The organism is Polymorphospora sp. NPDC050346 (assembly GCF_040655695.1).
In the GTDB taxonomy this organism is placed as follows: Bacteria; Actinomycetota; Actinomycetes; order Mycobacteriales; family Micromonosporaceae; genus Polymorphospora; species Polymorphospora lycopeni.
In genome coordinates, this window is the sequence record NZ_JBFAKM010000004.1 from 62798 (window position 1) to 120468 (window position 57671).

Here is a 57671-nt window from a genome sequence, read left to right on the forward strand (position 1 = left end):
CGTCGGTGAGGGTGAAGCCCGCGAACACGCCGACCATGATGAGGGCGGCGGCCGCCACGATGCGGGCGCTGTGGGTGAACCCGTCGATGACCGCCTGACGCGCTGGTGCGCCGTGGACGTAGGCCTCCCGCATGCGCGTGACGAGGAAGACCTCGTAGTCCATCGCCAGGCCGAACAGGATGCCGGTGAGCAGGATCGGCAGCAGGAACAGCACCGGGCCGGTGGTGTCGAGACCGACGAGTTCGTTGAGCCAGCCCCATTGGAAGACCGCGACTGTCGCCCCCAGGGAGACGCCGACGGAGAACAGGAAGCCGAGCGCGGCCTTGACGGGCACCCAGATCGAGCGGAACACCGCGATGAGCAGGATGAAGGCCAGACCCACGACGACGGCGAGGTAGAGCGGGAACACCTCGGTCAGCTCGTTGGAGATGTCGACGCCGACCGCGGTGACGCCGGTGACCAGTGCCCGGGCTCCGCTCTGGTCCGGCAGGTCCGACAGCGTGTCTCGGATGTCCGCGACCAGGTCCTTGGTGGACTCGTCCGACGGTCCGGAGCGCGGGATCACCGTGAGCGTCGCGAACTGTGCCGTGTCGAGCTGCCGCAGGTAGGCCTGCCGCGCCTGCGGGCTGTCGCTGGTCACGGCAGGGACCAGGGCGGCGATGTTGGAGTCGTCTCGGGTCGCCAGCGTCTGTAGCCGCTGGGTGGCGACCGCGACCGCGGCGGCCGGGTCCGGGGCTTCCCTGGTGTCGATGACGACGAGCAGCGGGCCGTTGGCTCCGGCGCCGAAGTGCTCGTCGATGAGGTCGTAGGCGAGGCGTACGTCGCTGCCCGCGGGTTTGGTGCTGTCGTCGGGCAGCGCGAGCTGCAGGGAGGCTACGGGGACGGCGGCCACGGCGGCGGCCACGATCCCGGCCAGGAGCGCGGGCCAGCGGAACCGGGCCAGGCCCTCGATCCAGCGGCGTCCGAGGGTGCGTGGCTCGCCGGGGTGCGGTTCGGCGTCGGTGTGCTTCTGCTCGGCGCGAGGACTTCGCTTCGTGACGCGGGTGCCGGCGAAACCGAGCAGTGCGGGCAGCAGGGTGAGCGCGATGAGTACGGCGAGGGCGACGGTGAACGCTCCGGCCAGCCCCATCTCGGTGAGGAATCCGATGCCGCACACGGCGAGGCCGACGAGTGCGATGACGACGGTGAGGCCGGCGAACACCACCGCTGAGCCCGCGGTGCCCACGGCGCGGCCGGCTGCCTCCTCCAGCGGGCGGCCTCGGCGTACCTCGGCCTGATAGCGGGACAGGATGAACAGCGCGTAGTCGATGCCGACCGCCAGCCCGAGCATCGTGCCGAGCGCGGGGGTCGTGGTGCCGAGTTCGACGAACCCGGTCAGGGTGGCGATGGCGGTGATACCGATGCCGACGCCGACCAGCGCGGTCAGCAGCGGCATCCCGGCCGCGACGAGCGACCCGAGAGTGAGGGCCAGCACCACGAAGGCGATGGCGACGCCGATCAGTTCGGCGAGAGCCCCGCCGATCTCCACGCCGAGCACGTCTCCACCTATGGTGGCCGTCAGCCCCGCCTCCTCGGCGACATCACGGGCAGCTTCGAGGGCCTCCCGGTCCGCCTGGGACAGATCGACCGCGCTCCGGGCGTAGCTGACCGAGGCGTAGCCGGTGCGCCCGTCCTCGGTGATCGTCCCCGCGGCGAACGGGTCGAGGATCGACACGACGCCGCTCGTCCTCAGCGCCGCGAGCGCGTCGGACACAGCCTGTTGGTTGGCCGGGTCTGCCAGTGACTCGCCGTCCGGCGCCTGGAACACCACCCTCGCCGTAGCGCCTTCCGGTGCGGCCGTGGGATCGCGGTCCCTGATCAGGTCGAAGGCCTGCGTCGACTCGATACCGGACAGCTCGAAGCTGTCGTTCGTCTTGCCCGACAGGGTCGCCGCCCCGAGAGCGACGACGAGAAGCAGCAGGACCCAGATTCCCGTCACGGTCCGCCGGTGTCGGAACGACCAGCGTCCGAGCCTGAACAACTGCCATGCCATGCCGTTTCCTCCTGCGTGTCGGTGACCGGGTGCCGGTGTGGGTGCTCACTCGCGGCTGTCCGGGGGTGGCGACGCGATCCGGCGTCCAGCAGACGGTAGCATGAAAATATCCGACCGGATATTTTGGTGGCGGTGGCCATAGGATCGAGTGAGCCGCGCTCCACCGCGCGTCGACCGCCTTGGAGGTAGTGCCATGACCGACCGGGAACCCCGACCCGCCCGGCGGGAGGGCTCGTCGAAGCGGGGGCCGTACTCGAAGGGACTTGCGCGGCGGCAGCAGATCATCGACGAGGTGCTGGCGGTCTACGACCGGCTGGGGTTCGAGGGCACCTCGCTGCGCGCCATCGGTGAAGCGATCGGCGTGACGCATCCGGTGCTCAAGCACCACTTCGGCACCCGCGAACAACTCTTCATCGAGGTGCTGCGGGAGCACGACCGCCGCTTCCTGGACGCCCCGTCCGAGGACGACGACACCTTCGTCGACCTGATCCAACGATCAGCCGAACACAGCATGCGGGTGCCGGGGCTGATGGCCCTGCTGAACAGCATGGTGGCCCATGCGCTGGAGGCCGGCAACGACCACTCGCGGGCGCACTTCTCCGAGCGGTACGCCAACCTCAGGGCGACGATCGTGACCCTTCTCGAGGAAGGCCAGGCGGCGGGAAGCGTCCGGTCCGACATCCCCCTGGACGAAGCTGCCTCGCTCGTCCTCGCGGCGGCCGACGGCCTCAGCACCCAGTGGCTGCTCGACGGGAGCGCCGACCTCCAGAGCGGCCTGTTGCTGCTGCAACGCCTCCTCGAACCGCCGAGCCGACAGGTGGGTCGGACCGGCGCCTAGCCGCGAACAGCAGCCGCCGCTGCCAGGTGCGCGGGCAGCCGTCCGTCCTCGGCGCGGCGGAGGTCGCCCGGATCGCCGCCGACCTGACCGAGCCCGGTCCCGACGCCGACGGTGCGGTCGGGGAGCTTGCCGAGGCGGTCGCGGACGACGAGCGGAACATCGGCGGCTTCCTCGTCACGGCGGCCCGCGAGGGCAGGGCGCTCGTCAGGGCCGTCACCTGATCCTCCCGACGAGCCTTCCCAAGCCGAAGGCGGCGACCGCCCCGGCGGCAACCAGGAGCCCTCATCGACACGGGCACCCCGAGCGGGCTCAGGAGGCATTGAATCTGGGTCACCGTCGCAGGCGGTTGCCAGGCGGGCTCTCAGGGGTGCTGACGTGCCGCGGCGATCTCGGCGTGGTGGTCGACCGCCCAGTTGGCGAGCGCGGAGAGCGGCTCCAGCAGGCTGGCGCCCAGCGGTGTCAGCCGGTACTCGACACTCGGCGGCGATGTCGGAAACACTTCCCGTTCGACCAGACCGTCGCTCTCCAGCATGCGCAGCGTCCGGGTGAGCATCCGCTGACTGATCCCCTCCACCGCCCGGTGCAACTCGTTGAACCGGTACGGCTGCCGGCCGAGCAGGGTGATCAGCAACAGCGTCCATTTGTCACTCACCCGTCGCAACACGTCGGTGACCGGACAACACTCGTATTCGTCGATTGGAACGGGAATCGGCAATCGGTGGCTGTCCAGCGTGGTAGGCACACCGGTGTTCGTTGTGGCCATGAAAGTGCCTTCTTTCGCCTCCGTCGATCATCTGCCCAAGATGAGCACGGTCAGTGGAGAACGGTAACGGAGGCGACATGGGAGTCGTGGTGGTCAGTGGTGGCACCAACGGAATGGGGCGCGCATTCGCCCTCGGCCGGGCCGAACGCGGTGACCGGGTCGTGGTGCTCGGCCGCAACCGCGAACGCGGCGAGGCGCTGGCGGGCGGAGCTGTCACCTTCCTTCCCGTCGACCTCTCCAGCGTGACCGAGACGCGACAGGTCGTCGAGCACATCCTCACCGAGCACCACGTCGTGGACGCGCTGACGCTGTTTGCCAACGCGGTGGCGCCGCGTCGAATCGAGACCGCCGAGGGCCTGGAGCGTACGTTCGCGCTCTACTACCTCAGTCGCTATCTGCTCAGCTTCGGCCTGCGTGAGGCGATGGACCGGGCTACCGCGCCGGTAATCGTGAACATCGCAGGCGTCGGCGTCACCAAAGGCGGGGTCCGCTGGGCCGACCCGCAACTGACGTCGGGCTACTCGGTCGTCGCCGCACAACTGCAGGCCGGTCGAGCCAACGACCTGCTCGGCGTGGGCTTCGCCCAACGGTCCGGCGGCCGTGCCCGATACGTGCTCTACCATCCCGGCTTCACCAAGAGCGGCGACCGTAGCCCGCTCCCGCTGGTCGTCCGCGGCCTGCTGGCGGCGGTGTCGGTGGCGGCCCGCCCGGTCGCGGACGCGGTGGACCCGATTCACCAGTTCCTGGACGCGCCGCCAGCCGCACCGCTGACCGCCGTTGACCGGAACAAGCGACTTCCGCTCAGCTTCCCGACGCTCGACCCGCAGAACGCCGAACGCTTGATGGACCTCACGGAAAAGCTGCTGGGCTGAGCTGCCGTCTCGGCCCGGAGAATCCGTGTTGCCGGTGCCCGACGAGAACTACACGCGCTTCTCGTTCCGCCTATGCGGACGCGACCGTGTGCGGGACGCGGGTCGTTCAGGAGTGTCGGTCGATGACCTCGAGCGCGAGGTGTCGCCCGCGCTCGAGCGCGGTCTCGTCGTCGAACAGTTGGAACTGCGTGTTGGCGGCGCTGAGGAACGCGTCGACGCGAAACGCGTCGCCGGGCGGGTCGAGGGAGCCCGCGATCGCAAGCTCGGACTCGATGAGATCCAGCCATTCCCGCTTGAGTTTGCGGATCGCGTCGGCGACGGGGCCCTCCCGGTGGCCGTACTCGCTGGATGTCGCCGTGATGAAGCACCCTCCCGGGAAGACTCTGCGGCGTAGGCACGAGAACCACGAGTCCACGAGGGTGCGTAGCCGGTCCCGTCCCGGCTGTGACCCCCACCCGGGCGCGATCACGGTGTCGATGTAGATCTGGCGGGCTTCGGCGACGGCGGCGAGCAGGATGGCCTCGCGGCTGCCGAACACCGTGAGGATCCCGCTCTTGCTCAACCCGGTCGAGGCGGCGAGTCCGCCCACCGTCACCGATTCCAGCCCACCGACCGTTGCCGTCATCGCGGCGCAGCGGGCGGCGGTGCGCCGGGTGGCATCGCCGCGCCGTCGCCGACCGTCCACCGAAGTCATCCCCGTAGCTTATGCGACCGACTGGACGTAAAGCTTGGCGACCCCCTACTATGCGACCGATCGGTTGTATTGTTGAGGAGGGCAGATGACCATCGACATCGCCGAGGGTGTCGTCACACGCCAGCGCGTATATCTTGACGATCTCGACGGCTTCGGCGTCCTGCATCATGCCGGCTACGCCGTGCTGTTCGACCGGGCTGTGATCGACTACTGGCTTGAAGCCGGCTGGGCTCCGAATCCGCGTGAATCGGTCCAGGTGGTACGAGAGCTGACAATCACGTACCACGCGCCGATTGTCGGGATGTGCGATGTCGACGTGCACTTCTGGGTGGAGCGGGCGGGGCGGACCAGTGTCACCTATCGCTTCGAGGTGCTGTCGACCACGCGCGCGGTCCGCTATGCCGAGGGAAGCCGGGTGCTGGTGAACCTCGACCCGGTCTCGCTGCGCCCGGTCCCGTTGACCGACGGGATGTGGGAGATCGCCGGCCCGCTGCTGGGTCGGGGAGTCTCTCGTCCAGACACCGGAGAACCCGTCTCGTGACCGGATCTCGCGGCCGTGATCGATCGGCCGGGTTCGCGAGGCGGGCGGGTGTGTTCCGAAGTGGTTGTTAGGCGACAGTACGGGTGCGACCGGCCGGCCGTGCATTGATAAAGTGCCATGCGTGACGGTGTCGCTACGGCCCGGAACGGTGCGGACCGGGGCGGAGTTCCTTGCCCGGTTGCGTGCCATGCGATCCATGTCCGGACTCTCATACCGGGCGCTCGAGCGGCGGGCCAGGATGGCCGGCGACCAGTTGCCGGCCAGCACCCTCGCGAGCGCGCTCAACAGGGTCTCGCTCCCGTCCGACGATGTGGTCGCGGCCCTCGTGCGAGCCTGCGGCGGCGACCCGGGCCTGGTACGGGAGTGGGTCGAGGCACGCCGTGCGCTGGCCCTGCCCGACGAGGTCGTCCCGGTGGCCGACCGATCCGGCCGACCATCGGCCCCGCCGATCGGGTCAGAGGCCGCGGCACCGCCAGCATTCGACGGGTCCGGCACCGAGGAGCCCGGCCACCCGCTCGACCCACCCACCGGCCGGCCGATGGTCCCGCGGCTGCTGCCGCCGGATCTCCCGTTGTTCGTCGGGCGGGACGACGAGGTGGTGCGGGCTCGACGGCTGCTCGACCGGGATGCCACCGGCCCGGTGACGCTGCTGGTCACCGGCCCGGCCGGGGTCGGCAAGACCGCCCTGGCGGTACGCATCGGGCACCTGTCGGTGGCCCGGTTTCCGGATGGTCAGCTCTACGCGGATCTGCAGGGCTTCGGTGACGAGCCGGCCGAGCCGTACACCGTCCTGGGCACCTTCCTGCGTGCCCTCGGCGTACGCGGCGGTGCGGTGCCCCCGGACCTGACCAGCCGCACCCACCTCTACCGCACCCTGCTGGCCCAGCGGGAGATGCTGATCGTCCTCGACAACGCGGCATCCGCCCGGCAGATCGGCAACCTGCTGCCCAGCGGCGAAGGGTGCGCCACCATCGTCACCAGCCGGACCACGGTGGCGGACCTGGCCAGCCGCCGGCTACCCCTGGGTGTCCTGGACTCCGCCGCCGGACTCGCGTTGCTGCGCGAGATGCTGGGCCGGGACCGGACCGTCGCGGAGGCCGAGGCGGCCCGGTTCATCGTCCGGACCTGTGGTGGCCTTCCCCTCGCGGTGTGGGTGGCCGGAGCACGGCTCGCGGCCCGACCGCACTGGCCGCTGGTCAGGGTCGCCCGGGCGCTCGCCGACGAGCAGCGCAGGCTCGACGAACTCGCCGTCGGTGACGTCGCCGTCCGGGCCAGCCTCGAACTGACCTATCGCGGAATGGGCAAGCCCGCCCATCGGGCCCTCCAGATGCTGAGTCTGTTGCCGGGCACGGATTTCGCCGCCTGGGCCCTCGCCGCGATGCTGGACACCAGCGTGTCGCAGGCGGAGGCGATACTCGACGACCTGGTCGAGGTGCACCTGCTGGAGATCGGACCGGTCGGCGACACCGGAATCCGCTACCGCGTGCATGACCTCGTACGGCTGCTCGGCCGGGAGCGGGCGGATCAGGAGATCACTCCACGGTGGCGGGCCGCCGCGCTCGACCGGCTGCGTGGCGCCTGCCTCTCCCTGGCCGACCGTGCCGCGACCATCCTCGCCGCCGACTTCCAGGTCATGTCGCACGAGGAACTGGTGTCGTGGCGGTTGCCCACGCCGGAAGCCGACCGGCTCACCGCCGACCCGGTGGTGTGGTTCAACGACGAACGCCGGTTTCTGATCGCGGTGGTCGACCAGGGGCTGGACGACGACGTGATCGCGCCCGCCGCCGGGCTGGCCACCGCATTGACACCGTTCTTCCAGGTCGGCAGCCACTTCGACGACTGGGAACGGTTGCAGGGCCGGGCGCTCGCGGTCGCACTGTCCGCCGGCGACCGGCACAGCGCGGGCACGCTGCACCGCTGCCTCGGTGAACTCACCACCATTCTGGACCGGTACGCCGAGGCGCTCGACCACTTCGAGCAGGCCCTGCGACTCACCGACGACGACCCGGCCTACCAGGCCAGCGCCAGCGCCGGACTGGCGTACGTGCATCGGCTGCTCGGCCGGTACGACACCGCGGTCCACCACTTCGAACAGGCCGCCGAACTGGCCCGTACCGCGGGCAACGTGAACTGCCTGGTCTACGCCACCAACGGCATCGGCGTCATCGACCTGGAGCAGGGGCGGGTCGAGGCCGCCGCAGAACGATTCGAGCAGTGTCTGCGGCTGAGTCGATCCGCCGGCTACCGGCCCGGTGAGGCCCAGGCGTTGCGGTGTCTGGGACAGAGCCATCGGGCCGTCGGCGCGTACCCGCTCGCCGCCGATTGCTTCCGGCGGGCCGCCGCGATCAGCGAGGCCCTCGGTGACCGGCTCTCCGCCACCCACGCCCGCTGCTGGCTGGGCGACGTCCTGGTACGACAGGGGGCGCACGGGGAGGGGCGCCGGCTGCTCGCCCGGAGTCTGTGGACCTACCGGGAGTTCGGCAACGTGTGGGGCGAGGCGGCGACCCTCTACGCCCTCGCCGAAGCGCAACTCGCGGCCGGTCGGCCGGCGCTGGCGGTCCGGCGTGCCGAGGCGGCGGTCGACCTGTGGCGGCGGGTCGGCTCCCGGACCTGGTTGGCGACCGGTCTCGACACCCTCGCCGAGGCCCACCTCCGGGCCGGGGACGTCGGGACCGCGGCCCGGATCCGGGCGGAGGCCGTGGCCACCCGGACGGGGTCGGACGGTGCCGGCCACGGATAGGAACGTCCGTCATGGTCACTCCCTTCCGGTTCCCTGGGCGAAGGGCGAGCCTTCGGCGGCAGGGGTCGAGTATCGATGTTCTCGATTCCAGCAGTTCGCTACTTCCGCCTGCTATGCCCGCGCTGTTCGGAACAGTCCCGAACAACGGCGATCCTCCGGACCACGGGCGGGGTGGGCTCACCCGTCGGTCCTGCCGTGGCGGCGCACAATCGGTGCGTGCGGGTGTGGGATGAAATGACGTTGGAACAGCAAGCCGTGATGATCAGTGCATTCGAGGAGGCGTACCTCTGGGATCGTCTTGCCCGAAGTGAGTGAGCAAGCGGCCCGACTCTCGGGTGATTGCCAGACGTGCGGCAGTCCGTGCAGTGGATGGGCGGTGCAGCTCACTCGCGACAGCAAGCTCCGTTGGGGCTCGCCAGGTCTTCGGTGGGAGCCTTCAGGAGGCTCGGGCGTCCGCAGACAGGCTCAGAGGGGTCGGATTCGCGGGCACTCGCGTAGAGATCGAGTTGTTGAGCGTTCTGTTGCGCCAGCGGGGTGTTCCTGGGGTCGATTTGGATGGACCGCCCCAGGCGTGAACGCGGCCCTTCATCTTGTCGGCGGAGAGAGTCGGGTCGGTCGGACAGCCGTCCCGGCTTGACCGGTGTGACCCGGGTCACCGCCTCGGCCTCCCGTCGGGCCGCCCCTGACCGTGCACAGTGCACTCCGACCGGGTCGGACCTGCGACTCCCACGGCTCCCGTCGGCCCGGCCCCGCCGGCCCGGTCCCGGTGGTCCCACCGGCGGGTCCCTGTTGTGTCGGTCACTACTGTTAGCGTGCCCTGCGTCGTTGATCGCGGCCGATTGCTTACGAAATCTGGCTATTTGCCACTGCGGAGGGTGTTCCTGATGGGCTGGTTACCGGCGGGAGACTCGTACGAGATCTCTCTGGTGGACGGAAAGGTGGCGGCCCGGGCCACCGGCCCGCGGGCCACCGGCCGTCCACTGAAGACCTTGCCGAAGGTGCTGCGGGACGACCCCGAGGTGGACCGGCTGCGCCAACTCGCCCAGTGGCTGGACCGGCACACCGCGGAATGCCTGGCCCGGGTCGACGGTTGGGTGGTGTCCTCGCTGCCGGTGCCGACCGGGCTGCTGGCCCGGATCTGGCCGGACCCGGCCTGGCGGGACGCGCTGCGCGACCTCGTGGTGCTCGGGGACGACCCGGCCGAGCCGGGTTTCCTGCGGGACGTCACCGACACCGGCGACCTGCGCGTGGTCAACCTCGACGGGGAGACCGTCCGGCTCTCGCCGGCCAGCGCCGTACTGCCCCACCCGGTGCGCCTTCCCGACCTGGCCGACCTGCGCGAGTTCGCCGGCGAACTGGACGTGACCCAGCGGGTCGAGCAACTGCACCGGGGCACCTGGGACAGGCCCGCCAGCCTGAAGGACCGGGACACCACGATCACCGACTTCCGCGGCACCACGGTTCCCAACCGGCTGGCCGCCCGGGCCGCCACGCTCGGCTTCCGGGTCTCCGGCTCACAGGTCAGGTGCCGGGTCTGGGAGGCCGGCCACACGGTCGAGGCCGCCATCTGGTTCGACGAGGACTACTGGGACTCCGAGGCGACCCTGGGCACCCTCTCCTGGTCCGTGGTGGAGGGACCGATGCTGCGGTTGACCGAGGTCGGGCCGGTGGCCTGGTCGGAAGGAATGCGGATGGCGACGGCGTTGTCCGGCGCCCTGACGAAAACGGGGGAGCAGTCGTGACCGGGATGACGACCGTGGCGGGCGAGGAGTCGACCGACAGCCTGCTGGCCGCCGGCGCGGTGCTGCCGGCCGACACCGCCGGGGCCGGCGACCGGGCGGTGCCGCTCACCGTCCGCACCTACCGGCACCCGGTCCTCGACGACCGGCCGGTGGTTCGCCTGGTCGACGCCGCTCTGGGCGAGGGCGAGGACATCGCCGTCGGGTTCCTCGGCCTGGCACCGGGTGCCGAGCCGGCCGTCGTCGGGCTGGGCCTGCGCCGCCCGTTGGCCTTCCCGGAGTGGGTGCTCGTACACCACCCGGCCGACGGCCGGCACGCGCTGGCGGTGGTGCCGGAGTTGCAGAAGCTGGCCAAGCAGGTCCGGTCGCGGCCGAAGGCCGCCCTGGACGGGCACCAGGCCGTCGCCGACCGGTTCGCCCGTACGCTGCCGCACCTCCTGCCGACGTTCTTCGAGCAGGCGGCACGGGTGTTCCTGGCCGCCGGGCAGGACACCTACGCGACGCAGCTGTTCAACAAGGCGCGCAAGGCGGAGGCGCAGCACGGCCTGCCGGTCGACCTGAACCGGCTCGACGAGGTCTACGTGGAGTTCGCGGCGGCCAAGGTGGTGTCCGCGACCGCGTTGGCCGGCCACGCGAAGGAGTTGTCCGCCCAGTTGCCGCCCGCCGAGGCGCTGGAGCGGTTCTGCCGGCTGGCGCTGCGGGCCGCGGCCGCCGGCGTGGTGCCGTCCACGCAGTCGGCCAGCACGGTGAACCGGCTGGTCCGGACCGCCACGAAGGCCGCCGGTACGGGCGCCGCCGCCGTCGCCGACCGTGCGGCGGGCTATCTGACCGACCTGATCCGGCTGCCGGTGGCGGCCGAGGCGCCCCCCGGCTGGTGGAAGGCGCACCTGCCGGCGTTGACGGACCTGGCCGGCCGTGACCCGGCGATCCGCGGCAGCCTGCTCGACCTGATGCCCGCCGACCGGGACGATCTGGTCCCCTGGCTGGCCCTGTTGACCGACACCGGGGCGCTCCACGGACTGTTCGACCCGGACGTGCCGGACCCGGCCCGCCCGCGGGACGGCTCCGTCGGCTGGCTGCGCCGTTTCGTGAGCCGGGCCAACTCCGGCCACCACCGCCACCGGGTCGCGGAACTGTACCCGCTCGTCGAGCGGATGGCCGACCGGATGCGCGCCGAACTGGCCGGCGGCGGCGAGACCCTCGACGCTGCCGGCGATCTGGACCTGCTCGACCTGCTGATCGCCCGCGGGCTGCCGGTTGCCGCGCCGAACGAGCGCGACGTTCTGGGCTTGGCGGACTGGGCCAAGGGCGGGGGAGAGCGGGACCTGCTCGCCGTGGCCGGCGACGACCGGTTCACCGCGGCCCTGCGCCGGGGCCTCGACCAGTTCGACGACCAGCAGCACGCCCTGCGCCGGCTGGTCGACACGCCCGGCGTCCGGCCGATGCTGACCGACTGGCTGCGGGCCCGGGTCCGCGACCGACTCGCCGTCGGGCTGCCGTACCTTCCGCAGTCGGTGGACTGGGTGGGCAGGATCCCGGTCGAGGCGCTGCGCCTGGTGTCCGACGGCGTCGACCGGCCTGGCGACCTCGCCCGGTCCGGTGACCCCGGGCCGGGCGGCGACCTCGGGCAGGCCCTCGACATCGACCTCGCCGAGCGCGTCGCCCGCAGCCTGCGCGGCGGGATCATCGACGAGCTGGGCTGGCCGGACTGGGAGCTGGCCTGGCAGGAGGTGACCGGTGGGGACCACCGGGTCGAGGTGACCCGGCAGGAAGCCTGGCCGTACGTGATCCTGGGCGGACCGACCACGGTGCGTGTGATCGGCGCCGAGGGCATCGTACTGCGCCACGACCTGCGTATCCCGGCCGGCGACATGTGGGGTGAGCCCGGCTACCACTACGTCGACGGCCACCTGCTGGTCTACTGGAGGTCCCAGACGCTGGGCTACAACCCGCGCGGCTACTGGCACTCGTCGCCCGGAGAGTCGCAGCCCATCTCCGGCCAGCACCACGGCGGTCGGCCGCGCAGGAACGGGACCACCCTGCCACTCGTCGGCGGGGGGCGGACCACCGGCGACGGCGTACTGCACGTCGGTGACACCGCGGTCCCGTCCGAGCTGCCGGTCATCACCGACGGCACCTCCCACTGGGTGTACCGCCGGGGCGAGGACGACGACAGCCACGGCTGGCGCGAGTACGACCCCGTCGGCAACACCCACGGCCGGCGCAGCCTGCCCCGGTTCCTGGCCGACCTGCCGGCAGGCGGAGGCCACCTCCAGGAGTCGGCCAGCTGGCTGCGGCCCGCCCTGTCCGACCGGGCCACCCCCGCCGCCGTACCGGTGGACGGACTGCTCGGCTGGCGGGTGGTCACGCTGCCGGACGGCTCGGTACGCGGCGACGACCTGGCTGGTCGTACCGTCACCGTGGCCCCGGGACGGGAGCCGATCGCGGCGCTGGTGCTGCCCGGCGACGACCGACCCCGGGCCGTCCTCAAGGGCCTCGTCCTGGTCGACCCGGACGGGGTGGTGTGCACCGTCGTCGGCCCCTCGTCCACCCGGGACAATCACCCCGGCGCGGTTCCGCTGCCGGGCGAGAGGTTCCTCGGCGCCATGCTGCCCCGCGACCCGGCCGGCTCCGCCGCCCTGCGCCGGATGGACCGGGACGTCGCCGACGTGCTGCTGAAGGTCGCCGTCGACGAACGCCGCGCCGTCCTGGCCGAACAGGCCGCGCGGGCCGCGGCCCAGACGGCGGCCCGATACCGGTCGACCACCGCCACCCGGGCGGGCACCGGCCCTGCCGTCGCCGCGTCCGTGGTCGTCGCACCGACCGGCGCCTCCGGCTCCGGCGCGGCCACCGCCGGCGAACCCGACAAGGACGAGCTGGTCGAGCTGGTCCGCTCGACGTTGCCGGCGGTCGGCCACGACACGCTGCTCGCCGGGGTGGCCGGGGTGCTGCGGCTGGCCGCCCGGGTGCGTACCGAACTGGACACGGTGACCGAGCGGTTCACCAGGTCGTTGTCCGCCCCGAAGGCGGTGGCGCCGCCGACCGCCGTGACCGGACCCACCGACCGGCAGCTCGACCCGGCACTGGACGGTCTGCGTGGCCCGGCCCACCGGGCGAGCAACTCGCCGGACGTCTTCGCCCAGCTCCAGGCGCTCGCCGCCCAGCGGTCCGCCGCCACCGGAAGCGAACCCGTCGTACGGCTGCACTCCGACGGACCGTCGCTGCCGAAGGGGCTGGACTGGTGGCCCCTGCTCGGCCGTGTCGCGGCCGTCGCCTACCGGGCCGTCGCGGCGCTCACCCCCGACGACCACCGGGAGACGCTGGGCGCCCTGCTCACCGAGCTGGACCGGCTCGACCTGAGCGCGGCGGCCGAACCGGCCCGGTGGCGCCGGTTCACGCTGCATCTGCTCGACGAGGACCTGAACAACCCCGACGGCTCACGCCGGTTCCCCGGGTCAGGCATCCTGCCGTTGGCCGACGGGGCGTTCATCGCCATCCCCACCTTCAGCGGGACGATGACCGGCTACAGCTTCGACGCGTTGTACCACGACCCGGCCGGCGTGTTCGCCGTGCCCGAGCCGTACACGGTGCAGTCCTCGGCGCCGGTCGGTGACGAACGGCCGACCGGCTGGCTGGCCGGCTTCCGCACCGAGTGGGCCGCGCGTGGCCCGCTGCCCTGGCAACCGGAAGCGGCCGAGCGGTTCGCCGAGCTGACCGGGGTCACCCCCACCGCCGCGAAGCTGGTGCTGTCCGGCCTGCCGTACGTCGACTCGACGAACACCGTACCGCCCGAGTTGCGCAAGGCGCTCGGGGTCAAGCAGGTCGGCGAGGTCAAGCTGGCCTTCGAGATGCTCAACGAGGCCAGCCCGGAAGTCCGGCGGGCCCTGGTGTCCGCGCTGCTGCCGGAGGACCCGGCCCGGCTGTGGACCGACGGTCCGGACGTGGCCGCCGCCGCGGCGGTCTGGAACGCCGCCGTGGGGCGGCGGGTGACGGTGCCCGAACAGCTGCTCGCCGAGGCGGTGCGCGCGGTCCGCACCGACTGGGGACCCGCGAAGGCGCTACCGGCCCTGCTCGACCCGGCCCGTTCGGTCGAGCTGACCACCGACCTGGCCTTCCGGATCAAGGGCGACCGGGCGCTGCCGGTCGACGGCGCGGGAGCGGGCTTCACCGGCCGGGTGCTGCGCAGCACGGTCGCCCTGGCGGCCTGGGTCGCCCACCACACGCCGGCCGGTGACCCGTGCCGGGCCGCGCTGCCGGCCGCACTGGGCGCGCTGCGCGACCGGCTGACCAACCCCGACCTGCTGCTCGACCTCGACCAGTACGTCTCCCTGCCCGCGTTCCGCCAGGTGGCGGGCAGCCCGTCGGAGACCGGACCGGGCTGGGAACGGTACGGCGCCATCGTCCTGGCCACCCACGACAGCCAACCGTCGCCCGCACTGCGGCCCGACCTGCTCGACGCCGCCGGGGCGGACCCGTACCTGCCGGCGCTGCGGGGCGACGCGGCCAAGCCGTACCCGACGGAGGTGGCACTGCGCCTGGTCCGCGACCCGCGGTTCGCGGCGCTGCTCGGCGATCCGGGGCAGCCGGACGGCGGCGCGCCGGCGGCGGACGGGACCTGGTGGCCGCAGGACCCGACCCGGTCGGTGGCCGACCTGGTCGCCGAGGTCGCCGGAGAACACGGCCTGGGCGCGGACGCGGCGGCGGTGTACCTGATGCTGCTGGCCATGCCGGACCCGACCGATCGCAACACGGCGAAGTGGACCGGCTGGAAGCCGGCCCGGCTGAAGGCGGCCCGCGCCGAACTGGCCGGCACCGACCTGGTCGTCGAGGCCAGCCGGCCCCGGGCCGGCCGGTCGCTGTTCCTGCCCGGCCCGTGGCTGGAGCGCGGCAGCGGGCAGGCGCCGATCGAGGCCTGGAAGGTCGCCCTGTTCGATCTCGCCCCCGACGGTACGGCCGGGCTCGGCGTGACCGTGCCGTTCGAACCCGTCGCCGACCTCCACCGGCGGGCCTGGCAACGCCTCCGCGACGGCGACCGGCCCCGCTTCGACAACCTGCCCACCCGCGGCAACCGCCGCTGACCCCGACCCCTGTCCCGAACACCCCACCCGGAACCAGAGAGATCGAGGAAACACAAGTGACCGTGACGGAACACGTCCGCCCGCCGGAGACCGCCGCCCAGGTCCTTTCGGCCGAACAACGTTACGCCGACGAGCTGGTCTTCCTGGCCGCGTACGACGACGGGGCCCGGCCGCCGGGCTGGGCGCTGACCCCGCGTGCCGTGGTCACCTTCATCCGGGGCAGCGACGGCGAGGCGTTGAAGCTCCCCGCCGGCCGGCGCACCGGCCCGGACGGCGCCGAACTGCCGGCCAGCATGACCATCTCGCCGAAGTTCGTCGGTGAGCGGAGCCTGGTCGAGCGGTGCGTGGTCACCCTCGCCGGCGAGCGGGGCCTGTTGCTGGTCGGCGAGCCCGGAACCGCCAAGTCCATGCTGTCCGAGCTGCTGGCCGCCGCGGTCTGCGGCACCAGCGCGCTGACGGTGCAGGGCACCGCCGGCACCACCGAGGACGCCTTCCGGTACGGCTGGAACTACGCACTGCTGCTCGCCCAGGGGCCGACCCCGCAGGCGCTGGTCGACTCGCCGGTGCTGACCGCGATGCGCACCGGCCGGGTGGCCCGGATCGAGGAGGTCACCCGCTGCCTGCCCGAGGTGCAGGACGCGCTGGTGTCGATCCTGTCCGACCGGCGGATGAACGTGCCGGAGCTGGCCGGCACCGGCGACGGCCTGATCCGGGCGGTGCCCGGGTTCACCGTGATCGCGACCGCCAACCTGCGGGACCGGGGCGTGTCGGAGATGTCCTCGGCGCTGAAGCGCCGGTTCAACTTCGAGACGATCCACCCGATCGCGGACGCGGACACCGAGACCGACCTGGTCCGCCGGCAGGCCACCGCCGCCGTGCAGCGCGCCGGCGCGACGTACGCGGTGGACGACTCGGTGCTGGACGCCCTGGTCACCGTGTTCCGCGACCTGCGTTCCGGCCGATCGGGCGAGGGCTGGGACGTGGAACGGCCCGGTACGGCGATGTCGACCGCCGAGGCGGTGCAGGTGACGGTGTCGCTCGGTCTGGCCGCCGCGTACCTGCCCGGCGGGGACGCGCTCGACCTGGTGCCCGGGCACCTGCTCGGCGTGGTGCGCAAGGACGACGAGAACGACCACGCCCGGCTGCTCGGCTACTGGGACGGCCCGGTCCGCCGCCGCGCCGAGGACGGCTCGGCGATGTGGCGCCGGCTCTGGGACCTGCGGGAGAGCCTGCGGTGACGATCCTCTCCGACACTGCCCCGCCGACCGCCGGCCCGGTGGCGGCCGGCCCGGCGGCGGTCGAGCCGACGATGGTCGACCCGCGAGCCGTGGTCGACGCGCTCGCCGGTTCGGTCCGGCCCTACCTGATCGGGGTGCGGCATCACAGCCCGGCTCTCGCGGCGGTGGTTCCGGCACTGCTGGACGCCGCCGGGGCCGAGGTCGTCTGCATCGAGCTGCCGGCCGACTTCCAGCGCTGGCTGCCGTACCTGTCCGACCCGGCCGCGAAGGCTCCGCTGGCCCTGGTCGGCAGCCACGGCGCGGACGGGCCGATGGGCTTCTACCCGTTCGCCGACTTCTCCCCGGAACTGGCCGCGATCCGCTGGGCCCGGCAGCGCGGCGTCGAGGTCGTCTGCTGCGACCTGCCGCTGGCCGACCCCGGCTGGACCGCCGACACCACCGACACCACCGGCCTGGACGCCGGTGCGCCGCTGCCCGCCCTGCGCCGGTCCTACGCCGCCGCGCTCAGCGCCAGCGGCACCGGCCGTGACGGCGACGACCTGTGGGACCGGGTGGTCGAGGTGCGTGCCCCGGGCTGCCCGCCCGAGGCGGTACGCCGGGCCGCCCTCGGCATCGGCTGGGCGATGCGTACCGACAACGCCGGCGGTGACGGCGTACCGGCCCGGGACCTGGCCCGCGAGCGGCACATGCGCCAGGTGCTGGCACAGGCCGGTGCCGACGGCCGGCGGGTCGCCGCGGTGATCGGCGCCTTCCATGCCCCGGCCCTGCTGGCCGCCCCGAACGGTCCGGACCAATCCGGGCCGACCCAGCCCGGTCCGGACACCACCGACGGCGGTACCCCGGCGACCACCTCGCTGGTGCCGTACGCGTTCGACCTGCTCGACTCCCGCTCCGGCTACCCGGCCGGAATCCGCGACCCGCGCTGGCAGCAGCTCGTCCTCACCGCCGCCGGCGACCCGGAACTGATCCGGGCCGCCGCCGCCCGGGCGGTCACCGACCTGTGCCGGGAACTCCGCCGGGCCGGGCACACCGCCGGCACCGGTGAGGCCGCCGAGACGGTGCGGCTCGCCGACGACCTGGCCCGGCTGCGGGACCTGCCCGCCCCCGGCCGGGGCGAGGTGCTGGAGGCGGTGACCACCGTGCTCGGCCAGGGTGAACTGCTCGGCCGGGGCCGGGCACTGGCCAAGGCGCTGGAAACCGTGCTGGTCGGCGCCGTTCGGGGCCGGATCGCCCCCGGTACGCCCCGGTCCGGGCTCGGTCCCGCCGTCGAGGCGGAACTCGGCGGGCTCCGGCTGCCCAACCCGGACAGCCCCAAGTCCCGCGAGGTCCGGCTGGACCCGCTGCGTACCGAGTTGGACGGCCGCAGGGAGATCCTGCTGCAACGCCTCCAGGTCTGCGGCGTCGGCTACGGGGAGCCGATCGCGGTCTCCGGCACCGGCGACGGTGCCGCCCTGACCACCCGCTGGCAACTGGCCTGGACGCCGTCGGTGGCGGCGCGGCTGGACCTGGTCGGCGTACGCGGGGTGACCGCGGCGCTGGCCGCGGCCGGCACCCTGCGGGAACGGTTCCGCCGGGAGGCCGCCGAGGGCGGGCCTACCGGCGCACAGCTCCTCACCGGGCTACGCGACGCCGCCCGGTGCGACCTGCCCGAGCTGGTCACCGACCGGCTCGAGCTGGCCGCCGCGGTGCTGCCGGGCACCGGTACGCTGCCCGAACTGCTGGCCGCACTCGACCTGCTGGAGGCGCTGCGCCGGGAACACCTGCCCGGCACCACCGTCGACGGTCGGGCCCGGGCGGCCGAGCTGGCCGTCGTGCTGCTGGACGCGGCGGTCCGCGGGCTGCCCGGCCTGGCCGGCAGCGACGCCGCGGCCGACGCGGCCGCGCTGGTCGACCTCGCGGTCCGGGCCGGCGAGGAACGGATCGGCCTACGCCTGGACGAGGCGCTCGACCACCTGGCCCGGGCCGGTTCGCCGCTGATCCAGGGGGCCGCCCTGGCCGCCCGGGTGCTGCTCGAACTGACCGGCCCGGACACCCTGGGCAGCCGGGTGGCCGGCTGGATCGACGCGGCGACCGGACCGGACACCCGGCGACAGCTGCGCCGGCTGCTCGGTGGTCTGCTCACCGCGGCACACCCGCTGCTGCAGTCCGCCCCGGCCGCGCTGAACCCGCTGCTGGAGCGGATCGAGAGGCTCACCGACGCCGACTTCCTGGACCGGCTGCCGGCGCTGCGTGGCGGCTTCGACGTGCTCACCCCGGCGGCCCGGGACCGGATGCTGCACACCGTCGGCGAACGGCTCGGCGACCGGCTCGATCTGACCCTGTCCGCCCCGCCCGAACTGCTGGCCTCCTGGGCCGCCGCCGACGCGGCCGGCCGGGCCGCCCTGGCCGCCCGCCACATCCCGATCCCGGACCCGGCAACGACCGACCCGCGAGCCGTGGTCGACGCCGGCTCCGCGGCCGGGCCGGACACGCCGACCGCCCGGATCGCCCCCAGGGACCGGTGGCGGCTGCTGCTCGGCCGCCAACCCGACCGGTTGCCGGCCGACGCCCGCCGCTACGCCCGCGCCCTGGACGAGCTCTACGGGGCGGGGCAGGGCGAGGGCGCCACCGACCTCGGCCAGGCGGCCGGGGGCGGCCAGGAAGCCTCCTTCCCGACCGCCCGCGAGTGGGCCGACGAACTCGAGGCCCTGTTCGGCACCGCGGTACGCGAGGAGGTCATCGCCCGGGCGGCCGAGAACGGCCGTACCGACGTGCTCACCGAGCTGGACCCGGCCGCCGTACGCCCCTCGATGGAACTGCTGACCTCGGTGCTGTCGCTGGCCGGTGGCCTGCCCGAGGCGCAGCTGGCCAAGCTACGGCCACTGGTCCGGCGGCTGGTCGAGGAGCTGACCAGGGAGCTGGCCACCCAGGTGCGTCCGGCGCTGACCGGGCTGACCAACCCGCGCCCGTCCCGCCGTCCCGGCGGCCGGATCAACCTCGCCCGTACGCTGCGGGCGAACCTGGCGCACACCCAGCGGCTCGGCGACGGGCGGACGGTGGTGGTGCCGGAACGCCCGGTCTTCAACACCCGGACCCGCACCGAAGCCGACTGGCGGCTGGTGCTGGTCGTCGACGTGTCCGGCTCGATGGAGGCGTCGGTGGTGTGGTCGGCGTTGACCGCCGCCGTACTGGCCGGGGTGCCCACCCTTTCCACCCACTTCCTCGCCTTCTCCACCGAGGTGGTCGACCTGACCGATCGGGTCGACGACCCGCTGTCGCTGCTGCTGGAGGTGCGGGTCGGTGGCGGCACGCACATCGCCGCCGCGCTGGCCCACGCCCGCTCGCTGGTGACCGTGCCGAGCCGCACCATCGTCGCGGTCGTCAGCGACTTCGAGGAGGGCTATCCGCTGGCCGGGCTGCTCGGCGAGGTCCGCACGCTGGCCGGTTCCGGCCTGCACCTGCTCGGCTGCGCCGCGCTGGACGACAGGGGAGTGCCCTGCTACTCGGTACCGGTCGCCGAGCAGCTTGCCGCGGCCGGGATGCCGGTCGCCGCCCTCAGCCCGCTCGAACTCGCCCGCTGGGTGGGCGACCGCATCCGCGGAGGATCACGTTGACGGACCGTACAGCCATCGCCGTGGACACCGACCGGTTGCCGCCGGTGCTGCCCGGGGTGGCGGCCGCGGCGGTGGCGGCCCTGCCACCGCGGCTGCACAAGCGCCTGGACGCCACCGTCGAACGGCTGGCCGGCGTACCGGTCGGCCGGGTCGACGGCGGCGTGTCGGTCGACTGCGGCCCCGAGGCACTGGTCACCCTGACGCCCGGTCCGACCGGCGCGGTCACCGATCCGGACCAGGCGCGGTGCAGTTGCCTGTTGACGCCCCGCTGCCTGCACCGGACCGCGGTCCTGGTCGCCTGCCCGGTCGCCGACCGGGCCACCCACCCCGATCCGGTGTCCATCTCCACTGGACCGTCGACTTCGGACACTGCCGGTGCGGCTACCGGCCGGACCGGAAAGACGGCTGCCACGGCCGCCGGCCGGAACACGGCACCGACGAAGGCGCAACGGGCCGCCGCCGAGGCGCTGTGGCGGGCCGCCGCCGCGGTGCTCGCGGCCGGCGTACCCGCCGCCGGCGCGGTCCCCCAGGCGGAGCTGCTGCGGGCCGCCCACGGCGCCCGGCTGGCCGGCCTGCCGCGGGCCGAGAGCGCCGCGCTGCGCACGGTACGTGGCCTGCGCGCGCACCGGGAACGACAGACCGGCCACCGGCTGGCCGAGCTGGTCGAGGTGCTGCACGACCTGCTGTACGTGGCCGGCCGGCTGGCCGCCGGCGATCCCGACCCGGCGCTGGTCGGCATCCTCCGGCGGGCCTACCAGCCGGACGGCACGCTGGACGTGTACGGCGTCTGCCGGGAACCGGTGATCAGCGCGACCGGGTATGCCGGCGTGGTCACCCACCTGGTCGCCGCCGACGGGCGCCGGCTCTCCTTCGGCGACGTGAAACCGGGCGGCCCGGACCGGGCACAGGACTGCGCCCGGGCGGTCACCGAGATGGGCGCGGTCGCGGTCAACCACGCGGTGCTGGCCCGCGGCGGTCTGCGGATCACCGGCACCACCGTCGCCCCGGACGGCCGGCTCGGTGCCGGCAAGGGGGTCCGGGCCACCCCGATCCCCGGAACCGACTGGTCCACCGGACCGCTGGCGGACCTGTTCGCCCGCCCGCTCGCCGAGGTGGTGACCGCCCAACTCGCCACCGACGACCCGGAGGATCCGGCCCGGGCCGGGACCGCGCTGATCGGCTGCGACCTGGTGGTGGTCGGTGCCGTCGGCGACCAGGTGTTGGCCCGCGAACTGGCCCCCGACACCGACGGCGGACCGGACCGGGCACCGGTGCCGGACGGGCCGGTGATCCGGCTGGTGCCGGCCAACTCCCACCCGGTGCTGGCCCACGTGGCCAACCTGCGGCGGCTCGCGTCCCGGCCGGGCCTGCGGATCCGGGTGGTCGGCCGGCTCGACCCGGACCGGGCCAGCACGCTGCACCCGCTCGTCGTCGGCCCGGTGCCCGGTGCCGCCGGGACGCTGCGGCTGCCACCGAACTGGCACGGCCGGGCGGACCTCGGTTACGACGAGCTCCAGGGCGGCCACCTACCGCCGCGCGACCCGGCCGCGATGGCCGAACCGGTTCTCGCCGTCGGCGCCGACACGGTCGCGGAGTCCCCGCTGTGGCGGGTCCGCCGGCTGGTGGAACTGGCCGTCTCCGGCGGTCGCCGCGCCGTCGCCGAGGCGGCCCGCGGCGACGGCGCCGGGCTGGCCGGTCCGCTGCGCCGTGCCGGCTTCACCACCGCCGCCGTGGTGGCCACCGCGCTCGCCGACGAGGCCGACCGGTGCGGCCGGGACGTGTTCGGCCGGCGTACCGATCCGGATTCGGACCGGTACGCCTGGGCCTGGCTCGCCGTGACCGCCCACCTCGCCGCCGCCGAGCGGGAGCTGATCCGGTCCTCGTGGACCGTCCCGCCCGCAGGCTGACCGCACGACGACCGGGACACCGGTCATAGGCCGCGTGCGGCCCCTGACGCAACGGGTTGCTGCGCCAGGGGCCGCCGGCCTGCCTGCTTCTATGGGTCGGTCACCTCCGGGTAGGTCGTGTGATCACCGGTCGATGCCGAGGTAGCGGGCGACGTGGACGATGATCTCCTGGGTGTACGGGGTGAGCCGGTACAGCTTCTTGGCGAGCACATCGGTGGTGGCGGTGGTCAGGCTGGCGAGGTTGGCGAGGTTCGCGGGGCTGTTCCTGATGTCGGGTTCGAGGGTCTGGATCAGGTCGTAGATGCTGCTGAAGCCTTCGCGTTGCAGCGCCTTGGCCAGGGATGCCGGGGCGGTGGCGGAGGCGGTGGCCGGGTCGAGCAGGCGGCTGACGAAGGTGACCCGGTGGAAGACGCGCCAGCATGGCGGTTTCTGGTCGGCCTGGTTGGCCTGGCGCAGGGCGGCGGCCTGGGGTGAGGTGGCGAGCCAGATCGGGTCGACGACCTTGCCGAAGAAGTCCTCGAAGTTGTCCTTGGTGACGTCGAGGTAGAAGGTCAGGAATCGGTAGGCGTCGACCCTGCCCGGGGCGGTGACGGGCTGGTTGGTGGCGGGATCATAGACGGGGGTTTCGCCGTCCCGGTACCGCTGGAGATCCCGGCCGCCGGTGCACGCGACGTCGAGCCCGAACGTCTTCGTGGCCGACTTGGCCCGGGTGCGGGTGACGCTGCTGCCGCCTCCGATGCTGGCCTCGAAGCCCATCTTCGTGCCGCCGGCCGCTCCTTTGAGTTCGAACATGCCGCCGCCGCTGAGAGTGCCCTTGATCGAGTAGGAACCGCCGGTGGTCTCGGTCACCGTGTCGGTGGTCTCGGTCGATTCGGCGAAGAAGCCACCGCCGGCGGTCCAGACGTAGGTGTTGGCCAGGTTGCGCCGGGCCGAGGACTTGTTGGCCACCTCCTTGGCCTTCTCGGCGGTCCGGTCGGGGGCGTGGGTCTCGGTGGACACCGAGTCGTAGTAGCTCTGCAACTGCTGGGCCTGGCGCTCGACACGGCGTTTGAGGGCGTACGCCTCCCGGGGTTTGAAGTAGCTGTATTCGGCGCCGTCGCCGGCGGTGGGGTAGTGGGCCGGATCGGGGAACGGGCCGGCCAGCCCGAAGCCGACGAGACCGTCGAGGGTGCCCTGTTTGGTGTACAGCGGGTTGATCTGGAATTCGATGATGTTCCAGTCCCTGGGGATGTCGGGGTTGGGCATCATGCGGTAGGCGACCAGCGCGCCGGTGTGTTCGAGGCGCAGCGCGAAGACGTCGGCGGTCTCGGACTGGACCAGGGCGTAGCCGGTGTTGGCCGGCACCCACCGCTGGCCGGCGGCCGGATTGAGCGGGTGGTCCGGGTCTTCCCAGGCGCCGCTGAGGGCGACGCTGCTGGTGCGGCTGGTGTTGCTGCCCTCGGACACCTCGGCGTCGCTGGTCCAGCCGTTGGAGTAGTCGAGGCCGAACTCGAGGTTCCCCTCCATGGCGAGCTTGACCATCGGTTGGGCGGTGCCGAAACCGAGGGGCGCGGTGATGTTCAGTACGTCCGCCGAGACCTCCCACGAGAACTTCATCTTCGCCGAGACGTCCATGCTGGTCTCCCGGCTCGACGACAGGGTGTTGGTGACCTCTTCGGCCTGGACGAACGAGACCGTGGAGGCGTCGACGTAGTCGTCGGTGCCCGGGCGCTTGACGAGGTTCTCGGAGGGGACCGGCGGAGCCCCCTCGATGTAGCCGACGAGTTGCGGGTCGAACTGGGCCTGGCCGACCCACTTGCTGATCAGGTTGCCGACCTTGTATCCGGTGACCAGGTGCCAGCGGCCGTCCTGTTGGTAGGCGTAGCAGCGTTTCATGACGCCCCGTACGCCTCGGTGCGGGATCCGTTGGACGTCGGCGTACTCGGCGACCCCGGGGGAGTTGCCGACCAGGTCGTGGAAGGCGGTGCGGATGCCGGTCAGCGCCGAGCGGACCTCGGCGGTGTCGGTGGAGACCGGCGCCGTGGAGAGCACGACGGCGGGCTCGCTGCCGGCGATGGTGGTCAGGTTGTTTCCGCGTGGCCCGGCGTCGAGGATCGGGGCACCGGCGGCCGTGGAGGCGGCGTCGAACGGGTAGTAGCAGACGAGGTCCTCGGACTCTCCGCGCAGCCGGGTGAAGACGTTGTCGAGGATCTGTTCACCGGTCCGCGCGGTCTGCCATACCCGGATCTCGTCCAGGGTGCCGGCGAAGCCGTCGCGCACGGTGTTGTCGGTGGCCGTCCAGCCGCCGATGGTGAACTGTTCCGGCCCGTAGCCACCGGTGACGATGGCGTCCGTGGCCGGGATCGGGTCGGCGGGGGTCGCGTCGCCGTTGCAGTAGAGCCGGAACCGGTTGCCGCCGGGGTCCGGCGTCTTGACCCAGCTGGCGCCGTGCAACCTGCCGGTGTAGCTGCCGGCGACGTCGGCGGTGGTGTTCCCGGCGTCCTCCGGGAACGTCCACTGGGCGACCAGGCCAGGTGTGTTCTCGGTGACCGCCACGCCGATCTTCGCCGCCTCCCGGGCGACGTTCCACAGCCGTACCTCGCTGAGCACGCCGCGCAACCCGTAGCCGGTCTGGCCGCTGCGGTAACGACCGATCTCCAGGACCCCGTCGTTGCCCGTCGGTGTCGGGCCGGTGAGGTAGGTGGTGCCGGCGTGCGCGCCGTTGACGTAGAAGACGATGTCCTGCACGTTGGGGTTGCCCCCGTTGGTTCTGCGGGTGACCGCGACCCGGGTGAACACACCGGCCTGCAGTTTCGTCGTGGACACGGCGGTGCCCGGCGGGGTGCTCGCGGTGTTCTCGTAGGTGAAGGCCAGCGCCCCGTCGGGTTGCACGTAGAAGGCGTACGGCACCGTGCCGCCGGCGCCGTCGGCCAGCCCGCCCTTGCAGACCAGCCCCTGCGTGGTCCCCAGCGCGTCGAGCCGAACCGCGGCCTCGATCGTCAGGTCGCCGGTGACGACGAGGGCGTCGGCGCGGCCGGCGTCCAGCCACGCGGCGCCGTCGAAGCGCAGCGCCCAGTCCTGCTCGAACACCGCTGCCAGGTGGCCCCACTGGCCGGCCGGGTATACGTCCCGGCTACGCACGTACTGCTCGCCGACCCCGGCGAGGACCTTGTACCCGGGGAAGTTGGAGCCGACGACCCGGGGGTTCCCGGCGATCGTGGCGTCGTTGCCCCGCCCGGTCAGGTCCATGGTCCGCCGGCCCGGAAAGTTCCAGTAGCCGAGCAGGCCGGTCTCGCGTCCGGTCAGCCGACGGTCCTTGTCCGCCGTCAACTCCTCCGCGGTACGGACGCGACCCCAGATCCGTACCTCGTCGAACTGGGCGTACGCCCTGCAGTCCCAGTAGGGGGTGACGATCCGGCCGAGCAGGAGTTTGCCGGTGCCGGTGAAGTGCCCGGTGGCGGGGCGGCGGCCGACTTCCACGCCGTCCCGGTAGATGATCTGGATACGGTTCGTGCCCTCCCGGTCGTACACGCACGCCCAGTGGTGCCAGTTCAGATCGCTGTACGAGGTTGAGACGTTCAGGCTGTCGGAGTAGAAATCCATCGCGAAGCTGTTGCCGGAGCGGAACCCGATGTGCAGGTACTGGTCCGTCGCGCCGGCAGTTCCGAGGCCGACGATGAAGTCGTCCCGGTTCCACGCCAGGCGCTTGGCCCAGAACTCCACCGTGAAGGAGGTGCCGCTCAGATCGATGCCGGTGCCGCAGTCGAGGTAGTCGCCGCTCCCGTTGCACTCCAGCGCCGACGGGTACGGAGTGCCGGACACACCGAGGGTGTAACGGGTGGTGGGGGTGCCGGGCAGGTTGGCATGCAGGATCCGGCTCTGCGAGCCGGCGAAGCCCGGGTTGGCCCAGGCTTCCGCGGTCACGTCGCCGGTCATCGCCGCCCGGGGCCGTTGGGCGGCCGGGAGCGCGAGCCGTTTGGTGCCGTCGAAAGAGAACGCCCGGCCGGGGGCATTACCCTGCCAGCGGTTGCCCCGGCCGGCCACGACGTCGGCGGCCGTGCCGTTGGGTACGTTGCCGGTGGCCGTACCGGCGTCGGCCGCGACGATCAGCGAGCCGGAGTCCGGCCGTGCGCCGGGGCGGCTCGATGTGGCCGAGGCGTAGTCGTAGACGACCGCACGCACCTGCGCCCCCGCCGGTGTCGCGGCCGGGTTCGTGGTCAGGGTGAGGGTGGAGGCGGCGGCGGGAGCGGCGTCCCGTAGCTGGTGGACCGCCCCGGCCACGCTGACCCGGGTGCCCGTCGCCAGCGCCGCGGCGAGCGGCGCGGCCAGGGTCACGGTGTTGGCCTGGATCGACGCGACCGTGCCCAGCAGGTCCCCGGCCGGGGTGCCGTTGATGACGGCCGCGAACTGGTCTGCGCGGCGGGGCACCGCGTTGAACGTCTCGGTGTGGGTCGTGTTGTTCGCCGTGCGGGTGACCACCACCGTGCAGTGGTCGGCGTCGGGGCCTGCCGAGACGGTGAAACCCAGTTCGGGCAGGTCGACCCCGGTGTCCCGGCTGGTCAGGGTCAGCCGGCCGGAGGGGAGCGTGATCTGCTTGCCGGCTCGGGAGGCGGTGACGTCGTAGTAGACGGAGAAGAACTGTCCGTCGACGCCGCGGAAGTAGAGCACCACCTCGCCGGTCGCGCTGTCGATCAGGACCGGGGTGTTCCGGCTCCAGGCGAAGGCCAGCACGGCGCCGAAAACGCTCAGTCCGGTGTTGTCGACGGCGACCGTCGGCATCGACAGCACCACGTCGTCGCCGCCCTGCAGTCCACCGCTGAGCGCGGCCAGGGTGGCCTGCCGGTCGGCCAGCAGCGTCTGGTCCCGGGCCAGTTGCGCCTTCGCGTCCTCCTGGGTACGCAGAGCGGCGTTGTAGGTCGAGGACGCCGAGTTCAGCGACCCGAGCAAGCTGTTCGCCCGACCCGATCGCTCGTGGGGCCAGACGAACCATCCCTCGTCGTAGCAGTAGCCGGAGTTCACGAAGGCCCAGTACCTGTTGTTCCAGTAGTCGTACCCCGGGCGCGTGTCCCGTACGGCCTGGTCTGCCTGGTCGAGAAGATGCTGGTCCATGACCAGCTTCGCCTGCGCGGCCGTGACCGCGTCCTGGGCCGCGCTGAGCACGTCCATGTCCTTGGTCGGGTCGGGACGCCCGACGGTGGACAGCGCGACCGACCGGGGTACCTGCGCGAGCCGGCCGTCGGCGGCGAGGGCGAGGTCGAGGGTGGCGAGCAGGGGATTGCCGTCCGGGACGGAGGCGTCGATCGTCGGGCAGGCCAGCAGGACCCGCGCCTGCCTCTTCGCCGGGCTGGGCTGGTCGGTGTAGCCGGCGACGGTCTCCTCCTGCTGGAAGTACAGCGTCGCGGCCACCCCGGAGGCGAGCGACCGGCCGGCGAATCCGAAGGTCTCCCGGGACAGCCCGGGGCTGTCCCCCACCGGCGCAGTCGAGGTCACCCACGCCGCGCCACCCCGGACGGTGCCGTCGAACCCGTTGTCGGTGTGGTCGGCGATGCTGGTTCCGCCGCCCTCGTCGAAGCGGTAGTAGGCCACCAGGCCGGGCTCCACCCCGGCCAGCCGGCGACGGTAGTCACGGGCCAGGTCGGCGGCGGTGCGCGCCTGGCTCCAGATGCGTACCTCGTCCACGTCACCGCGGAAGAAGTCGACGGCACCGGAGTCCGATGGTCGCGCGCCCACGTATGTCGCCAACCCGGTCGTCGAGGGCGTGAACGTCAACGCGCCGCTGGCCACCTCGACCCCGTCGACGTACAGCCGGCCCCTGGCCCCGGTGCCCGGGGTGAACACCGCCGCGACATGGCTGTAACGGCCGACCGGCACCGCCGCGGCCTGCGAGGCGAGCGTGTTGCCGCCGCCCGGATGTTGACTCAACCCCAGCGCACCGATGGTGCTCACGGACAACCTGAACGATCCCGCCTGCGTCCCGTCCCCGACGGCCACGATCACCCCACCGGCGGCGGCCGGGTTGACCCACGCCTCCACCGTGTAGCCAGCCTGCAACCGCGAACTCGCCGAACTCCCCAGGTCGAGGTAGTCGTCCTTGCCGTCCAGGCGCAGCGCGGTTCCCGCCCGGTCGGTCGGCAGCGGAACCGGCACCAGCGGCTTCTTGGTGAACGGATCCACGCCGGGCTCACGCTCGAGCACGGAAGCCGCGTATCTCGGGTCCGGGCTGGTGTAGAACTGGGTGCCCGACAGGTTGAACAGCCCGTCGTCGGACCGCTCGACGTTGAACGCATCGATGCGGCCGGTCACCGAGTTCACGGCGAACAGTTGCCACCGCGACACATCGTTGACCTGGGTCGGCAGCAGCAACACCGCGAACTCACCGTCGGTGACGTCGCGGACGAAGGACAGCCGCCGGGTGGACTCGTAGAACGGGTTGCCGTCCAGGTCCCTGGTGCCCAGGGTGTCGCCGGTCGAGGCGGGCGACGTCTTGCTCCGGCTGCGCCGGTAGCGCACCTCGAGCACCGGCTTGACCGTCGCGCCCACCTGCACGAAGCGGTCGCAGAGAACGGTACGGGTCAACAGCGGCACCTTCGCGCCGCCCGCCTGGGCGTAGTCCGTGCGGCTCGCATCACCGGAGACGCCGCCGCCGGCCAGCCGGAACAGCGCGTCCGGGTGTGTCTCGTCGACCGACTGGCGGAACAGCAGCAGATACCTGCCGTCCGAGACGACCTGGAACGGCGCCTGGGCGCCCAGCCGGGCCGTCGTGGACAGGAACGGATCGAGGTCCTCGGGCTGCAACTGCGTGCCGGCGGCCACCTCGGCCCGCCCGCCCAGCTGTACGGCCGGCACGCCGACCGTCTCGCCGGCACCGAAACCGACCTCGGTGATCTCGCTCGGGAACGTCAACTGCGGCGGGTTGTCGTTCCAGTACGAACTGTCGATCTCGCCGCGCTCCCGGCTGCCCAGATCGAGGTTCAGCACGTTGTAGTAGATGCGTCGGGAGTCGTCCATCGCGAACGCCACCGTCGTCCCCTGGTGACGCACCATGGTCGTATACACGTAGTTCCTGTCGCTGTACACCCTGACCAGATTCTTGTTCGGCATCCTCTTCCCCAAATCGATGGTGGTGTGCGTGGGCGCAAGAAAAATGGCGGCTCGGCCCCGGACGTGCGCGGTCCCGGCCCTTTCGGGCATGGTCTATCGCGGATTCCGGATTGCCGGGCCGGGATCCGTGGAGCTGCGACTATTCGACGTCGGACTTGACGTCGATGTCCGGAATCTGGTGGCGAGCGCGTATTGCCTGGCCCGACAACATCCCGGCGTCTAATGGTGAATTAACTCTGACCCCCGAAATACCTGGTCACCCAGGCTTGCGTCGATTGGCCGCACCCATGTCTGAACTGGGGGCCAGTTCGCCCAGTGAATCCGAGACACGCCGGTCGACCCGGCGTTATTCAGAACGGCGGCATTATCTGGCGGCGATGACGTTCGGGTGCCACGGGGTGCCTGTATTTCCGGCAAAAGGGGGCAATGAGAGAATCTTCAGGTGGCCCGCCCGGTATCGCCGATCTCGGCGCGGTGTACTGTAAAAAGAGCAGTCGGTGGATCTGGATACTTGCGAGCCCGACATATCTTCTATGGCTTTGTGCACGGCCCGCCAGGATTGACCCCGTTTTCATCACCCGGCGGCACTCTCAATTCTCGGGCGGCGCGTTCTGCGCGTCAAGGGGTCGTTCGTATGTTCGACTGAGGGGATCTTTTCGGTCCCTTGTTTATCCAGGTCCCAGGCGCGTTGCGGTGTGAACTGGTCGCCTGCCGCGCAAGGTCACGCTAGGTGCGCGCCACGCTTGGAGTCCGGCAGTGCCGTGGCGGCATGGTCATTTTGATAGTGATCAGAAAACGGCGTGCTGCGGCCGATCGGCGGCTCGGCGATGCGGAGGTTTTGACCGGTTAGGTTTTGCGTTAAAGTCTGTTGATTGGAATTGACGCTGATTGCTCAGAGTTCCGCAGATCAGTGGTCGACTCACGGTGCGAAATGGCGGGTCGCGGGACGACTTTTCCGCAGCGGCGTCGGAAACATCAGATGTTCTGCCTGGGGTGAATCGTCGGCGACGCGTGGACGGCGGTGGCGAGACGCCGCCCAGGGCGGCCACTCGTCGCAGCCTTCCGAAGCCTCGGCCATGTGCAAGGACGCGGCTCGAACGAGGCGCGCAGCCAGTCGCCGACAACATCCGCCTCGTGCCGAGTCCTTGGCTGCCGCCGATCGACGTGGCCCGATCGCGGTGGGTCGGCCTCGTGACGCAACCTCCCGTGCTGCTGGACCGGCTGCTGGCATCCGGTCCCAACGCCAACGCCGGTGGCTCGGATCGCAGCCCGGGCCGCAGCCTGAGCAACACCACCAATGTTCAGGGTCACGGCAGGATTTGACAGCCCATAGGTAGCCGTTATCTATTAGCGATCTACGCGAAGAGGTGGCGGGTGCAGGACGTGGTGCTGGCCATGCTGGCGAAGGAGCGGGCGCACGGGTACGAGCTGCGCAGCCGGATGCGTGCCGCGCTCGGCCCGCTGGGCGAGGCGATGAACCCTGGTCAGATCTACGTGACGCTGGGCCGGCTGGCGAAGGCTGGTCTGGTGGCCTCGGAACGGGCCGAGGGCTTGCCGGACCGGCCTGACCGCTGGGTCTACACCCTCACCCCGGCGGGGCAGCAGCGGGTTGCCACCTGGCTGACCGAGGTGAGCTGGCCGAAGCCGGATCTCATGGAGTTCCATCTCAAACTGGTGGCCGCCGCGGCGGCCCGACTGGCCGATCCCGTGGCCCTGGTCGACGCGCAGCGGCGCGAGGTGCTGCGCCGACTACGCGACGCCCAGCGGGCCGCACTGAACCTGTCGGTGGACCCGGTTGCCGGGTTGCTGCTGGAGGGTGTGGTGCTGCGGCTGCGGGCCGACCTGGAGTGGCTGGAGGCGTGTGAGCGGATGTGGGGCGGGCGTGGTCGGACTGGACGGGAGGCGGAGACGTGACCGGATCGACGGTGCTGCGGGCGCGCGGGCTGACCAGACAATACGGCCGGGAGCGCGGGCTGGTACGCGCGGTTGACGAGGTCGATCTGGACGTACCGGCCGGGCAGACACTGGCGGTCATGGGGCCCAGCGGCTGCGGCAAGTCCACTCTGCTGCACCTGCTCGGCGGGCTGCAACGCCCCACCGACGGGCAGGTGTGGCTGGCCGGCCGCCGGATCGACACGATGAGCGAACGCGTCCTGGCCCGGCTGCGACGCGACAGCGTCGGGTTCATCTTCCAGTCGTTCCACCTCATGGACGAACTCACCGCGGTGGAGAACGTCGAGCTGGCCGCGCTGCTGGCCGGCCAGTCACCGGGGCGGGCCCGCAAGCGGGCGATGTATCTGCTGGACCGGGTCGGGTTGGCCGACCGGGCCGGGCACCTGCCGGCGGCGCTGTCCGGCGGCCAGCGCCAGCGGGTCGCCATCGCCCGCGCGTTGAGTAACGAGCCGTTGGTCATACTGGCCGACGAACCGACCGGCAACCTGGACAGCGCCGCCACCCTGGACGTGCTGCGGCTGTTCGAGGAGTTGCGCGCCACGGGACAGACCCTCGTGGTGGTCACCCACGACGCCCGCATCGCCGCGGTCGCCGACCGGGTGATCGCCATGCGCGACGGCGCGTTCGCCGACGACAACCGATTCGCCGCCACCGTCTACGACGGGCGGCGGTGACATGTCCGGCCACCTTCTGCTCGTCTGCCGGCTGCTGATGCGGGATCTGCGCCGTCGCCGGACCGAGACCGTGCTGCTGCTGGTCGCCATCACCGCCGCCACCGCCACGCTGACCCTCGGCCTCACCCTCAACGAAATCGCCGACCGGCCGTACCAGCAGACCCGGACCGCCACCGCCGGCCCGGACGTGATCGTCACACCCCTGGCCACCGGCCAGGCCGCGTTGGACGAACTCGCACCGCTGACCGCCGCCGCCGGCGTCACCGATCACAGCGGCCCCTTCCCGATCGCCTACCTGACGATGACGGCCCGCGGCAAGTCCGCGCACGCCGTCGTCGAGGGCCGGGACACCGCACCCGTATCGATCGACCGGCCCGCCGTGACCGACGGCACCTGGGTACGCCCCGGCGGCGTGGTCGTCGAGCGTGCCTTCGCCGACGCCCTCGGCGTCCGCACCGGCGACACGGTCGACGTCGACGGCCACCCGCTGCGCGTGGCCGGGACCGCGGTCACCGCGGCGAGGGCGACTTATCCGTACGCCGGGTGGCACTACCCGGGCAGTATCCTGGTCGAGCGCGGCGGCCTGGTCTGGGTCGACCGCGGCGACATCGCCACGCTCGCGGGCGGCCAACCGCTGTCGTACACCCTCAAACTCAAACTCGCCGATCCGGCGGCCAGCACCACATACACCGTCGGCCCCCACCTCGCCACCTGGCAGGGAATCGGCCACCTCAACGGTCGGCTCTACAGCGACGCGCAGATGGCGCTGCTCGTCGGCAGCTGGCTGCTCAGCGGCCTCGCGCTGGCCGGCGTCGCCGGCATCGTCGTGGGCCGGATCTTGGGCCAACGCCGCCGGGTGGGGCTACTCAAGGCCGTCGGCGCCGGACCAGCCATGATCGCCGCCGTCCACCTCGCCGAGTACCTCGTGATCGGGCTTGCCGCCGCCGCCACGGGGCTGGCCGCGGGCTGGTTCGCCGCACCCGTGCTGATCCGCCCCAGCACCGGACTCATCGGCTCCGTCACCACCCAGCCGCCCGCGCTGCGTACGGTGATCGCTGTCACGGCCCTCGCCCTCGCGATCGCTGTGGCGGCGACTCTGGTGCCGGTGGTGCGCGCCGCCGCCACCAGCACCGTCAACGCGCTGGCGGACGCCGCAACACCACCGCGGCGCCGGCGGTGGCGTATCTGGCTGTCTCGGCGGCTGCCCACCGCCCTGCTGATCGGGGTACGCATCAACGCGCGCCGCCCGCGCCGCGCCCGGCTGGTCACGGTCAACACCCTGATCACCACGACCGCGCTCGTCGCCATGCTCATGGTCGACACCCGTGTGGAGCACTTCGACCTCGGTTATACGCAGCTCACCAACCCCCGCACAGAGCGGATGGACCAGGCCCTGCTCGTGGTCATCGTCGTTCTGTGCATCCTCGCGCTCATCAACGCCATCGTGAGCACCTGGACCGCAGTCCTCGACGCCCGGCAGCCGCTGGCCGTCGCGCGGACACTCGGCGCCACGCCCGCACAGGCCAGCGTCGGCCTGGCGGTAGCGCAACTGCTTCCCGCCATACCTGGCGTCGCCGCGGGAATCCCGGCCGGCATAGGGCTTCTTGCGTTCGTCAGCACCGGCGAGGTCCAGTACCCACCCGGTTCGTGGCTGCTCGTCACCGCGCTCGGGGTCCTGCTCGCCGTCGCGGCGCTCACCGCCATCCCCGCGATGGTTGCCACCCGGCGCCCGGTCGCGGACACACTCCAGAACGCACCGACCTGACAGCCGTCAACGGCCGTGGTACCTCTCGCCGTCAGTGCGGCAGGTACGCGGTCAGCTGGTCGGCGAGTTGCTTGGGGTGACTGAGTGCCACCGCGTGGCAACCGTCGATCTCATCCGGGGTGACGCCGAGCCGGTCGGCGGCCACCCGGCGCTGGAAGTCCGCCGGGAAGAACCGATCCTCGTGGGCGATGAGCACCTTCGTCGGCACGTCCGGCCAGGCGTCCAGAGGCCACGGCTCGTTCCATTCCGCGCTGACCTGCTCCCGGCCATGCTTCGCGGCCTCCGCGACGACCTCGGCCGGCACGCCGTTGTGGAACTGCTGCTCCTCGCTGAGCCCCTCCGCACTGCGGTGACCGGTGTTGTCCCACCAGTCCCCGGGCTTCTCACCGGGCGCCGGGACCATCGGAGTGAGCAGGACGATCAGCCGCACAGGCAGCCTGTCGGCGATCAGCGGCGCGGTGAACGCACCGTACGAGTGCCCGACGACCACAAGGTCGTCCCGGTCACCGATCGCGTCGACGACCGTTTCGCAGAACTCGGCGAACCCCGCCGACCTGTCCTCGATCGGCAACTCCGGCACCACCACATCGTGGCCGCGGCCGACCAGCTCAGGCACCAGAAGATGCCAGTCCCACGCGCTACCCCCGCCGCCGTGGATCAGAACGAACGTCGCCATGCCCCGAAGCCTCACACACGGGTACGACAGTCAGCCAAGCGGCTCGGTTCGCCCGCACCAGGTCAGCCGCCGAAGACCCCACCGCCACCACTGGCACACTTCCCCGTATGAGCTACGACCTGGCGGTTTGGGAGGGTGACACGCCCGCCGACGACGAAGCGGCCGGTGAGGCGTATGAGGCCCGGTATCAGCGGTATTTCGAGAGCGAGGAGCAGCCGCCCACGCCCCGCATCCGCGCCTACGTCGATGCCGTGGCAGCCCGGTGGCCCGATCTGTACGGCCACGACCCCCAGCTCCACCCTCTGTCGAACGGCCTCATCGACGAGGCCTCCGGCCCGATGGTCTACTTTGCGATCCCGTTCAGCCGGTCCGATGAGGTTTCCTCTGCGGCTGCACGGATGGCCGCTGACCACGGACTTGTTTGCTACGACCCGCAGTGGGGACACCTTCGTCCCGCTCCCGGTCACGACGACTGAAGCCGAACCATCGGGCCGTCCGCGGGCCGGTAGCCGTGACATACAGCGGTCACGGGCGGGCCGAAACTGACCGTGCGCCGGACGTTCTATCGAAACCCCTGGAGGTTGAGCGATCGGCTGCCCCGGGCAAGGACCGATTCACCCGGCTGGCGGAGACTCTGCCGGATATGGAGCGGCCCGCCGTCTCGACGGCTCGGGCTTGGTCGACGCGGCGGTGGAGGTTCGCCTCCGGGTGCGAGCGGGACGCCGGTCAGCTGCGCTCGACGTCGTCCTTGAGGCGGGTGAGCGTCTGCCGCATGCCGTCACGGTTGGCCGCCGGCCGGGCCTTCGCGACCTTGCCGGTGAAGATCCGGCCGAGCACCATGGCCGCCCGGTTGCGCCGGTCGTGCCAGTACTCGGTCACCTCGGTGCCTCCGTCGGCCGGGGCGAACCGGTAGCCCCAGCGTGCCACCGGCTGGCCGAAGGCGGTGATGTCGAAGGCGAACTCGCGGCCGGGTTCCGCGACGACGACCCGTCCGGTGGTGAACCAGAGGAACGGGCCGCGTCGGTTCCAGCCGACGAAGCGGCGGGGGCGGCTGCCGTCCCGGGCGGTCACCCAGATCGCGAAGCACTCCGGGCTCCACCGGGTCATCCGGCGCAGGTCTGCGACGGCTGCGTAGACGGTCTCGGCCGGCGCCGTGACGGTGATCCGCTCCGTGAGTTCCTCGATCATCCCGCTACCGTAGGCGTCATTCGCTGTCACGGCGAGCCCCGGCGCCGTTGCCCCAGGGCAGATAGCCGGGAAGGTCGGCGCTGACTCGGCCCGGGAACGCGGGCTCACGACGCTGCCGGAAGGAGTCGAAGCCCTCGCGGGCGTCGGGACTGTCCAGACTGTCGGCGGCGAGCCGGGAATCCAGGCGCTGTACCGGGTACGGCGAGTCCAGGGCGCTCATCCGGTAGAGCAGTTGGCGGATGACCGCGACGGAAACCGGTGCGGTGGTGGCGATGATGGTGCGGGCGAGTTGGTATGCCTTGTCCAGTAGCTGCTCGGGCTCGTGGACACTGTGGACGAGGCCGGCGTCGAGTGCCTCGGCGGCGTCGAAGGCGCGCCCGCTGATCATCCAGTCGAGGGCGCGTCCCATCCCGACCAGCCGGGGCAGGAACCAGGCGGAGGCGCCCTCCGCGTAGATGCCGCGCCGGCTGAAGACGTATCCGAACCGGGCGTCGGTGGCGGCGAGCCGGTAGTCGGCGGGCAGGATGATGGTGGCGCCGGCGCCGACGGCCGCACCCCGGATGGCGGCGATGACCGGCTTGTTCATCGCGTAGATGCGCATCGAACAGCGGCCGGCGGGCTCGTCCCATTCCTCGGCCGCACCGTCGGCCGGGGTGTCGAACTCCGATATGGACAGGTCGAGGCCGGCACAGAAGTGTTCGCCGGCGCCGGTGAAGACGACCACGCGGACGTCGTCGTCGTGGTCGGCCCGGTCGAAGGCGTGTGCCAGTTCGTTGGCCATCCGTACGGTGTAGCCGTTACGGGTATCGGGCCGATTCAGCGAAATCGTCGCAATCCGGTCCGCGACCACGTATTTGATCTCGCCGTATGCATCCACGCCGGAAACCATAGATTGCCCGTGCCCGAGCGGCAATCGTCGGTCCGGGGCGCCGTCGACCACGCTTCTTTTCCTTCGTGACCTTGCCGGCTGAAGATCGTTCGGGCAGACTTCCGCCGTGTCCACCGATGTCCTCGATCTCTACCGCCGGCACCTCAGCGACGGGCAGGGCCGCGTGGCCGCGATGCTCAACACACCGCTGGAGGTCGGTGCCACCGGCTCCGTCGTGCACACTGAGGACGGCCGTGACCTGCTGAACTGCGGCGGCTACGGCGTCTTCTTCGTCGGCGCCGGCCACCCGCGGGTGCTGGCCGCCGTGCGTGACCAACTGGAGCGGCAGGCACTGTCCACCCGGGTGCTGCTCAACGAGCCGGCGGCCCGGGCGGCCGCGGCACTGACCTCGGTGGCGCCGCCCGGGCTGTCCAAGGTGCACTTCTCCAACTCGGGTGCCGAGGCGGTGGAGACCGCCATCAAGATCGCCCGGGCGAACGGGCGCCACCGGCTGGTCTCCATGCACAGTGGCTACCACGGCAAGACGACCGGGGCGCTGTCACTGACCGCCCGCGCGCTCTACCAGGATCCGTTCCGCCCGCTGCTGCCGGAGGTCGGACACGTCCGGTTCGGCGACCTGGCCGGCCTGGCCGAGGTCGTCGACGGCGAGACGTGTGTGGTGGTGGAGCCGGTGCAGAGCGAGGGCGGGGTGATCATTCCCGAGCCGGGCTACCTCGGCGCGGTCGCCGCCCTCTGCCGCGAACGCGGCGCCCTGCTGGTCCTCGACGAGGTGATGACCGGGCTGGGCCGGCTCGGCACCTGGTGGGGCGCGGACCGTGACGGCGTACGGCCGGATCTGCTCCTGGTCGGCAAGGCGCTCAGCGGCGGGCTGGTGCCGGTCGCGGCGACGCTGGCGACCGCCGAGGTGTTCGCCCCGTTCGACAAGGACCCCTACCTGCACACGTCGACGTTCTCCGCCAACCCGCTGGCGATGGCGGCGGTCCGGGCGACCGTCGAGGTGATCCGCGACGAGGGGCTGGTCGACCGGTCGGCGGGGCTGGGCGGCCGGCTGCTCGCGGCGTTGACCGATTCGGTACGCAGGATCGGGCACCTGGTCGCCGAGGTGCGCGGCGCCGGGCTGCTGATCGGCGTGGAGTTCCGCGGTGGGGAGCACGCCGCCGAGTTCCTGATGGACCTGCTCGACAACGACGTGGTGGTCAACCACTCGATGAACGCCCATCCGGTGCTGCGGCTGACCCCGCCGGCCACGATGACCGCGGCCGACGAGGAACGCCTGACCGCCTCCTTCGACCGCGCCTGCGCCGCGCTCGCCACGCGCTTTCCGGCCCCGGGCGTCGCCGGATGAGCGGCCGTACGGTGCTGGTCACCGGCGCCAGCGGCGTCGTCGGCACCGCGGTGCTGCCCGAGCTGGCTGACTACGACGTGATCGCCGGGGTGTTCCGGCGGCTGCCGACCGGCTCGGACCGGGCGGTCCGGCTCGACCTGCACGCCCCGTCGCTCGGGCTGGACCGGCGCGCCTACCGGGAACTCTGCGCCGAGGTCGACGTCGTGATCAACTCGGCGGCGATCGTGAACTTCTCCGCCGACCAGGCGGAGGTCGACCGGCTCAACATCGAGGGCCTCGGCCGGGTGATCGAGTTCGCCGCCGAGGCGGACGCCCTGCTGATGCAGGTGAGTACGGCCTACGTGGCGCGGCACGGCAAGGCCGGCGGCGGCGAGCGCCGGGGCACCGAGAAGGGGTCGGCGCGGACCGACGAGTACGTGGCCTCGAAATACCTCGGTGAGGTGATGGTCCGCGACAGCGGCCTCGACCACGTCATCGTCCGGCCGGCGATCGTCATCGGCGACTCGACGACCGGGGTGATCCGGCAGAACCAGGCCGTGCACACACTGGCCGAATACCTGCTGACCGGTCGGCTGCCGTTCATCCCGGCACATCCGGGCACCTATTTCGACCTGGTCCCGCAGGATCTGGTCGCCAAGGGCATCCGCGCGGTGCTCGACGCCGACCTGCGCGCCGGCGAGTTCTGGTTGACCGCCGGTCCGGCCGGGGTGCCGGTCGAGCGCTACCTCGAACTGGTCACCGAGACCGGCCGGGAGTGCGGGCTGGACGTTCCGGCGTCCCGGGTCGCCGATCCGTCGATCGTGGACCGGCTGGTCCGGCCCGCGTTCGCGGACGTGCTGCCGGCGGAGGACCTGGCCCGGTTGGACTCGGTGGTGGCGGTCTGCGGCCTGGTCATCATCCCGGAACTGTTGCCGACGTCCTTCGGCGCGCTGCCCGGCGGTCCGGCCGCCCTGACGCCCGCCGAGGTCGAGGACGCCTGGCGACGCTCGATCCGCGAACTGATCCGCGGCCTGAAGAACTGATCATCTACCCGACTGAGGAGCCACGATGGAGTGCTCGGTCGTCGTGCACGCGCTGCTACCCGGCGCCGACGCCCAACGGACGTTCGACCGGCTCGCCGACTTCGGCGCGTACCCGGAATTCACCGATGCCGTGCGGACGGTCGCGGTCACCAGGATCAGCCCGACCCAGGTGGAGTCGGCGTGGGAGGTCAACTTCCGTAAGGGCATCCTGGTCTGGACCGAGCGCGACGACATCGACGCGGTGGCGCGGCGGATCGACTTCGCGCAGACCAAGGGCGACTTCTCGGTCTTCACCGGCTCCTGGCTGGTGGTCGAGGAGGGCGACGTGGTCCGGGTGGAGTTCGCCAGCCGGTTCGATCTCGGCATCGCCTCGCTGGCCAGCCTGATCGACCCGGTGGCCTGCGCGGCGCTGCGGGACGCGGTCGGTGACATCCTGCGCGGGCTGTTCGGCGCGGACATCGAGATCGACGCGGTCGAGGCGGCCCCGGTCGCCGTCTAGGTTCCCGAGCCGGCCCGTGCCGGTGCGGCCCGCTGGCCGCACCGGCGTGGGTCGCGGTCAGTCGATCAGGTCGTAGAAGTCGTCCTTCGACGCATCGATCTTGTCGCCGCTGGCGTCCACGAGGGACATGAGCCGGCCGAGGGCGTCGGCCACCCGCTTGCGGGACACCCCGTCCATCGCCAGGTGGGACAGGTCGGACTCCAGCCGGCCCAGGTCCTCGAGCACCCCGAGCGCGGACGCGGCCCGCTCCGGCACCAGTTCGCCGCGCAGGTAGGCGACCAGTTCGTGCACGCCGGGGTGGTCGAAGACCAGGGTCGCCGGCAGGGTGAGCCTGGTGACGGCGGCCAGCCGGTTGCGCAGCTCGACCGCCGTCAGCGAGTCGAAGCCCAGCTCGGGCAGGCTCCGCGCCGGATCGAGATCGGCGCTCGACTGGTGGCCCAGCACCAGCGCGACCTCGGTGAGCACCAGTTCGCGCAGCACCCGGTCCTGCTCGGCCGGATCGAGCCCGGGCAGGGTACGGGCCAGGTCCGGACCGTCCGACCGAGCCGCGCCACCGCCGGCACCGCCAGCCGCGCCCGGCTCCGCCGCGACCGGGGCCCCGCCGGTGGGCTCCGCCGGCAGCAGGTCGTGCAGCAGGTTCGGCAGCAGCCGGCGGTCCTGCCCCCGCAGCAGGGTCAGGTCCAGGTCGGCGAGGACCGGCAGCGCCGGGTTCGCCGCCAGCGCCCGGTCCAGCAGGGCCAGGCCGGCCTCCGCGGACAGTGGCGCGAGCCCGGCGCGACGCATCCGACCCAGCCCGGCGGCGCCGACCTGGTCGGCCATTCCGCCCGCCAGCTCCCACAGCCCGAAGGCCAGCGACTGCGCCGGCAGGCCCTGCGCGCGTCGGCGGGCGGCCAGCGCGTCGAGGTAGGCGTTGGCGGCGGCGTACCCGGCCTGGCCCGGCGAGCCGAGCAGGCCGGCGGCGGAGGAGAAGAGGACGAACGCGGCGAGGCCGAGGTCGCGGGTCTGCTCGTGCAGGTGCCACGCGCCGGTCGCCTTCGGGCGCAGCACGGCCGCGATCCGCTCCGGCGTCTGCGTGGCCACAACACCGTCGTCGAGTACGCCGGCCAGGTGCAGCACCGCGGTGAGCGGGTGCTCCGCCGGAACGCTGGCGAGCAGCCCGGCGACCGCCGCCGGATCGGCGATGTCGCAGGCGACGACGCGCACTGAGGCGGCGCCCAGCGCGTCCAGTTCGGCGGCGAGGTCGGCGGCGCCCGGGGCGTCGGGGCCGCGCCGGGAGGTCAGCAGCAGATGTCGGGCCCGCCCGTGCTCCAGCAGGTGCCGGGCGACGAGCCGGCCGAGGGCACCGGTGCCGCCGGTGATCAGCACGGTGCCGGCCGGGTCCCAGGACGCGCCCGGGGTGGCGGCGGGGCCGCCTTCCCGCAGGCGGGGCACCAGCACGTCGCCGCCGGCGAGCGCGACCTGCGGCTCGTCGCCGGCGCCGGCCGCGGCGAGCGCCGCCGGCGGGACGGGGGCGTCGCCGATCACGTCGATCAGCGTCAGCCGGCCCGGATACTCCGACTGCACCGTACGGAGCAGCCCGGACGCCGCCGCGTGGCCGAGGTCGGCCGGCGCTTCGCCGGTGGCGCCCCGCGTCACCACCGCCAGCTTGGCGGCGGCGAACCGTTGATCGGCCAGCCAGCGCCGCGCCAGTTCGAGGGCGGCGGTGACCGCCCCGGCCGGCTCGTCGCCGCCCGGGGGCAGGGCGGCGAAGACCACGTCGGGCACCGCGGCGTCCGCCGGCAGCTCGTCGAGCCACGTGATCGCGGCGTCGTCCCCGGCCGATATCCCGGCTCCCGCGTCGGCCGGCACCCAGCACAGTTCGTACGTGCCGTCCGGCGGCCGGGCGGCGGCCAACTGGTCGGGGTCGACGGGCCGCAGGGCGAGCTGGCGGATCGAGGCGACCGGCGCGCCGGTCGGGTCGGCGAGCATCACCTCGATCCCGTCGGCGGTGCGGGTCAGCCGGGCGCGTACGGCGGCGGCGCCCCGGGCGTGCACCTGCAGCCCGGTCCAGGAGAACGGCAGCGCCAACTGGTCGTCGGCGTCGGCGCGCAGCCCGAGCGCGTGCAGTGCCGCGTCGAGCAGGGCCGGGTGCAGCAGGAACCGGTCCGCCGTCCCGGCCGCCTCCGGCGGTAGCGCGACGTCGGCGAACGTCTCGACACCGCGCTGCCAGGCACGGCCCAGGCCCTGGAAGACGGGCCCGTACTCGTAGCCGGCCGCGCGCAGGCCGGCGTAGCAGTCGGTGGTGGACAACTCGGCTGCGCCGGGCGGCGGCCAGATCCGCAGCCGGGTGGCGTCGCTGTCCCGGACCGGGGCGACGGTGCCGGTGGCGTACCGGGTCCAGGTGCCGTCGGCCGGGCGGGCATGGACGGCCAGCGGCCGGGCGCCGTCGGCGCCGGGCTCGGCGACGACGATCCGGGTCTGCACCGCGCCGGTGTCGGGCAGCGTCAGCGGCGCGTGCAGCAGCAGCTCGGCGACCTCGGGGCAGCCGGCCCGGTCACCGGCGGCGGCCGCCAACTCGGCGAGCAGCGCCCCGGGTACGACGACGGTGCCGCGGATCCGGTGGTCGGCGAGCCACGGCTGGGCGGCCAGCGACAGCTCCCCGGCGAACAGCAGCCCGGGGCGCCCGGCGGCGGCCGGCAGCTCGACGGGCTCGCCGAGCACCGGCCGGGTCGGCGGGGTGAGCCAGTACCGCCGGCGCTGGAAGGGATAGGTGGGCAGGTCGGCGCGCGGTCCCGGGCCGACGACGGCGGACCAGTCGACGGCGACGCCGAGCGCGAACAGCCGGGCCAGCGCGTGCGTGAACGACTCCGGCTCGGCGCGACCGGTCCGCAGCAGCGGTACGGCGACCGGCCCGGTCGCGGCGTCGGGGGCGTCGCCGGCCGAGTCCAGCACCATGGCCGACAGCGCGCCACCGGGGCCGACCTCCAGGAACCGGGTCACGCCCTGGGCGGCGAGCCACCGTACGCTCTGCGCGAAGCGCACCGGCTGCCGGACGTGCCGGGTCCAGTGCGCGGCGGTGAACTCCTCGACCGGTTCACCGGTCTCGTTGCCGACCACGGGCAGTTCCGGCGCGGCGTGTTCGACGCCGGCCGCCAGGGCGCCGTACTCGGCGAGCATCGGCTCCATCAGTGGCGAGTGGAACGCGTGGCTGACCCGTAGCCGGGTGGTCTTGCGGCCCTGTCCGGCGAAGGCGTCGACGAGCTGGTCCACCTCGGCCGCCGGCCCGGCGACGACGACGGCGGTCGGCCCGTTGACCGCGGCGATGCCGGTCTGCCCGGCCGGGTCGAGCAGCGCCTCGACCTCGTGCGGGGCGGCCTGCAGGGCGGCCATCGCCCCGCCGGCCGGCAGGGCCTGCATCAGCCGGGCCCGGCCGGCGACGAGGCGGGCGGCGTCGGCGAGGGAGAGCACGCCGGCCACGTGGGCGGCGGTCAGCTCGCCGATCGAGTGGCCGAGCAGGTAGTCGGGGCGTACCCCGCTGCGCCGCAACCGGCGGTAGAGGGCGACCTCGACGGCGAAGAGCGCGGGCTGGGTGTAGCCGGTCTGGTCGAGCAGGTCCGGCTCGTCGTCGATGACGGTCCGCAGCGGACGGTCGAGGTATGGGTCGAAGGCGGCGCAGACCTCGGCCAGGTCGGCGGCGAAGTCCGGGTCGGCGGCGGCGAGTTCGCGACCCATGCCCTGCCGCTGCGCGCCCTGGCCGGGGAAGACGACGGCGAGTCTGCCCTCGGCGACGGTGCCGGTCACCACCGTCGGGTGCGGCCGGCCGGCCGCCAGGTCGGCGAGGCCGGCGGGATCGAGCACGACGGCCCGGTGCGCGAACGCGGTGCGGGCGGCGGTCGCCACGGCCACCTCGGGCAGCGGCTGCTCCGGCCGGTGACGCAGGTGGCTTTCGAGCTGGCGGGCCTGCTCGCGCAGCGCGGGCGCGGTGCGCGCGGAGAGCACCAGCGGCGCCGGGCCGGGCCGCGCCGGGGCGGGGGAGGGGGCCGGCGGCGCCTCCTCGATGATGACGTGCGCGTTGGTGCCGCTGATGCCGAACGACGACACGGCGGCGCGGCGCGGTACGGCCCCGGCCGGCCAGGGCTGGGCGTCGGTGAGCAGCCGCAGCGGGCCGGCGGACCAGTCCACGAACGGGGTCGGCTCGTCCACGTGCAGGGTGCGGGGCAGCCGCTCGTGCCGCAGCGCGAGCGTCATCTTGATGACCCCGGCGACCCCGGCCGCGGCCTGGGTGTGGCCGATGTTCGACTTGACCGAGCCGAGCCAGAGCGCCCGTCGCCGGTCCGGGCCGTACGCGTCGAGCAGGGCCCGGGCCTCGATCGGGTCGCCGAGCCGGGTCCCGGTGCCGTGTGCCTCGACGACGTCCACATCGGCCGGTCGCAGTCCGGCGTCGGCGAGCGCGTCGGCGATCAGCCGCTGCTGGGACGGCCCGTTCGGCGCGGTGAGCCCGTTCGACGCCCCGTCGGAGTTGACCGCGCTGCCACGCAGGATGGCCAGCACCGGCCGGCCGTGCCGGCGGGCGTCGGAGAGCCGTTCCAGGACGAGTACGCCGGCTCCCTCGGCCCAGCCGGTTCCGTCGGCGGCCGCCGCGAACGGCTTGCACCGGCCGTCCGGAGCCAGGCCGCGCTGGCGGCTGAACTCGGTGAAGACCAGCGGCGTTCCGATCACGGTCACCCCGCCGGCCAGGGCGAGCGAGCACTCGCCCGCGCGCAGGGAGCGGGCGGCCAGGTGGAGCGCGACCAGCGACGACGAGCAGGCGGTGTCGACCGACAGCGAGGGGCCCTCCAGGCCCAGCGTGTACGACACCCGGCCGGAGACGACGCTCGACGCGTTGCCGGCCAGCAGGAATCCGGCGACGTCGGCCGGGATGGCGCCCAGCCGGGGCGCGTAGTCGGCACCGATGACGCCGGTGAAGACGCCGGTGCGGCTGCCGCGCAGCCGGTGCGGGTCGATGCCGGCCCGCTCCAGCGCCTCCCAGGTGGTCTCCAGCATCAGCCGCTGCTGCGGGTCGGTGGCCAGTGCCTCGCGTGGGGAGAGTCCGAAGAATCCGGCGTCGAAGTCACCGGCGCCGTAGAGGAAGCCGCCGTGCCGGGCATAGGTGGTGCCGGGATGCTCCGGGTCCGGGTGGAAAACGTCCGGATCCCAGCCACGGTCGATCGGGAACGCACCGATCCCGTCGTGCCCCTCGACGAGGTTCGCCCAGAATTCGTCCGGAGTGGACGCATTGCCAGGAAAGCGGCACGCCATCGCCACGATCGCGATCGGGTCGGCCGACGGGTCGGGACCGGCGGAAGCGCCGGCTACCGGGGCCGGCGCTGCGGCGGTGGGCGGATTCGTCCGCGCGGCCAGGTATCCGGCCAAAGTGGCCGGATTGGGATAGTCGAAGGCCAGCGTGCCCGCCAACTCCAGGCCGCTCGCGTCGGCCAGCCGTTCGGCGAGTTCCAACGCGCTCAGCGAGTCGAAGCCGAGTTCGGCGAACGCGCCGTCCGGGGGCACGTCCTCGGGTGCGCGGCCGAGCACCGCCGCCACCTCGGCGCGGACGACATCCAACCATTGCTGCGTCTCGCGGTCACCCACGACTGCCACCTTCCGGCGTGATCATCCACCCTTGGTTTCCGGCATGTTACTGCCTAGGCTGTCGTCATGATCGTGACTGGACCGACGTGAGCCGTTTCGTAGAGGCAATGGTCGACGCCGCCGCCCGATCGCGACGCGGCATGGTCACCGGGGCACCCACGGCACCGTCGCGGCGTACCTGGGGACAGCTACACACCGCCGCCATGCGCACCGCGGCGGCGCTGGTCGAGAGTGGACTTTCGGCCCGGCAGGCGGTCGCGATCCTCGCCGGCGAGCCGGTGGACGTCGCCCGCGTCGTGCGGGCCACCTGGCTGGCCGGCGGCAGCGTCACCATGCTCCACCAGCCGACGCCGCGGACGGATCTCGCCGCCTGGGCCGAGGACACGGTGCGCGTACTGCGCATGATCGACGCGCGGCTGGTGCTGCTCGGCGCGCCGTTCGAGGCGATGGCCGCCGTCCTGGAGGCGCAGGGCATCGCCTACCGGATGATCTCCGACCTGGACAGTGACCGGGAGTTCGAGATCGTGCCGGCCGCCGAGACCGACACCGCGCTGCTGCAGCTGACCAGTGGCTCGACCGCCGAGCCGAAGGCGGTCCAGATCAGCCACGGCAACCTGTACGCCAACGTCTCCGACACGATCACGCACATCGAGTGCGGCGACGACGACGTGATGGTCACCTGGCTGCCGCTCTTCCACGACATGGGCATGGTCGGCTGCCTGGTCGTGCCGATGGTCTCCGGCTTCGAACTGGTCAGCGTCACCCCGCCGGAGTTCCTGCGCCGGCCACTGCTGTGGGCCGAACTGATGACCGAGTACGGCGGCACGATCACCGCCGCGCCCAACTTCGCGTACGCGATCCTGGCCCGCCAGCTCGCCCGCGCCGAGGCCGGATCCCTGGACCTGTCCCGGATGCGGATCGCGTTCAACGGCGCCGAACCGATCGACCCGACCTCGGTGGAAGCCCTGACCACGGCGGGGGCGCGCTTCGGGCTGCGACCGACGGTGATCAACTGCTGCTACGGCGCCGCCGAGAGCGCCCTGGTCATCTCACTCTCGCCGCTCGGCGACCCGATGGTCCTCGACACCGTCGACGCACTCGAGTTGGAGAAGAACCGGCGCGCGGTACCGGTCAGCGGCGAGCCCACGGGCGCCGTACGCCGGCTGCCGCTGCTCGGCCCCGCCTTCCCGAGCGTCGACGTCCGGGTCGTCGACGAGTCCGGCGCCGAACTCGGCGACCGGGAGGTCGGCCGGCTGCAACTGCGCGGCGAGTCGGTCACCGCCGGCTATCTCACCGAGCAGGGGCCGGTCGCGGCCCTCGACGAGGATGGCTGGCTGGAGATCGGCGACGAGGGCTACCGCGTGGACGGCCAACTCGTCGTCTGCGGCCGGGCCAAGGAGGTCATCATCATGGCCGGCCGCAACATCTACCCGACCGACATCGAGCGGGCGGCCGCCACCGTCGACGGCGTGCGGACGGGCAACGTCGCGGCGGTCCGGATGCTGGCCGGCGACGGCGTGGACCGGGAGTCGTTCGCGGTACTGGTCGAGTCGCGCCTGGCCGGTGACGCCGACGCCGAGCGGAACCTGCGCGACGCCGTGGTCAACCGGGTCGTCGCCGAGATCGACGCCCGGCCGGCCACCGTCGTGGTGCTGCCCCCCGGCTCACTGCCGAAGACCCCGTCCGGCAAGCTGCGCCGGTCGGCGGCCCGCACCCTCGTCCCCTGACCCGATCCGAAGAGGAATTTCGATGCGTTCACTCGATCAGGCCCGGACCCTGTGCGAGTCGTACCTGCCGGGCCTGATCGACGGGCTCACCGAGCTGCCGTTCGACCGGCGCGAGGCGCCGGGCGGCGCCACCCTGCCGGTCTTCCGTAACGCGGGCGGCCCCGGTCTGGTGATCCCCAAGGACTACGGCGGGCTGGGCGCCACCCCGCTGGACGCCGTCCGGGTGACCCGGGCGATCGGCTCGCTCGCGCCCTCGCTCGCGGTCGCCACCACCATGCACCACTTCTCGGTGGCGACGCTGTTCACCTTCGCCGAGAGCATCAAGAACTCCGGCATGGAGTGGGCGCTGCTCGAGGCGATCACCAGCCGCAACCTGCTGGTCTCCTCCGGCTTCGCCGAGGGCCGCCCGGCACAGGGCATCCTCGCCCCCACCATGACCGCCACCCCGGTCGAGGGCGGCTACCGGATCAACGGGTCCAAGAAGCCGTGCAGCCTGACCCACTCGATGGACCTGCTCACCGCCAGCGTCTCGGTGCCGGCCAGTGACGGCGGGATGCAGACGGCGTTCCTGCTGATGCCGGCGACGCTGCGCGGAATCAGCCGGCATCCGTTCTGGGGCAGCAGCGTGCTCGCCGGGGCGGAGAGCGACGAGATCCGGCTGACCGACGTCTTCATCGAGGACGAGCTGGTCATCCCGACCGAGAACGGTCCGGACGGGATGCTCGACGACCTGCAGACCGTCGGCTTCATCTGGTTCGAGCTGCTGATCACCTCCTCCTACCTTGGCATGGCCAGCGCCCTCGTCGAACGCGCACTGACCGCCGGAAAGGGCGGGACCACCGAGCGCGCCGCGCTCGCGACCAGGCTGGAGACCGCCACCCAGCTGATCGAGGGAGCGGCCCGCGCGCTGATGGCGGGCGAGGCGGACAGTGGTGCCCTGGCCCGGGTCCTGATGGCCCGGTACGGCGCCCAGGACGCGCTCACCGACGCCGCTCAGCGGGCCGTCGAACTGCTCGGCGGAATGTCGTTCATCGGCTCCCCGGACGTGGCATACCTGATCGCGGCCTGCCAGTGTGTCGCGTTCCATCCGCCGTCGCGCGGCAGCGTCGCGGCGTCGCTGCTCGACTACGTGGACGGGACGGGGCCGTTCATCTTCTCCGACACCCGGCCGGCCGACCCGACCGCGACCGCAGCGTCGACCCCGGCGCCGACCCCGACCTCGGCGTGGCCGGCCGACCCGGTGCCCGCCGACCCGGTGCCGGCCGAGCCGGTACGGGCCGACTCGGCACGGGACGACTCGGCGCCGGCCGGTCCGGCGGTCACCGAGACAGCTCCGGCGGCCGAGGCGGCACGACCCGCCCCCGAGAAGCCGGCCCCGGTCACCGTGCCCGCGCCACGGCACATGGCGGAGCCGGTGGCCGTGTCGTACGACCCGCGGCCGACCACGCCACGTACGGCGGCGCAGACCTCGGCCGCGACGGCGAGCGACGCGGCCGACTGGGACCAGGCGATGTCGCTCTTCGACGGGGCCGAGGGGATCCGGCTGACCCCGGCCGACTGCGACCTGCGCTACTGGTTCGCCAACGTGCCGCAACGTACCCTGCGCGGCAACATCGTCGGCTACGCCCCCGACCTGGTCACGCCGGACTTCCTGCGCGAGCCGGGGCCGCTGCGGGAGGCGCTGGTCCAGGAGGTGGCGTTCCGCGCGCTGGCCGAGGAGCGGGCCGCCCGCGCGATCGGCTACCTGGTGGCGTGCGCGCCGGACTCCGCCACGGTCGAGTTCTACGCGACCCAGCTGATGGACGAGACCCGGCACTCCATGATCTTCCGCAACCACCTGCGCAACCTCGGCGTGGACGCGAGCGACGTGGACGCCGTCATCGCCACGCAGACCGCGACGGACCGGGCGGCGATCCTCGACCCGTTGGAGGAGCTGGGCATCCCGATCGTCCGGGAGCGGCGGGACTTCCTCGGCGGCGTGGTCCTGCTGACGATCCTGATCGAGGGGTTCCTCGCCCCGTCGTTCGAGCTGAGCGAGCGCAAGTGGCGGCCGATTGATCCGCGGATGGCGGACATGGAGAAGGGGGCCGGGATCGACGAGGTACGACACCTCGCCGTCGGCACCTCGATCATCCGCGACGCCGTGCACCAGAACCCGGACGAGCGCGACCGGCTCGTGGAGATCATCCGCGAGGGGATGCGGCTGTGGGAGCAGTTGCCGGTCGGTGACCAGCTGACCCGGTGGGAGAACTGGTTCCAGGAGGGCATCGTGCCGCACCACGAGCTGATCGGCGACTACGAGGCCTGGGACGGCCGCCGGCTGGTCGACACGACGGCGCAGGAGCGGATCCAGAAGGCGCTCGAGGTGACCAGCACCGTGCACTCGACCCGACTCACCGACATGGGGCTCGGCCGGGCGCTCATCTTCTGAGCAGCGCGCACGCGGCCGGGGCGGTCCAGGACCGCCCCGGCCGCGGGTCAGCCGTTCTCGCGGATGCCCCAGCGGCGGTAGAGCGGGCGCAGCGGTCCCGGTAGCCACCAGTTGAGGTCGCCGAGCAGCCGCATGGTCGCCGGCATCAGCAGCGCCCGGACGATGGTGGCGTCGACGATGACCGCGATCGCCAGCCCCACCCCGATGATCTTCACGACCAGCACGCTGGACGTCGCGAACGACACGATGACCACCACCAGCAGCAGGGCCGCGCTGGTGATGATCCGGCCCGAGCGTTGCAGTCCGATCGCCACCGCCTCGGTGTTGTCGCCGGTCAGGTCGTACTGCTCGCGGATCCGGGAGAGCAGGAACACCTCGTAGTCCATGGAGAGCCCGAACGCCACCGCGAAGATCAGGATCGGTTGTACGACGTCGATGTTGCCGGTGGAGGTGAACCGGAACAGGTCGGCGAGGTGACCGTCCTGGAAGATCCAGACCACCGCGCCGAACGCCGCGGTCAGGCTGAGGATGTTCATCAGGATCGCCTTGACCGGCAGGACCAGCGAGCCGAAGGCGAAGAAGAGCAGCACGAAGGTGGTGGCGATGACCAGTAGCGCCATCCAGGGCAGCCGCTCGGCGAGCATGTCCATCAGGTCGGCGAAGCCGGCGGCGTCGCCGCCGACCAGCACCGCCCCGCCCGGCGGCGGCTCGACCGCGCGGACCGCGTCGACCAGTTCCCGCCCCTCGGCGGAGATCGGCTCGACGTCGGACCGGATGGTGATCCGGGCGGTGTCACCCTCGGCGCCGGTGACGTCGGCCCGCCCGACGCCGGGCACCGCGGTCACCCGCTCCAGGTAGCCGGCGAGCTGCTGCTGTCCGGCCGGCTCGCCGACAGGTCCGGCCAGCGTGACGATCGCGTCGGTCGCGCGGGTGACACTGTCCGGAAAGGACTCCTCGAGGGCGACCTGCACCTGCCGGCTCTCGGCGCTGGCCGGCAGCACCCGGGTGTCCAGCCAGCCGTACGAGATCCGCAGGAACGGCAGGCCGAGCAGCACCAGGAGGACGACGACGCTCGTGGCCACCAGGACCGGCCGGCGCATCACGGTCCGGGCGATCCGGGCCCAGGCGCCCGCGTCGGGGTCGGGCGTGGTGGCCGTACGGCGACGGCGTTCCTTCAGCCGCGGGCCGAGCAGGGCGAGCATGGCGGCCATCGCGGTCAGCGAGAAGAAGCCGGCGAGCAGCACCGCCGCCACCCCGCCGATGGCGACCGAACGCAGGAAGACCTGGGGAAAGACGGCGAGGCTGGCCAGGGCGAGGGCGACGGTGACCGCGGAGACCACGATGGTCCGACCGGCGGTGACCATGGTGCGGCGCAGGGCCTGCGGGACCGTCTGGCCGGTGCCGAGTTCCTCCCGGAACCGGCTGACCATGAACAGGCTGTAGTCGACGGCGAGGCCGAGGCCGAGCAGGGTGACCACGTTGACGGCGAAGATCGAGATGTCGGTGAACTGGGCCAGCAGGCGCAGACCGGCCAGCGACCCGACGATCGCCAGCACGCCGACGAGCACCGGTAGCAGCGCGGCCAGCAGGTTGCGGAAGATCAGGACGAGCAGCAGGAAGAGCACGGGTACGGCGAGCGCCTCGGCGCGGATCAGGTCGGTGCGGCTCTGCGTGTTGACGTCGTCGAAGACGGCGAGCGGCCCGCCGACCGAGACGTCGAGGTCGGGGCTGGTCAACTGCTCCTTGATGGCCAGGAAGTTGGTCAGCCGGTCGTTCTCGGTCGCGCCGGCGACCTGCACCGCCGCGAACGTCGCCCGCTGGTCGGTGCCGACCAGGGTGCGCTCGCCGGTCCGCCAGTAGTCGACCACCCCTTCGACCCGGTCCGGTGGAAGCCGGTCGAGGACGGCGCGGGCCGCGTCCCGGTACGCCGGGTCGGCGACGGTCCAGCGGTCACTGCGGAACAGCACCACCACGTCGGCGTCGTTGCGGCCGAGCCGTTCCCGTTCGGTGTCGGCGGCCCGCGAGCTCTCGCTGGCGGCGTAGGTGAAGCCGCCACCGGCCAGGTCGTCGAAGGCGTTCGCTCCCCAGGCACCGGCGGCGACCAGGAAGACGGCCGAGGCACCGATCAGCCACCACCGCGCCTGGTGCGCGAGCCGACCGAGCAGGTCCAACATGGGTGTTCCCTTCGCTCGACCGCGTACGGTCGCCGGACCGGCTGTGGCGCCGGCCGCACGGGCCGGCGCCACAGTGGTGTCTCAGTGATCGGCGGTGTTCAGGTCCAGCGGCCGATGCCGATCGCCTGCGAGCCGGAGAACAGTTGCTCGCGCAGCGCCACCCGGCGGATCTTCCACGTTCCGGTACGCGGGAACTCGTCCCACCGGATCTGGATCGGATCGGCCATCGGGCCGAGGTCGGCGACGGCGCGCGCCCAGTCCTCCTTGGACAGTGGTACGTCGTCCAGGGTGCTGACCACCGGCACCGGCAGTTCCCCGGCGCGGGGCAGGACGACGACCTCGGTCGTGTATTCGATCCGGTCCAGGATCAGGTCCTCGAACTCGATCGCGCTGCCGCCGGGAATCCGGTCGATCTCCCGGTCCACGATCCGTACGGCGCCCCACTTGTTCATGATCCCGAGGTCACCGGTGTTCCACCAGTTGCCGTTGACCTTCAGGTCGTGCCGGTCCTGCTCGCCGACGTAGGCGAGGCACCGGCCCGGCTGGTCGATCTCGATCAGGCCGACCTCGCCACGCGGCACCTCCTTGCCGGTCACCGGGTCGATCGCCCGCATCTTGGCGTGGAACGGCATCGGCCAGCCGATCAACTGGGTCGGCGGCGGCCGGTGCCCCTTGCGCTTGACCACGAAGCGGAAGAACGGCCGGATCGCCAGCGCGCCGTTCTCGGTCTGGCTCCACGACTGGACCCAGATCGGGAACTTGTGCTTCGTCGCGGCCATGAACGTGCGGATGGTCCGGGTGTGGATGGCGTCGAACGAGTTGACGTACTCCCGCACGTTGCTGAACAGGCCGGCGGGGTCGCGGGCCAGCGGCTCCCAGGCGAGGTAGATGTTCGGCAGCGCCTCGACCAGGGTCGGCTTGTGTTCCAGGATCAGTTCCCGGACCCGCGGCGAGAGCGGGTCGGACAGGAAGATCACCTTGGGTCCGATCGCCGCCATCGCGAGCTGCATCGTCGCCAGCCGCTCATGCGTGTACGGGTCGCAGAACGCCACCGTGTCGGTGCGCTTGAGCGCGAACCCGGGCCACCGCTCGACCTCGAGGATCGCCAGCGAATAGATGGACTCGGCGGAGTGCATGACCAGCTTCGGGACGCCGGTGGTGCCCGAGGTGTGGGTGATGACCATCGGCTCGGAGAACTCGCGCATGCTCGGCTGCACCGGAGGCGCGTCCTTGAAGTCGTCGAGCTGTAGCACGTCCGGCCGGTCGGCGACCGGGTCGACGCTGATCGTGCGAACCGTGTCCTGCTCGGTCACCTCGGCGGTGATGCCGCACTTCTCGATGTGGTGCTGGTCGGTGAGCAGGAACGGCCGCTCCAGCCGCTTCAGCATCGGGATCATCGCCTCCGGACCGTACGATCCGGAGAACATGCACGGGATGGCGCCGATCCGGGCGATGGCGCACTCGAGGATGACGATGTCCATGTGGTTGGCCTTGAGGACCGCCACCCGGTCCCACGGCCGTACGCCGGCCTGGTGCAACCAGGCCGCGGCCCGGTCGACGAGCGCGGCCCACTCGGTGTAGGTGCGGCTCACCGGCCCGGCCGGGTCGATGTCGAGGGGACGGTCGGCGATGACGAGTTCGTCCGGGGCGGTCTTGGCCGCCACGTGCCAGGTCTCGCCAATCTTGGAGTGCTTCGGTAGCCGGGAGAAAGGACTGAGCCGGCGACGGTAGCGGGTCGGCGTGACGTGCGTAAGGAAGCGGGGTATGGGCCGCTGCGGCTCGACGCCGTCGCCGGTCGCTGCCTTCTCGGCAGATGAAGTCACGGGATCCTCCGTTCTGCGGGGGCAGAGGAATGTCGGCGGCCCGTCGGTTTTACCGGCAGCCAACTTGCCGGTAACAATATCTAGATCACCCTGTGCAGACCACGGGTGATCGCGATCTTCAAGCTTTGATCGCCGACAACCCGCGCCAATGTGGACATTTGTCTCACCGTCCGAAGTCGCCGGACGCATCCGCCCTGGCTCGTACCGCCTCGCGGCAACGTTGTCGATGGTTACCGTCGGCCTGCCGAGTGGCCCTCAAGGAGTTGGAATGCCCGGTCGCCCGAGCACACGTTGACGTCCTGGGCCGTGATCGGCCCGTCATCGCGTGCTGCCTTCGACAGTGCGGCACGGCGGGCACCCGCTGCCTGAACCGTTCATGCGCCCGTGGCGGAACGGTGGCGTCCACTCGTCCTCGGCGAGCAAAGGGGTTGCTGTGCCGTCCGCGTCCTCCGCTGCGCCCGATTCCGCGCAGGTCAGTTCGGTGCTCTTCGGGCGGTCGGGCAGGCGCCGCTGCTGCTGTCGCTGTTCGTGGGCGCGGGCGGGGTACGGCGACGGCCGCACCCCGCCCGAGGTCTTGTCAGTCGCCCGGCCGCCGTATCCGCCCTGACATCGATCACCGGGGCGGCGACGGAGGTGATCGGCGCCGGTTACCCGCGCTCGACCCTGCGCAGTCCGTGCGTGGGCGTCCACCATTCGACGATGAGCGTCGTGGCCTTGTCGTCGAGGTGGGTGTGCACGACGTCGGTGATGTCGGCGTGGAAGCGGTCGCCGTCCGCCCCGGTGCCCGACCCTGCCACGATTACGCGGCCGGAGATCTTCGCCTCGCCCGGCCACTGCGCCTCGGCGCCCTCGACCGGATCGACGGTGGCGCTGTGCAGGGCGAACCGTGGATCCCGTCGCAGGTCAGCGCCCTTGCGGGCGTTCGGCATCGAGCCGAGGACCACTTCGCCGTCCTCGAAGGCCGCCTCGATGCCGGAGATCCGTGGCGAGCCGTCGGCCCGCAGGGTGGCGATCGTCTTGTGCTTGTGTGCGTCGAAGAGCGCCCGTACGCGCCGCGCGAACTCCGGCGCCGCCTGTTCCACGTCCCGCCATGCTGTCATCCGCCCAGGGTCGCATCGAACGACCCCGCGTGGCGGTGCCACGCGGATGACGCGCCGATGTCTCCGCCGCCCGGGCGGGTGGTCATGACGCTGCGGTCAGCGGCGGGGCGGCCGGCTGTGTGAGCGAGCGGATGGCGAGCAGTCCGGCGACCGAGATCGGCGCGAGGGTCACGTGGCACAGGGCGAGCGCGATCTTGCCGGTGGTGTCGAGGTCGGACGGGAGCGTCATGGCCGGGATCGAGAGCAGCGCCAGGACCGGGGCGACGACGAGCGCGACGGGGATGACCCAGTGCCACCACCGGCTCAGGAGCACCGCGGCCGTCAGGCCCACGGCCAGCGGCACGGCGGTGAAGCCGACGAGAGTGAGCGGTTCGACGTGTGTCGACTGGCCGCCGGCGGTGAAGACATAGGTGGCGCCGGCGCCCCGGCCGATGGCGTAGATGATCAGGTTGACCACCACGGCGAGCAGGACGGTGGCGGCCACGACGCCGGGGCGGCCCAGCCGGCGGGCGAGTGCGGCGATGGTGTTCATGACTTGGCCTCCTGGATCTGGCTCTGGTGCGCGGACCGGAGCCGTCTCGGTGGGGTCGAACACGGCGGGCACCGCGGAGCCCGCCAACGAGGCGCTGCCGGCGTCGGTGGTCGGCCCTTCGGCACAAGGTCAACGATATCCGTCTTTGCCTGTGTGGGAACCGGTCGACGTACAGGATGATCGCCGTCGGTGGATGTTCATGCGGGCATATATCGACAAAGCGTTCTAGGGTCGACGTGTGTATCCCGCGCCCCCACCCGCCGGCCCGCCACCACCCGCCGGCCCGCCACCACCCGCTACGGGAGTTCCGCGCCACGACCGGACGCTCGTCGTGGTCGTCGCCGTGCTGGCCGGGGCCGCGCTGCTCGGCATCCTCGCCTGTGGCGGCGCGGCCTTCCTGCTGCGCGACCGCCTTCTCGGTGACTCCCGCGCCACGACGCTCACCGTGGAGGCGGTGACAACCGACGGCTCCGCACCCGGGCGGGCCGATCTCGAACGGACCCGCGACGTGCTCGCCGACCGGCTCGCCGCCGCCGAACTGGACCGGCCGTCGGTCGACATCGAAGGCGACCGCCTCGTGCTACGGGTGGGCGGCACCGGGCACGAGGACGACCTGCGGTCGCTCGCGGGCACCGGGGAACTGGGCTTCCGTCGCGTCCTCGGCGCGGTCGCCGACCAGGGCACGGGCCGTGCGACCCCGTCCACTCCGGACCGGGGGCCGGTGCCGGCACGAGACAAGGTCGCCGCGAAGCTCGGCCCGGCCTACCAGTTGGCCGAGACGATCACGACACCCGGTCCGCTGGACCCGGCCACCGTGCGCGGGCTGGCGCCGTTCGCCACGCTCACGCCCGCGGAGGTCGCCGCCCTGCCGCCCGACATGCGGTTCCGCGTGCCGACCGTCACCTGCGCCCAGCTGACGGCCCGGCCGGTGGGAGGCCCGGCGGCCGAGCCGACCGTCGCCTGCGACGCGGCCGATCCGCCGGTCAAATACCTGCTCGACGTCGTGAGGGTCGGCAGCTCCGATGTCGGGAACGCCGAGGCGAAGCCGAACCAGACCGGGCAGTGGATCGTCACCGTCAGCTTCACCGACGCCGGCCAGCGGCGGTGGACGGACCTGACCAGGGAGGCGTCCGGTGCGGGCAGCGACAACCAGGTGGCCGTCGTGCTCGACAACCTCGTGGTGTCGGCGCCGGCGGTCCAGGGTGTGATCACCGGCGACACCGAGATCAGCGGCCGGTTCACCAGGGACCGGGCCATGCTGCTCGCCGCGCAGATCGGCTCCGACCCGCTGCCGCTGGTGCTACGCGTCGTCGGATAGGGCCGGACCCGACGCCGGACCTATCGGCCCTGCTCCTGGACCGGACGTGACAGCAGGCAGAACTCGTTGCCTTCCGGATCGGCGAGCACGACCCAGCTCACGTCGGCCGGCTGTCCCACGTCGACGCGTCGCGCACCGAGGTTGAGCAGCCGGTCAAGCTCCTCGGCGGTGGACACGCCGTCGGCACGCAGGTCGAAGTGCAACCGGTTCTTGACCACCTTGCCCTCGGGTACGACCACCACGTCGATCATCGGCCAGGGTCGGTCGGCGGCCGCGATGGTGATCACCTCGGCATCCTCGTCGACGATCCGCCAGCCGAGCACCGAGCACCAGAAGTCGGCGATCAGTCGTGGGCGGGTCGCGTCGATGGCGATGACGGCAAGACGGCTCGGCATCAGGTCATCTTTCACCCACGCGGCGATGTGCCGGCTACCAGGGCGGCGCTCGTCGGGCCGGCCGCGCGGGAAACGGTCGGTGACACCAGCCCGGACGCCGCGCGGCCATCGCGTACGGACGCGCTATCTGGTAGATATATCTGGCAGAAAGTGGGAGGTGGGTCGTCACGATGGCACGTTCGAGCCAGACCGACATGGCAGTCCTCGGTGCCCTGAGCATCGAGCCGATGACCGGATACGCGCTGCGGGAGGCGATCCGCGACGTGCTCGGGCACTTCTGGAGCGAGAGCTTCGGTCAGATCTACCCGACCCTGGCCAGGCTGGAGCAGTTCGGCCACGTGGAGCGCGATCCGGCGACCAGGGCGTACCGGATCACGGCGGCCGGCACCCGCCACTTCCACGAGCTGCTCGCCCAGCCGATCCAGGACGTGCCCGCCCGCAACGGCCTGCTGCTGCGCCTGTTCTTCGGGCGCAGCCTCGGCATCGAGGCGTGCCGCGCGCTCCTGACGCGGTCGCGCGACGAGGCGCGGCGGCGGCTCGCCGAGTACGACGAGATCGCCGCGACCGTCGCCACCGAGTCGCAGCACACCGACGACGCCGTGTTCTGGCAGATGACGGTCTCGGCCGGCCGGCACTCGGCCCGGGCGGCCGTCGCCTGGGCCGACGAATGCCTCGCCGTGCTCGACCGGTTCCCCGCCGCCGCCCCCGGGACGGACCGGTGAGCGCCGACGCGGCGGCGATCGGCGCCGCCGCCGGGCTGATCGGGCTCGCCCTGTTCCAGTCGGCCCTGGCGGCCGGCGCGCCGCTGGGTCGGGCCGCGTTCGGCGGCGGCCACGCCGGCGTACTGCCGGGCCGGTTCCGGGTGGCGAGCGGGGTGGCGGTCGTCGTCTGGGCCTCGGCCGCGCTGATCGTGCTGCGTCGGGCCGGACTCGGCCCACCGGCGCTGCCTGCGGTGGTGGCCGCGTACGGCGTCTGGGTCCTGTTCGGACTCCTGCTGCTCGGCGCGGTGCTGAACGCGGCCTCGTCCAGCCGTTGGGAGCGCTGGTTCTGGGCGCCGTACGCGCTGGTCCTCGCCGGCCTCTGCTTCGTGGTCGCCCGCGCGGGCGGGGGCTGACGCCGGCCGTCGACCGGGCGGGGGAGTCGTGCCGGGGGTGGACGGGTGTCCGACGACCCGTTAACGTTACGAGTCGTCACGTAATAAAGATGAGAGGAGTGGCGACCATGTCGGCGTCCACCGACCAACTCGCCCCCCACCCGGCAGCGACCGACCTCCACGACCACCCGACCGCTCGACCCGGGGCCACCCGGTGAGCGGGCCGGACGGGACGGCCCGCCTCGACCGCGACGACACCGCGCCCGAACGCGCCACCGGGCGGCAGTGGGCGGGACTCGCCCTGCTGGTGCTGCCCATGCTGATGCTGTCGACCGACCTGACCGT

General features: G+C 72.3%; 36 protein-coding genes (2 of these 36 running past the window's edge). 23 read left to right on the top strand and 13 right to left on the bottom strand.

The features are described from left to right. Nucleotides 1–1978: the 5' portion of an MMPL family transporter gene (locus AB0I42_RS05975; protein WP_357534598.1), read on the bottom strand. Its footprint begins 200 nt before the window's first position; 1978 of the gene's 2178 nt are visible here — the first part of the coding sequence; the start codon lies at nt 1976–1978; its stop codon lies beyond the left edge, outside the window. Between the two features lie 247 nt (nt 1979–2225). On the opposite strand from AB0I42_RS05975, the gene AB0I42_RS05980 reads away from it, so the two are divergent. After that, nucleotides 2226–2870 (top strand): TetR/AcrR family transcriptional regulator, encoded by a 645-nt coding sequence (locus AB0I42_RS05980; protein ID WP_357534600.1) that lies wholly within the window; start codon nt 2226–2228, stop codon nt 2868–2870. 26 nt (nt 2871–2896) lie between these two features. After that, nucleotides 2897–3091: a hypothetical protein gene (locus tag AB0I42_RS05985; protein ID WP_357534602.1), complete on the top strand. Its 195-nt coding sequence runs from the start codon at nt 2897–2899 to the stop codon at nt 3089–3091. Between the two features lie 140 nt (nt 3092–3231). Here the strand turns inward: AB0I42_RS05985 and AB0I42_RS05990 are convergent, their stop codons facing one another. After that, the gene (locus tag AB0I42_RS05990) at nt 3232–3522 is read right to left on the bottom strand and encodes a helix-turn-helix domain-containing protein (protein ID WP_357534603.1); all 291 of its coding nucleotides are present in this window, start codon (nt 3520–3522) and stop codon (nt 3232–3234) included. 188 nt (nt 3523–3710) lie between these two features. On the opposite strand from AB0I42_RS05990, the gene AB0I42_RS05995 reads away from it, so the two are divergent. Further along, a complete protein-coding gene (locus AB0I42_RS05995) occupies nt 3711–4505 on the top strand; it encodes an SDR family NAD(P)-dependent oxidoreductase (RefSeq protein ID WP_357534605.1) in 795 nt (264 codons plus the stop codon). A gap of 106 nt (nt 4506–4611) precedes the next feature. Here AB0I42_RS05995 and AB0I42_RS06000 read toward each other — a convergent pair whose 3' ends face one another. After that, on the bottom strand, nt 4612–5199 hold the full coding sequence (locus AB0I42_RS06000; RefSeq protein ID WP_357534607.1) for a hypothetical protein: 588 nt from the start codon (nt 5197–5199) through the stop codon (nt 4612–4614). Nucleotides 5200–5284: 85 nt separating this feature from the next. On the opposite strand from AB0I42_RS06000, the gene AB0I42_RS06005 reads away from it, so the two are divergent. From AB0I42_RS06005 to AB0I42_RS06035, 7 genes are all read left to right on the top strand, one after another. After that, nucleotides 5285–5740 (top strand): hotdog domain-containing protein, encoded by a 456-nt coding sequence (locus AB0I42_RS06005; RefSeq protein WP_357534608.1) that lies wholly within the window; start codon nt 5285–5287, stop codon nt 5738–5740. Nucleotides 5741–5936: 196 nt separating this feature from the next. After that, on the top strand, nt 5937–8480 hold the full coding sequence (locus tag AB0I42_RS06010; protein WP_357534610.1) for a tetratricopeptide repeat protein: 2544 nt from the start codon (nt 5937–5939) through the stop codon (nt 8478–8480). Between the two features lie 884 nt (nt 8481–9364). Continuing rightward, a complete protein-coding gene (locus AB0I42_RS06015) occupies nt 9365–10222 on the top strand; it encodes a DUF4132 domain-containing protein (protein ID WP_357534612.1) in 858 nt (285 codons plus the stop codon). Then, on the top strand, nt 10219–15297 hold the full coding sequence (locus AB0I42_RS06020) for a hypothetical protein (RefSeq protein ID WP_357534614.1): 5079 nt from the start codon (nt 10219–10221) through the stop codon (nt 15295–15297). Before AB0I42_RS06015 ends, AB0I42_RS06020 begins: the two co-directional genes overlap by 4 nt. Nucleotides 15298–15353: 56 nt before the next feature. Beyond that, nucleotides 15354–16535 (top strand): AAA family ATPase, encoded by a 1182-nt coding sequence (locus AB0I42_RS06025; protein ID WP_357534615.1) that lies wholly within the window; start codon nt 15354–15356, stop codon nt 16533–16535. Next, on the top strand, nt 16532–20128 hold the full coding sequence (locus tag AB0I42_RS06030) for a DUF5682 family protein (protein ID WP_357534617.1): 3597 nt from the start codon (nt 16532–16534) through the stop codon (nt 20126–20128). Before AB0I42_RS06025 ends, AB0I42_RS06030 begins: the two co-directional genes overlap by 4 nt. Next, nucleotides 20125–22035 (top strand): hypothetical protein, encoded by a 1911-nt coding sequence (locus AB0I42_RS06035; RefSeq protein ID WP_357534619.1) that lies wholly within the window; start codon nt 20125–20127, stop codon nt 22033–22035. The genes AB0I42_RS06030 and AB0I42_RS06035 overlap by 4 nt, the downstream gene beginning before the upstream one ends. A gap of 123 nt (nt 22036–22158) precedes the next feature. On the opposite strand, the gene AB0I42_RS06040 is transcribed toward AB0I42_RS06035, so the two are convergent. Beyond that, nucleotides 22159–29091, bottom strand: coding sequence for a LamG domain-containing protein (locus AB0I42_RS06040; RefSeq protein WP_357534621.1), 6933 nt, complete (start codon nt 29089–29091; stop codon nt 22159–22161). Nucleotides 29092–30489: 1398 nt separating this feature from the next. Between AB0I42_RS06040 and AB0I42_RS06045 the strand changes: the two genes are divergently transcribed. From AB0I42_RS06045 to AB0I42_RS06055, 3 genes are read left to right on the top strand one after another with little or no spacing between them, the layout of a single operon-like run. Beyond that, nucleotides 30490–31029, top strand: coding sequence for a PadR family transcriptional regulator (locus AB0I42_RS06045; protein WP_357534622.1), 540 nt, complete (start codon nt 30490–30492; stop codon nt 31027–31029). Beyond that, nucleotides 31026–31742, top strand: coding sequence for an ABC transporter ATP-binding protein (locus AB0I42_RS06050; protein WP_357534624.1), 717 nt, complete (start codon nt 31026–31028; stop codon nt 31740–31742). The genes AB0I42_RS06045 and AB0I42_RS06050 overlap by 4 nt, the downstream gene beginning before the upstream one ends. Before the next feature lies 1 nt (nt 31743). Continuing rightward, complete coding sequence (locus AB0I42_RS06055) at nt 31744–33507, top strand: FtsX-like permease family protein (protein WP_357534625.1); 1764 nt, start codon at nt 31744–31746, stop codon at nt 33505–33507. A 31-nt stretch (nt 33508–33538) separates the two neighbouring features. Here the strand turns inward: AB0I42_RS06055 and AB0I42_RS06060 are convergent, their stop codons facing one another. Beyond that, nucleotides 33539–34183, bottom strand: coding sequence for an alpha/beta hydrolase (locus tag AB0I42_RS06060; protein WP_357534627.1), 645 nt, complete (start codon nt 34181–34183; stop codon nt 33539–33541). A gap of 107 nt (nt 34184–34290) precedes the next feature. Between AB0I42_RS06060 and AB0I42_RS06065 the strand changes: the two genes are divergently transcribed. Further along, nucleotides 34291–34659: a hypothetical protein gene (locus tag AB0I42_RS06065; RefSeq protein WP_357534629.1), complete on the top strand. Its 369-nt coding sequence runs from the start codon at nt 34291–34293 to the stop codon at nt 34657–34659. Nucleotides 34660–34909: 250 nt separating this feature from the next. On the opposite strand, the gene AB0I42_RS06070 is transcribed toward AB0I42_RS06065, so the two are convergent. Together AB0I42_RS06070 and AB0I42_RS06075 are read right to left on the bottom strand one after the other, a co-directional pair. After that, nucleotides 34910–35371, bottom strand: a complete 462-nt coding sequence (locus tag AB0I42_RS06070) for an SRPBCC family protein (protein WP_357534631.1) — start codon at nt 35369–35371, stop codon at nt 34910–34912. 16 nt (nt 35372–35387) lie between these two features. Beyond that, nucleotides 35388–36248 carry an enoyl-CoA hydratase-related protein gene (locus AB0I42_RS06075; RefSeq protein ID WP_357534633.1) on the bottom strand — a complete coding sequence of 287 codons (861 nt, stop codon included), beginning with the start codon at nt 36246–36248 and terminating at the stop codon, nt 35388–35390. A gap of 118 nt (nt 36249–36366) precedes the next feature. On the opposite strand from AB0I42_RS06075, the gene AB0I42_RS06080 reads away from it, so the two are divergent. The 3 genes from AB0I42_RS06080 to AB0I42_RS06090 are packed head-to-tail and all read left to right on the top strand — an operon-like array spanning nt 36367 to nt 39126. Continuing rightward, entirely contained in the window at nt 36367–37605 is a 1239-nt protein-coding gene (locus AB0I42_RS06080; RefSeq protein WP_357534634.1) for an aminotransferase class III-fold pyridoxal phosphate-dependent enzyme, read from the top strand. Further along, nucleotides 37602–38627, top strand: coding sequence for an SDR family oxidoreductase (locus AB0I42_RS06085; RefSeq protein WP_357534636.1), 1026 nt, complete (start codon nt 37602–37604; stop codon nt 38625–38627). The genes AB0I42_RS06080 and AB0I42_RS06085 overlap by 4 nt, the downstream gene beginning before the upstream one ends. Nucleotides 38628–38652: 25 nt before the next feature. Next, complete coding sequence (locus AB0I42_RS06090; protein ID WP_357534638.1) at nt 38653–39126, top strand: SRPBCC family protein; 474 nt, start codon at nt 38653–38655, stop codon at nt 39124–39126. Between the two features lie 57 nt (nt 39127–39183). Here AB0I42_RS06090 and AB0I42_RS06095 read toward each other — a convergent pair whose 3' ends face one another. After that, a complete protein-coding gene (locus AB0I42_RS06095; protein WP_357534639.1) occupies nt 39184–44733 on the bottom strand; it encodes an SDR family NAD(P)-dependent oxidoreductase in 5550 nt (1849 codons plus the stop codon). Between the two features lie 86 nt (nt 44734–44819). Here AB0I42_RS06095 and AB0I42_RS06100 point away from each other — a divergent pair, with 86 nt between their 5' ends. Beyond that, nucleotides 44820–46460 carry a fatty acyl-AMP ligase gene (locus AB0I42_RS06100; protein ID WP_357534640.1) on the top strand — a complete coding sequence of 547 codons (1641 nt, stop codon included), beginning with the start codon at nt 44820–44822 and terminating at the stop codon, nt 46458–46460. Between the two features lie 22 nt (nt 46461–46482). Further along, the gene (locus AB0I42_RS06105; protein WP_357534641.1) at nt 46483–48891 is read left to right on the top strand and encodes a hypothetical protein; all 2409 of its coding nucleotides are present in this window, start codon (nt 46483–46485) and stop codon (nt 48889–48891) included. 47 nt (nt 48892–48938) lie between these two features. On the opposite strand, the gene AB0I42_RS06110 is transcribed toward AB0I42_RS06105, so the two are convergent. The 4 genes from AB0I42_RS06110 to AB0I42_RS06125 form a co-directional block, all read right to left on the bottom strand. After that, entirely contained in the window at nt 48939–51065 is a 2127-nt protein-coding gene (locus AB0I42_RS06110; protein ID WP_357534643.1) for an MMPL family transporter, read from the bottom strand. Nucleotides 51066–51163: 98 nt separating this feature from the next. Further along, nucleotides 51164–52888: a class I adenylate-forming enzyme family protein gene (locus AB0I42_RS06115; RefSeq protein WP_357534644.1), complete on the bottom strand. Its 1725-nt coding sequence runs from the start codon at nt 52886–52888 to the stop codon at nt 51164–51166. A 647-nt stretch (nt 52889–53535) separates the two neighbouring features. Next, the gene (locus AB0I42_RS06120) at nt 53536–53988 is read right to left on the bottom strand and encodes a pyridoxamine 5'-phosphate oxidase family protein (RefSeq protein ID WP_357534645.1); all 453 of its coding nucleotides are present in this window, start codon (nt 53986–53988) and stop codon (nt 53536–53538) included. Nucleotides 53989–54070: 82 nt separating this feature from the next. Beyond that, entirely contained in the window at nt 54071–54520 is a 450-nt protein-coding gene (locus AB0I42_RS06125; protein ID WP_357534647.1) for a DUF6069 family protein, read from the bottom strand. Between the two features lie 238 nt (nt 54521–54758). On the opposite strand from AB0I42_RS06125, the gene AB0I42_RS06130 reads away from it, so the two are divergent. Beyond that, entirely contained in the window at nt 54759–55838 is a 1080-nt protein-coding gene (locus AB0I42_RS06130) for a hypothetical protein (protein ID WP_357534649.1), read from the top strand. 20 nt (nt 55839–55858) lie between these two features. On the opposite strand, the gene AB0I42_RS06135 is transcribed toward AB0I42_RS06130, so the two are convergent. After that, nucleotides 55859–56233 carry a VOC family protein gene (locus tag AB0I42_RS06135; protein WP_357534651.1) on the bottom strand — a complete coding sequence of 125 codons (375 nt, stop codon included), beginning with the start codon at nt 56231–56233 and terminating at the stop codon, nt 55859–55861. Between the two features lie 170 nt (nt 56234–56403). On the opposite strand from AB0I42_RS06135, the gene AB0I42_RS06140 reads away from it, so the two are divergent. From AB0I42_RS06140 to AB0I42_RS06150, 3 genes are all read left to right on the top strand, one after another. After that, nucleotides 56404–56955, top strand: coding sequence for a helix-turn-helix transcriptional regulator (locus tag AB0I42_RS06140; RefSeq protein WP_357534653.1), 552 nt, complete (start codon nt 56404–56406; stop codon nt 56953–56955). Continuing rightward, nucleotides 56952–57347 (top strand): hypothetical protein, encoded by a 396-nt coding sequence (locus AB0I42_RS06145; protein ID WP_357534654.1) that lies wholly within the window; start codon nt 56952–56954, stop codon nt 57345–57347. The genes AB0I42_RS06140 and AB0I42_RS06145 overlap by 4 nt, the downstream gene beginning before the upstream one ends. A gap of 193 nt (nt 57348–57540) precedes the next feature. Continuing rightward, a protein-coding gene (locus AB0I42_RS06150) for an MFS transporter (RefSeq protein ID WP_357534656.1) crosses the window boundary here: on the top strand, nt 57541–57671 show its 5' portion. 1435 nt of this gene lie beyond the right edge of the window; only the first 131 of its 1566 coding nucleotides appear in the window; its start codon is at nt 57541–57543; its stop codon lies beyond the right edge, outside the window.

What these genes read in the sequence shown, in the direction of transcription:
- AB0I42_RS05980 (WP_357534600.1), top strand. Translation starts at nt 2,226, where the DNA reads ATGACCGACCGGGAACCCCGACCCGCCCGGCGGGAGGGCTCGTCGAAG.
- AB0I42_RS05995 (WP_357534605.1), top strand. Translation starts at nt 3,711, where the DNA reads ATGGGAGTCGTGGTGGTCAGTGGTGGCACCAACGGAATGGGGCGCGCA.
- AB0I42_RS06000 (WP_357534607.1), bottom strand. Translation starts at nt 5,199, where the DNA reads ATGACTTCGGTGGACGGTCGGCGACGGCGCGGCGATGCCACCCGGCGC.
- AB0I42_RS06005 (WP_357534608.1), top strand. Translation starts at nt 5,285, where the DNA reads ATGACCATCGACATCGCCGAGGGTGTCGTCACACGCCAGCGCGTATAT.
- AB0I42_RS06010 (WP_357534610.1), top strand. Translation starts at nt 5,937, where the DNA reads ATGTCCGGACTCTCATACCGGGCGCTCGAGCGGCGGGCCAGGATGGCC.
- AB0I42_RS06015 (WP_357534612.1), top strand. Translation starts at nt 9,365, where the DNA reads ATGGGCTGGTTACCGGCGGGAGACTCGTACGAGATCTCTCTGGTGGAC.
- AB0I42_RS06055 (WP_357534625.1), top strand. Translation starts at nt 31,744, where the DNA reads ATGTCCGGCCACCTTCTGCTCGTCTGCCGGCTGCTGATGCGGGATCTG.
- AB0I42_RS06060 (WP_357534627.1), bottom strand. Translation starts at nt 34,183, where the DNA reads ATGGCGACGTTCGTTCTGATCCACGGCGGCGGGGGTAGCGCGTGGGAC.
- AB0I42_RS06065 (WP_357534629.1), top strand. Translation starts at nt 34,291, where the DNA reads ATGAGCTACGACCTGGCGGTTTGGGAGGGTGACACGCCCGCCGACGAC.
- AB0I42_RS06070 (WP_357534631.1), bottom strand. Translation starts at nt 35,371, where the DNA reads ATGATCGAGGAACTCACGGAGCGGATCACCGTCACGGCGCCGGCCGAG.
- AB0I42_RS06085 (WP_357534636.1), top strand. Translation starts at nt 37,602, where the DNA reads ATGAGCGGCCGTACGGTGCTGGTCACCGGCGCCAGCGGCGTCGTCGGC.
- AB0I42_RS06090 (WP_357534638.1), top strand. Translation starts at nt 38,653, where the DNA reads ATGGAGTGCTCGGTCGTCGTGCACGCGCTGCTACCCGGCGCCGACGCC.
- AB0I42_RS06105 (WP_357534641.1), top strand. Translation starts at nt 46,483, where the DNA reads ATGCGTTCACTCGATCAGGCCCGGACCCTGTGCGAGTCGTACCTGCCG.
- AB0I42_RS06110 (WP_357534643.1), bottom strand. Translation starts at nt 51,065, where the DNA reads ATGTTGGACCTGCTCGGTCGGCTCGCGCACCAGGCGCGGTGGTGGCTG.
- AB0I42_RS06120 (WP_357534645.1), bottom strand. Translation starts at nt 53,988, where the DNA reads ATGACAGCATGGCGGGACGTGGAACAGGCGGCGCCGGAGTTCGCGCGG.
- AB0I42_RS06125 (WP_357534647.1), bottom strand. Translation starts at nt 54,520, where the DNA reads ATGAACACCATCGCCGCACTCGCCCGCCGGCTGGGCCGCCCCGGCGTC.
- AB0I42_RS06135 (WP_357534651.1), bottom strand. Translation starts at nt 56,233, where the DNA reads ATGCCGAGCCGTCTTGCCGTCATCGCCATCGACGCGACCCGCCCACGA.
- AB0I42_RS06140 (WP_357534653.1), top strand. Translation starts at nt 56,404, where the DNA reads ATGGCACGTTCGAGCCAGACCGACATGGCAGTCCTCGGTGCCCTGAGC.